The sequence below is a fragment of the Halobium salinum genome, assembly GCF_026586625.1.
In the GTDB taxonomy this organism is placed as follows: domain Archaea; phylum Halobacteriota; class Halobacteria; order Halobacteriales; family Haloferacaceae; genus Halobium; species Halobium salinum.
This window is the reverse complement of sequence record NZ_JAODIW010000004.1, coordinates 56,191-113,861: the sequence shown is the minus strand read 5'-3', so window position 1 is coordinate 113,861 and position 57,671 is coordinate 56,191. Positions and strand designations below refer to the sequence as shown.

48 protein-coding genes (1 of these 48 running past the window's edge) are annotated in these 57,671 nt (G+C 68.1%); 22 read left to right on the top strand and 26 right to left on the bottom strand.

The genetic code is table 11. The features are described 5' to 3' along the window. Positions 1 to 64: 64 nt before the first annotated feature. The 6 genes from N5095_RS00565 to N5095_RS00540 all read left to right on the top strand — a co-directional run bounded on the left by N5095_RS00565 (position 65) and on the right by N5095_RS00540 (position 9,662). Positions 65 to 526: a MaoC/PaaZ C-terminal domain-containing protein gene (locus N5095_RS00565; protein ID WP_267619900.1), complete on the top strand. Its 462-nt coding sequence runs from the start codon at positions 65 to 67 to the stop codon at positions 524 to 526. A 480-nt stretch (positions 527 to 1,006) separates the two neighbouring features. Continuing rightward, positions 1,007 to 1,888 carry an amidohydrolase family protein gene (locus N5095_RS00560; protein WP_267619899.1) on the top strand — a complete coding sequence of 294 codons (882 nt, stop codon included), beginning with the start codon at positions 1,007 to 1,009 and terminating at the stop codon, positions 1,886 to 1,888. A 90-nt stretch (positions 1,889 to 1,978) separates the two neighbouring features. Further along, positions 1,979 to 3,376 (top strand): FAD-binding oxidoreductase, encoded by a 1,398-nt coding sequence (locus N5095_RS00555; protein WP_267619897.1) that lies wholly within the window; start codon positions 1,979 to 1,981, stop codon positions 3,374 to 3,376. A 143-nt stretch (positions 3,377 to 3,519) separates the two neighbouring features. Next, the gene (locus tag N5095_RS00550) at positions 3,520 to 4,869 is read left to right on the top strand and encodes a restriction endonuclease (RefSeq protein WP_267619894.1); all 1,350 of its coding nucleotides are present in this window, start codon (positions 3,520 to 3,522) and stop codon (positions 4,867 to 4,869) included. A 97-nt stretch (positions 4,870 to 4,966) separates the two neighbouring features. Further along, the gene (gene thrS, locus N5095_RS00545; RefSeq protein ID WP_267619892.1) at positions 4,967 to 6,895 is read left to right on the top strand and encodes a threonine--tRNA ligase; all 1,929 of its coding nucleotides are present in this window, start codon (positions 4,967 to 4,969) and stop codon (positions 6,893 to 6,895) included. 85 nt (positions 6,896 to 6,980) lie between these two features. Continuing rightward, positions 6,981 to 9,662, top strand: coding sequence for a cation-translocating P-type ATPase (locus N5095_RS00540; RefSeq protein WP_267619890.1), 2,682 nt, complete (start codon positions 6,981 to 6,983; stop codon positions 9,660 to 9,662). A 7-nt stretch (positions 9,663 to 9,669) separates the two neighbouring features. Here N5095_RS00540 and N5095_RS00535 read toward each other — a convergent pair whose 3' ends face one another. Further along, positions 9,670 to 10,953, bottom strand: a complete 1,284-nt coding sequence (locus tag N5095_RS00535; RefSeq protein WP_267619888.1) for an MFS transporter — start codon at positions 10,951 to 10,953, stop codon at positions 9,670 to 9,672. Positions 10,954 to 11,066: 113 nt separating this feature from the next. Here N5095_RS00535 and N5095_RS00530 point away from each other — a divergent pair, with 113 nt between their 5' ends. Further along, entirely contained in the window at positions 11,067 to 14,111 is a 3,045-nt protein-coding gene (locus tag N5095_RS00530; protein WP_267619886.1) for an FAD-binding and (Fe-S)-binding domain-containing protein, read from the top strand. A 14-nt stretch (positions 14,112 to 14,125) separates the two neighbouring features. On the opposite strand, the gene N5095_RS00525 is transcribed toward N5095_RS00530, so the two are convergent. Beyond that, a complete protein-coding gene (locus N5095_RS00525) occupies positions 14,126 to 14,515 on the bottom strand; it encodes a thioredoxin family protein (RefSeq protein WP_267619884.1) in 390 nt (129 codons plus the stop codon). A 127-nt stretch (positions 14,516 to 14,642) separates the two neighbouring features. On the opposite strand from N5095_RS00525, the gene N5095_RS00520 reads away from it, so the two are divergent. Next, a complete protein-coding gene (locus N5095_RS00520; protein ID WP_267619882.1) occupies positions 14,643 to 15,614 on the top strand; it encodes a PLP-dependent cysteine synthase family protein in 972 nt (323 codons plus the stop codon). Positions 15,615 to 15,647: 33 nt separating this feature from the next. Here N5095_RS00520 and N5095_RS00515 read toward each other — a convergent pair whose 3' ends face one another. The 6 genes from N5095_RS00515 to cyaB form a co-directional block, all read right to left on the bottom strand. Next, on the bottom strand, positions 15,648 to 16,502 hold the full coding sequence (locus tag N5095_RS00515) for an alpha/beta fold hydrolase (RefSeq protein ID WP_267619881.1): 855 nt from the start codon (positions 16,500 to 16,502) through the stop codon (positions 15,648 to 15,650). Between the two features lie 60 nt (positions 16,503 to 16,562). Continuing rightward, positions 16,563 to 17,021: a DUF5804 family protein gene (locus N5095_RS00510; protein WP_267619880.1), complete on the bottom strand. Its 459-nt coding sequence runs from the start codon at positions 17,019 to 17,021 to the stop codon at positions 16,563 to 16,565. A gap of 82 nt (positions 17,022 to 17,103) precedes the next feature. Beyond that, positions 17,104 to 17,364, bottom strand: coding sequence for a hypothetical protein (locus N5095_RS00505; protein ID WP_267619879.1), 261 nt, complete (start codon positions 17,362 to 17,364; stop codon positions 17,104 to 17,106). A 183-nt stretch (positions 17,365 to 17,547) separates the two neighbouring features. Then, entirely contained in the window at positions 17,548 to 18,744 is a 1,197-nt protein-coding gene (locus N5095_RS00500) for a tRNA sulfurtransferase (RefSeq protein ID WP_267619877.1), read from the bottom strand. 103 nt (positions 18,745 to 18,847) lie between these two features. Further along, complete coding sequence (locus N5095_RS00495; protein WP_267619874.1) at positions 18,848 to 20,053, bottom strand: methionine adenosyltransferase; 1,206 nt, start codon at positions 20,051 to 20,053, stop codon at positions 18,848 to 18,850. Positions 20,054 to 20,158: 105 nt separating this feature from the next. Beyond that, positions 20,159 to 20,734, bottom strand: a complete 576-nt coding sequence (cyaB, locus tag N5095_RS00490) for a class IV adenylate cyclase (protein ID WP_267619872.1) — start codon at positions 20,732 to 20,734, stop codon at positions 20,159 to 20,161. A gap of 160 nt (positions 20,735 to 20,894) precedes the next feature. Between cyaB and N5095_RS00485 the strand changes: the two genes are divergently transcribed. From N5095_RS00485 to N5095_RS00475, 3 genes are all read left to right on the top strand, one after another. Continuing rightward, a complete protein-coding gene (locus tag N5095_RS00485) occupies positions 20,895 to 21,902 on the top strand; it encodes an FKBP-type peptidyl-prolyl cis-trans isomerase (RefSeq protein WP_267619869.1) in 1,008 nt (335 codons plus the stop codon). Positions 21,903 to 21,993: 91 nt separating this feature from the next. Continuing rightward, positions 21,994 to 22,260: a DUF8049 family protein gene (locus N5095_RS00480; RefSeq protein WP_267619867.1), complete on the top strand. Its 267-nt coding sequence runs from the start codon at positions 21,994 to 21,996 to the stop codon at positions 22,258 to 22,260. A 66-nt stretch (positions 22,261 to 22,326) separates the two neighbouring features. Beyond that, positions 22,327 to 22,974 (top strand): BGTF surface domain-containing protein, encoded by a 648-nt coding sequence (locus N5095_RS00475; protein ID WP_267619866.1) that lies wholly within the window; start codon positions 22,327 to 22,329, stop codon positions 22,972 to 22,974. A 28-nt stretch (positions 22,975 to 23,002) separates the two neighbouring features. Here N5095_RS00475 and N5095_RS00470 read toward each other — a convergent pair whose 3' ends face one another. Together N5095_RS00470 and N5095_RS00465 are read right to left on the bottom strand one after the other, a co-directional pair. Then, positions 23,003 to 23,698 carry a dolichyl-phosphate hexose transferase gene (locus N5095_RS00470; protein ID WP_267619865.1) on the bottom strand — a complete coding sequence of 232 codons (696 nt, stop codon included), beginning with the start codon at positions 23,696 to 23,698 and terminating at the stop codon, positions 23,003 to 23,005. A 75-nt stretch (positions 23,699 to 23,773) separates the two neighbouring features. Next, positions 23,774 to 24,523, bottom strand: coding sequence for a ribonuclease H-like domain-containing protein (locus N5095_RS00465; protein ID WP_267619864.1), 750 nt, complete (start codon positions 24,521 to 24,523; stop codon positions 23,774 to 23,776). A gap of 152 nt (positions 24,524 to 24,675) precedes the next feature. On the opposite strand from N5095_RS00465, the gene N5095_RS00460 reads away from it, so the two are divergent. After that, positions 24,676 to 25,386, top strand: coding sequence for an SOS response-associated peptidase (locus N5095_RS00460; RefSeq protein WP_267619863.1), 711 nt, complete (start codon positions 24,676 to 24,678; stop codon positions 25,384 to 25,386). 9 nt (positions 25,387 to 25,395) lie between these two features. On the opposite strand, the gene N5095_RS00455 is transcribed toward N5095_RS00460, so the two are convergent. The 4 genes from N5095_RS00455 to N5095_RS00440 all read right to left on the bottom strand — a co-directional run bounded on the left by N5095_RS00455 (position 25,396) and on the right by N5095_RS00440 (position 30,562). Continuing rightward, positions 25,396 to 26,109, bottom strand: coding sequence for a class I SAM-dependent methyltransferase (locus N5095_RS00455; RefSeq protein ID WP_267619862.1), 714 nt, complete (start codon positions 26,107 to 26,109; stop codon positions 25,396 to 25,398). Positions 26,110 to 26,301: 192 nt separating this feature from the next. Beyond that, on the bottom strand, positions 26,302 to 27,378 hold the full coding sequence (locus tag N5095_RS00450; protein ID WP_267619861.1) for a tyrosine-type recombinase/integrase: 1,077 nt from the start codon (positions 27,376 to 27,378) through the stop codon (positions 26,302 to 26,304). Further along, positions 27,368 to 27,751, bottom strand: a complete 384-nt coding sequence (locus tag N5095_RS00445; protein ID WP_267619860.1) for a DUF5805 domain-containing protein — start codon at positions 27,749 to 27,751, stop codon at positions 27,368 to 27,370. The genes N5095_RS00450 and N5095_RS00445 overlap by 11 nt, the downstream gene beginning before the upstream one ends. A gap of 1,890 nt (positions 27,752 to 29,641) precedes the next feature. Continuing rightward, the gene (locus N5095_RS00440; RefSeq protein ID WP_267619859.1) at positions 29,642 to 30,562 is read right to left on the bottom strand and encodes a glycosyltransferase family 2 protein; all 921 of its coding nucleotides are present in this window, start codon (positions 30,560 to 30,562) and stop codon (positions 29,642 to 29,644) included. A gap of 385 nt (positions 30,563 to 30,947) precedes the next feature. On the opposite strand from N5095_RS00440, the gene N5095_RS00435 reads away from it, so the two are divergent. Then, positions 30,948 to 32,783, top strand: a complete 1,836-nt coding sequence (locus tag N5095_RS00435) for an ABC transporter ATP-binding protein (protein WP_267619858.1) — start codon at positions 30,948 to 30,950, stop codon at positions 32,781 to 32,783. A gap of 344 nt (positions 32,784 to 33,127) precedes the next feature. Here N5095_RS00435 and N5095_RS00430 read toward each other — a convergent pair whose 3' ends face one another. Then, the gene (locus N5095_RS00430) at positions 33,128 to 34,024 is read right to left on the bottom strand and encodes a ParB N-terminal domain-containing protein (RefSeq protein ID WP_267619857.1); all 897 of its coding nucleotides are present in this window, start codon (positions 34,022 to 34,024) and stop codon (positions 33,128 to 33,130) included. A 105-nt stretch (positions 34,025 to 34,129) separates the two neighbouring features. Then, positions 34,130 to 35,026 carry a phosphoribosyltransferase HisG-related protein gene (locus N5095_RS00425; RefSeq protein WP_267619856.1) on the bottom strand — a complete coding sequence of 299 codons (897 nt, stop codon included), beginning with the start codon at positions 35,024 to 35,026 and terminating at the stop codon, positions 34,130 to 34,132. Between the two features lie 211 nt (positions 35,027 to 35,237). On the opposite strand from N5095_RS00425, the gene N5095_RS00420 reads away from it, so the two are divergent. Next, complete coding sequence (locus N5095_RS00420) at positions 35,238 to 36,242, top strand: DUF502 domain-containing protein (RefSeq protein ID WP_267619855.1); 1,005 nt, start codon at positions 35,238 to 35,240, stop codon at positions 36,240 to 36,242. A gap of 119 nt (positions 36,243 to 36,361) precedes the next feature. Here the strand turns inward: N5095_RS00420 and N5095_RS00415 are convergent, their stop codons facing one another. Then, on the bottom strand, positions 36,362 to 38,281 hold the full coding sequence (locus N5095_RS00415) for a hypothetical protein (protein ID WP_267619854.1): 1,920 nt from the start codon (positions 38,279 to 38,281) through the stop codon (positions 36,362 to 36,364). A gap of 155 nt (positions 38,282 to 38,436) precedes the next feature. Beyond that, positions 38,437 to 39,270 (bottom strand): MBL fold metallo-hydrolase, encoded by an 834-nt coding sequence (locus N5095_RS00410; protein ID WP_267619853.1) that lies wholly within the window; start codon positions 39,268 to 39,270, stop codon positions 38,437 to 38,439. 418 nt (positions 39,271 to 39,688) lie between these two features. Between N5095_RS00410 and N5095_RS00405 the strand changes: the two genes are divergently transcribed. After that, positions 39,689 to 40,435 carry an SIR2 family NAD-dependent protein deacylase gene (locus N5095_RS00405; RefSeq protein WP_267619852.1) on the top strand — a complete coding sequence of 249 codons (747 nt, stop codon included), beginning with the start codon at positions 39,689 to 39,691 and terminating at the stop codon, positions 40,433 to 40,435. Here N5095_RS00405 and N5095_RS00400 read toward each other — a convergent pair. Continuing rightward, complete coding sequence (locus N5095_RS00400; protein ID WP_267619851.1) at positions 40,432 to 41,673, bottom strand: PAS domain S-box protein; 1,242 nt, start codon at positions 41,671 to 41,673, stop codon at positions 40,432 to 40,434. The two genes, N5095_RS00405 and N5095_RS00400, sit on opposite strands and share 4 nt — an antisense overlap. A gap of 311 nt (positions 41,674 to 41,984) precedes the next feature. On the opposite strand from N5095_RS00400, the gene N5095_RS00395 reads away from it, so the two are divergent. Next, entirely contained in the window at positions 41,985 to 42,434 is a 450-nt protein-coding gene (locus N5095_RS00395) for a TIGR00725 family protein (protein WP_267619850.1), read from the top strand. Positions 42,435 to 42,480: 46 nt separating this feature from the next. Here N5095_RS00395 and N5095_RS00390 read toward each other — a convergent pair whose 3' ends face one another. Then, positions 42,481 to 43,623: a phosphotransferase family protein gene (locus N5095_RS00390; RefSeq protein WP_267619849.1), complete on the bottom strand. Its 1,143-nt coding sequence runs from the start codon at positions 43,621 to 43,623 to the stop codon at positions 42,481 to 42,483. Between the two features lie 101 nt (positions 43,624 to 43,724). On the opposite strand from N5095_RS00390, the gene N5095_RS00385 reads away from it, so the two are divergent. From N5095_RS00385 to N5095_RS00365, 5 genes are all read left to right on the top strand, one after another. Further along, positions 43,725 to 44,747, top strand: coding sequence for an NAD-dependent epimerase/dehydratase family protein (locus N5095_RS00385; protein ID WP_267619847.1), 1,023 nt, complete (start codon positions 43,725 to 43,727; stop codon positions 44,745 to 44,747). Between the two features lie 109 nt (positions 44,748 to 44,856). Next, positions 44,857 to 46,077, top strand: coding sequence for an acyl-CoA dehydrogenase family protein (locus N5095_RS00380; RefSeq protein ID WP_267619846.1), 1,221 nt, complete (start codon positions 44,857 to 44,859; stop codon positions 46,075 to 46,077). A gap of 178 nt (positions 46,078 to 46,255) precedes the next feature. Continuing rightward, on the top strand, positions 46,256 to 47,098 hold the full coding sequence (locus N5095_RS00375) for an SDR family NAD(P)-dependent oxidoreductase (RefSeq protein WP_267619845.1): 843 nt from the start codon (positions 46,256 to 46,258) through the stop codon (positions 47,096 to 47,098). 124 nt (positions 47,099 to 47,222) lie between these two features. Next, entirely contained in the window at positions 47,223 to 48,908 is a 1,686-nt protein-coding gene (locus tag N5095_RS00370; RefSeq protein ID WP_267619843.1) for an NAD-binding protein, read from the top strand. A gap of 199 nt (positions 48,909 to 49,107) precedes the next feature. Beyond that, a complete protein-coding gene (locus tag N5095_RS00365; protein ID WP_267619842.1) occupies positions 49,108 to 49,275 on the top strand; it encodes a hypothetical protein in 168 nt (55 codons plus the stop codon). A 14-nt stretch (positions 49,276 to 49,289) separates the two neighbouring features. On the opposite strand, the gene N5095_RS00360 is transcribed toward N5095_RS00365, so the two are convergent. Genes N5095_RS00360 through N5095_RS00350 form a run of 3 tightly spaced genes read right to left on the bottom strand, consistent with a single transcriptional unit; the run spans position 49,290 to position 54,156 of the window. Further along, positions 49,290 to 50,891, bottom strand: a complete 1,602-nt coding sequence (locus tag N5095_RS00360; protein WP_267619841.1) for a hydantoinase B/oxoprolinase family protein — start codon at positions 50,889 to 50,891, stop codon at positions 49,290 to 49,292. Next, on the bottom strand, positions 50,888 to 52,948 hold the full coding sequence (locus N5095_RS00355; protein ID WP_267619840.1) for a hydantoinase/oxoprolinase family protein: 2,061 nt from the start codon (positions 52,946 to 52,948) through the stop codon (positions 50,888 to 50,890). Before N5095_RS00355 ends, N5095_RS00360 begins: the two co-directional genes overlap by 4 nt. Then, positions 52,948 to 54,156 carry an Nramp family divalent metal transporter gene (locus tag N5095_RS00350; RefSeq protein WP_267619839.1) on the bottom strand — a complete coding sequence of 403 codons (1,209 nt, stop codon included), beginning with the start codon at positions 54,154 to 54,156 and terminating at the stop codon, positions 52,948 to 52,950. Before N5095_RS00350 ends, N5095_RS00355 begins: the two co-directional genes overlap by 1 nt. Positions 54,157 to 54,649: 493 nt before the next feature. On the opposite strand from N5095_RS00350, the gene N5095_RS00345 reads away from it, so the two are divergent. Then, positions 54,650 to 55,771, top strand: a complete 1,122-nt coding sequence (locus N5095_RS00345; RefSeq protein WP_267619838.1) for an endonuclease/exonuclease/phosphatase family protein — start codon at positions 54,650 to 54,652, stop codon at positions 55,769 to 55,771. 146 nt (positions 55,772 to 55,917) lie between these two features. Here N5095_RS00345 and N5095_RS00340 read toward each other — a convergent pair whose 3' ends face one another. The 3 genes from N5095_RS00340 to dph2 form a co-directional block, all read right to left on the bottom strand. After that, on the bottom strand, positions 55,918 to 56,460 hold the full coding sequence (locus N5095_RS00340; protein WP_267619837.1) for a ribbon-helix-helix protein, CopG family: 543 nt from the start codon (positions 56,458 to 56,460) through the stop codon (positions 55,918 to 55,920). A gap of 57 nt (positions 56,461 to 56,517) precedes the next feature. Beyond that, positions 56,518 to 57,057 (bottom strand): DUF8173 domain-containing protein, encoded by a 540-nt coding sequence (locus tag N5095_RS00335; RefSeq protein ID WP_267619836.1) that lies wholly within the window; start codon positions 57,055 to 57,057, stop codon positions 56,518 to 56,520. An 80-nt stretch (positions 57,058 to 57,137) separates the two neighbouring features. Beyond that, positions 57,138 to 57,671: the 3' end of a diphthamide biosynthesis enzyme Dph2 gene (gene dph2, locus N5095_RS00330; protein ID WP_267619834.1), read on the bottom strand. Its footprint extends 540 nt past the window's final position; the window shows 534 of its 1,074 coding nt (coding positions 541-1,074); its start codon lies beyond the right edge, outside the window; its stop codon occupies positions 57,138 to 57,140.

The following is a 57,671-nucleotide window of genomic DNA, read 5'->3' as shown; positions in this document are numbered from 1 at the left end:
TTAGCACGCCCCGGTCCTCGGCGACAGTCACAAATTTTAATCATCGTTGGGGGGAGGGTTCGGTATGCCCTACAGCTACCGGCCGCACCACTTCGAGGACTTCGACATCGGCCAGGAGTTCCAGAGCGTCGGCCGCACCGTCACCGAGTCGGACTTCGTGATGCACTCGGCGTTCTCGGGCGACTGGACGGAACTGCACACGAACCGGCACTACGCCGAGGACAGCATGTTCGAGGGCCGCGTCGCCCACGGCCCGATGACGTTCATCCTCGCGACCGGGTTCGTCTACCGCTGTGGCTTCTTAGAGCGCACCGTCGTCGCCTTCCTCGGGATGAACTACATGAACATCCCCGGCCCGGTGAAGATGGAAGACACCATCTCGCTCGCGATGGAGGTCATCGAGAAGAAGGAGTTCTCCTCCCGGGACGACGCCGGACTCGTCGTCATCGACACCACGATGACCAACCAGGACGACGAAGTGGTGTTCGAGGGCGACATGAAGTTCATGGTGAAGACCCGCGACTGACCGGGTCACTCACCGCGGGACGCCCCGAGTGAAGCGCCTCACGACTCCGGTCCGCTCGGACTCGCTCCGGTACTCCTCCCCCGCCGGCCCGGCACTCGTCGGTCCCCCGGCGCTGGACTTCGCCAACCGACCCGACTCGACCCGACTCGACTCGATTTCACGAATCTCGTCGTGTTTACTAGCGGTGAATTTATCAGCGATAATTGATACAGTCCTGATAGGCTCGCCGGCGACGGCGGGCCCCCGCATCGCGGTGGCGGTCGGCGGCGTTCCCGTCGGCCGTCTCACTCACGCTGGCACGTGAACGCGCGGTCCCCGACCGTCCTTTCGCGGTCCTTTTTCGGTACCCGCGACAGCGTCGCGACTCGCCAGCCCCGGTCGTCGTCGCCACCGTAGTACCGTCGGTGTCGGCGACGCCGTCGCGACCCGAGCGGGCGCGTTCCAGCCACGTTTTTCAGGGGGCCGGACGTTCACAATCGTATGTCGAAGATTCCGGTCCTCGCAGACGAGGACGAACCGCGGGCGATCGACACCCACGCCCACCAACCCACCAGCGAGTTCCTCCACGACGCCGGCGGGGAGATGATGCAGGACGCGGCGGAGCGATTCGGCACCGACCTCCACACGTGGGACTACGACGAGATGGTCGAGGAGTACCACGAGCACGGCATCGGGAAGGCGGTCCTCCTCGGGTGGGACGCGGAGACCAACACCGGCAACCCGCCCGTCCCGAACGAGTACGTCGCCGAGGTACGCGACGACTACCCCGACTTCTTCGTCGGCTTCGGCAGCGTCGACCCCCTCAAAGACGACTGTGTCGAGGAGGCCCGCCGCTGTGTCGAGGACCTCGGCCTCTCGGGGTTCAAGTTCCAGCAGATAGCCCAGGGGTTCGACCCGAGCGACGAGGCACACGCGGAACTGTTCTCGACCATCGAGGACCTCGGCGTTCCCGTCGTCTTCCACGGCGGCAACTCCACGCTCGGCGCCTGTAGCCCCGGCGGACGCGGCCTGAAAATCAAGTACGGCAACCCGATGCTCATCGACGACGTGGCCGCCGAACACCCCGACCTGCAGATTCTCATCGCCCACCCGGCGTTCCCGTGGGAGCGCGAGCAACTGGCCATCTGCCAGCAGAAGGGGAACGTCTACATGGACCTCTCGGGCTGGCTCCCCAAGTACATCGACGAGCAGGTACTCCACTACGCCGCGACGGTGCTGAAGGACAAGGTGATGTTCGGCACCGACTACCCGATGATTCGCCCCGAGACGTGGCTGTCGTCGTTCGAAGAGCACACGAACTTCTCGGAGGAGATTCAGCGGAAACTGCTGTGGGAGAACGCCGAGGCGTTCCTGGGGCTGTAGACCCCGCGACCTGCCATCTCCGGGGACGGTCCGATTCGCCGTGACTGGCGGTTATGCGGCTGCGTCGCGTTCTACCATCGGAGGAACTCCATGGCAGTCGGACAGCGACGAGTGGGGGACGAGGTACTGCGCGGGTTCAGCGAGACGTTCCGGGGGGCGCTTTTGCGCCCCGGCGACGACGGGTACGACGAGGCCCGATCAGTGTGGAACGCGATGGTAGACAGACGGCCGGCGATTATCGCCCGCCCGACCGGCGCGGCGGACGTTATCGCGGCCGTCAACTTCGCTCGCGACAACGGTCTCGACCTCGCGGTGAAGGGCGCCGGACACAACATCGCCGGGAGCGCCGTCTGTGACGACGGCCTCGTCGTCGACTGCGCGCTCATGAACTCGGTTCGCGTCGACCCGACCGCGATGACGGCCCGTGTCGGTCCCGGTGCGACGCTCGGGGACGTCGACCACGAGACACAGGCGTTCGGGCTCGCGACCCCCACGGGCATCAACTCCACGACCGGTATCGCCGGGCTCACCCTCGGCGGCGGCTTCGGCTGGCTCAGCCGGAAGTACGGCCTCACCGTCGACAACCTCCGGTCGGTCGACATCGTCACGGCCGACGGCGAACTCCGCCACGCCAGCGAGGCGGAGAACCCGGACCTGTTCTGGGCCGTCCGCGGCGGGGGCGGCAACTTCGGCGTCGTCACCGCCTTCGAGTTCGACCTCCACGAGGTCGGCCCCGAGGTTCTCTCCGGGCTGGTCATCTACCCCTACGAGCAGGCGCCCGCCGTGTTGCGGCACTGGCGTGACTTCGTGGCCGACCTCCCCGACGAGTGCACGGTGTGGGTGAACAGCATGACGGCGCCGCCGCTTCCCTTCATCCCCGACGCGTACCACGGCGAGAAGGTGCTCGCCGTCATGCCGTGCTACGTCGGCGACCTCGCCGAGGGCGAGCGGCTGCTCGAACCGCTGCGTTCGTTCGGCGACCCCATCGCCGACGTGGTGGGGCCCCACAGCTACGCCCAGTGGCAGCAGGCGTTCGACCCGCTACTGCTCGAGGGCGCCCGCAACTACTGGAAGTCCCACAACTTCACCGAAGTGACCGACGACTGCATCGACGCTATCGTCGAGTACGCCGAACGACTGCCGACCCCGCAGTCCGAGATATTCGTCGCTCGGATGGGCGGGGCGGCGAACCGCGTCCCGGCTGACGCGACCGCCTACCCCCACAGGGACGCCGAGTTCGTGATGAACGTCCACACCCGCTGGGAGGACCCGACGATGGACGACGCGTGCGTCGCGTGGGCGCGGGAGTTCTTCGACCACATGGCGGGGTTCGCCACGGGCGGCGCCTACGTGAACTTCATCAGCGAGGGGACCGGCGAGGAGGCCCGCGCCTACGGCGGGAACTACGAGCGTCTCGCCGAGGTCAAGGCGAAGTACGACCCGGAGAACGTGTTCCGCGCGAACCAGAACGTGAAGCCGGCCGTATAGTTCGCTCTGAGTTTACTTTTCTCGGTCTCAGCTGAGTTAGACGTGCCGAGAGCTTCGGTCAGCTTTCCGACGCGCTCCGATTGTAAGGCTCGGTTCGAGTGATATTTGGAAGAAATTATATGTGGTGACATTCTGTTCACTTCATGACCATTTTAGATGACTTGTCCGGCTTCGAATTCGAGGACGTTATGGAGGACGTCTTTCGCAAATTGGGCTATCAGAACGTCCGACAGTCGGAGAAAACCGGAGACGAGGGCCGCGATATCCTGATGGAAGAGCGGGTTGACGGCCGACAACGAGGCATCGTGGTCGAGTGCAAGCACCAAGACCGGGTCGGTCGTCCGGTCGTTCAGAAGCTTCACTCCGCGATTACGACCTACGACTTCGATGGACCGAAGCGGGGAATGATTGTCACCACGGGGAGCTTCACCGACCAAGCGAAGGAATACACACAGAGGCTTCGGAATCAGGGAGACGGAACAGACATCGAACTTATCGACGGCAACGACCTCCGGGGTTTAGCTGAAGACGTCGGGCTGAATCTTTACAACGGACGTATCGAGATTCTGTGCGACCAGACACTCAGACCGATAGACCCCGCCGGCGGAATCGAGTCGCCGGTCCGGGAGGCGTTCCAGAAGGTGGCTAACTTTGACGCCCGGAAGCTATCCGAGGTGGATTCCACGGTCGAATTCGAGCCCGTCGTCTTTATCGATGCCGAGACGAACGCCCGCTTCGAAACATCCGTCGGCGTCATCCACCAGGTGAACGAGCGGACGCAGTTACTGCTTCGAGCGGACGGAACTACGCCACAGGCTGCCGACGAGACGATTCAACAGTTGGTTGCCGATGGCGGGCAACATACAGTCGGCGTAGACGACCGCCGAATCGTGGATGTCTTCGCTAGCACGCATACGAACCACTTCGGCCAGACTGAGACGGATTACAAAGAGTGGGTCGTCGACCATCTACAGAGAAAACACACGACCACCGTCGAGTACACCGGGGACAACAACGTCGACTACGAGAAAGAGTGTGTTCCGAATCTGTCGGACATCTCGGTCTCTTCGATTTCGCCTCTCTACGTACCGCGGATTCGTTCGCAGACGAAGCTAAAAGACTACGAATACTCTCTTGAGTACTACGCGGCAGGGCCGTCCCGTCAGACCGTCGAGAACGGAATCGGCCGCTGTGTTCACTGTGACGGGACCCTGCTGAAACACACGTACTGCGACAACTGTGGGAGCATAAACTGCCGTCGCCATATCAAGACCGAACGGGTCGAGGATGAGCCGGTTTGCACCGGTTGTGCGGTCACGGACCGATTCGCGCTCAGAAAACGCTACTTCTACGACCGAGACAACCTCGAAACCTTTCGAGAAGAGTACGAGGAGCGACCGGCGCATCTGAAGCTGATGGAGAACAAGCCGCTCGTGGCGAGTACGGCGCTGATGATGCTGGTCATGGTTGTGTTCGCCATCGGGATGTTCTGACCTTCTCCAGTAGCGTTCACGACCGCGTAACTCGCAACGCTCCTCGCGCTAACCCGTCTCAACAACACTTATCCCGGTCCCTCGATTCCGCTTTCCTATGAGCGAAATCGAAGTCACCCTTCCCGACGGGTCGGTGCTCTCCGTCCCGGAGGGGTCGACGGTCGAGGACGTCGCCTACGAGATCGGTCCGGGTCTCGGGAGCGACACCGTCGCGGGGGTCGTCGACGGCGACCTCGTCGACAAGGCGACGCCGGTCCACGACGGCGCCGACCTCGTCATCGTCACCGACGGTTCCGAGGAGTATCTCCGCGTCCTGCGACACTCCGCCGCCCACGTGTTCGCCCAGGCGCTGCTCCGTCTCCACCCCGACGCCAAGTTGACCATCGGCCCGTCGACGGACGATGGGTTCTACTACGACGTGACGAACGTCGACCTCGACCGTGAGGACCTCGACGACATCGAGGAGGAGATGGCCGACATCGTCGCCGAGGATTACGACATCGAGCGCTTCGAGCGCTCCCGCGAGGAGGCCTTCGACGTGTACGAGGACAACCCCTACAAGCAGGACATCCTCGAGACCGAGGCCGCCGACGAGGACCCCGTCTCCTTCTACAGGCAGGCGGAGTTCGAAGACCTCTGTCAGGGCCCGCACGTCGAGTCGACGGGCGAAATCGGCGCGTTCAAACTGCTCAACATCTCGTCGGCGTACTGGCGCGGCGACGAGGAGAACGACCAACTCACGCGCGTCTACGGCACGGCGTTCGAGGAGGAGGGCGACCTCGCCGACTTCCTCGAGATGCGCGAGGAGGCCGCAGAGCGCGACCACCGGAAGATCGGCAAGGAGATGGACCTGTTCTCCATCGCGAAGGACACGGGTCCGGGCCTCCCCCTCTACCACCCGAACGGGAAGCGCATCCTCGACGAACTCGCGGACTACGCGAAGGACCTCAACCTCGACGCCGGCTACGACCCCGTCGAGACGCCCCACCTCTTCCGCACGGAGCTCTGGAAGAAGTCGGGCCACTACGACAACTACGTCGACGACATGTTCCTCCTCGACGTGAACGACGAGGAGTACGGATTGAAGCCGATGAACTGTCCGGGCCACGCGACCATCTTCGACCAGCACGCCTGGTCGTACCGCGACCTCCCGGTCCGGTACTTCGAGGACGGGAAGGTGTACCGGAAGGAACAGCGCGGGGAGCTCTCGGGGCTCTCGCGGGTGTGGTCGTTCACCATCGACGACGGCCACCTGTTCGTCCGCCCGGACCAGATAGAGGCCGAAATCAACCTCATCATCGACAACATCCTGACGGTGTTCGAGACGTTCGACCTCGACGCCGACGTGGCGCTCGCGACGCGCCCGGAGAAGTCGGTCGGGAGCGACGAAATCTGGGAGCAGGCGGAGTCACAACTCCGCGCCGTCCTCGACGACGGTGACATCGACTACGACGTGGAGGAGGGTGACGGCGCCTTCTACGGGCCGAAGATAGACTTCGGCTTCGAGGACGCGCTGGGGCGCAAGTGGGACGGGCCGACGGTCCAACTCGACTTCAACATGCCCGAGCGCTTCGACCTCACGTACACGGGCGAGGACAACGAGGAACACCGTCCGGTGATGATTCACCGCGCGCTGTACGGGAGCTACGAGCGCTTCTTCATGGTGCTCGTCGAACACTTCAAGGGGAAGTTCCCGCTGTGGCTCGCGCCGGAGCAGGTGCGCATCCTCCCCGTCAGCGACGACAACGTCGAGTACGCGGAGTCGGTCGCCGCCGAACTCGGCGACTTCCGCGTCGAGGTCGAAGACCGCGACATGACCGTCGGCCGGAAGATTCGCGCCGCCCACGACGACCGCGTCCCGTACATGCTAATCGTCGGCGGTAACGAGGAGTCGGCCGGCACGGTGTCGGTCCGCGACCGCAAGGAGCGCGAGTCGAACGACGTGGAACTCGAGGCGTTCCGCCGCCACCTCGAAGCCGAGCGCGCCGAGAAGCGGACGGAGCCGGACTTCGTCGACGAGGCGTAGTCGGGTCGCCTTCGGCCGGTCCGTTCCCCGTCCGTGCCGCCCCCGCGGCTACTACCTTCTTTAGCTTCGACCGACAGGTGTCCGTGTGGAACCCGCTCCCACGGGCGAGGCCGGTCCCGGAGCCGACACCGGCCCGGACCCGGACTTCGGCGGCGCGGTCGACGCCCCGCACGCGGTCGACGCCGACACGCTCCTCGCCACCCTCGACACCGACGCCGGCGGTCTGAGCGACGCCGAGGCGGCCCGCCGCCGGGAGCGGTTCGGCCCGAACGAACTCGTCGCCGACCGCGGTCGCTCCCGGCTGTCCATCCTCCTCGCGCAGTTCTCCGACGCGCTGACGTGGGTGCTCGTCGGCGCCGCGCTGCTCTCGGTCTGGGTCGGCAACGCGGTCGACGCCGGACTCATCCTCGGCATCGTCGTCGCCGACGGCCTCTTCGGCTTCGTCCAGGATTACCGCGCCGAGCGAGCCGTCGGGGCGCTCGCGGCGATGGCGGCGCCGACGGCGAAGGTGCGACGCGACGGCGAGGAGCGCGAGGTGCCCGCCGCCGACCTCGTCCCCGGCGACGTGCTCCTGCTCTCGGAGGGGGACCGCGTCACCGCCGACGCGCGACTGCTCGAGTCGGCCGGCCTCGGCGCCGACGAGTCGGCGCTCACCGGCGAGAGCGTCCCGGTCGAGAAGGCGACGGGGACGCTCCCGACGGACACCCACCTCGCCGAGCGCACCAACGTCGTCTTCCGCGGGACCGACGTGACCCGCGGGTCGGGGGTCGCCGTCGTCGTCGCGACCGGGATGGACACCGAGGTCGGCGCCATCGCGGTGGAGCTCGGGGCCGTCACCGAGCGGGAGACGCCGTTCGAGCGCGACGTGGACGCGCTCGGTCGCCGGCTCGGACTCGGCGTACTCGTCGTCTGTGCGGCGTTGCTGCCGGTTCTCCTCCTGCGCGGCACCGAACCGGTGACCGCCCTCCTCACCGCCGTCTCGCTCGCCGTCGCGGCCGTGCCGGAGGGGCTCCCGGCGGTCGTCACGCTCACCCTCGCGGTCGGCGTCCGGGCGATGGCCCGCGAGGACGCCCTCGTTCGGTCGCTCCCCGTCGTCGAGTCGTTCGGCGCGGTCGACGTGGTCTGCACCGACAAGACGGGCACCCTGACCGAGGGCCGGATGCGCGTCGACCGCCTGTGGGTGCCCGACCGCGTCGTCGACCCGGACGGTGTCGAACCCGGCCCGGACTCCGACCCGAACGCGGCAGACGACCGTCTCGCCCGTCTCCTCACCGTCGGCGTCCTCTGCAACGACGCGACCGTCGACGACGGCGACCCGACCGAGCGGGCGCTCGTCGAGGCCGCCGAGCGCGCCGGTCTCGACCCGGCCGCGGTCAGAGGGCGCCACCCCCGCCGCGACGAGGTCCCGTTCTCCGCCGACCGGGGGCTGATGACGACCGTCCACGACGAGTTCGTCGCCGTCAAGGGCGCCCCCAGGACGGTGCTCGACCGGGCCGACCGCGTGCTCGGCGCCGAGGGCGTCGCCCCGCTCGACGACGGGACGCGAGCGCAGGTCGAAGCGCAGGTCGACGCCTTCGCCGACGAGGCGCTCCGGGTGCTCGGGTTCGCGTACCGTGCGGTCGAGGCCGACGCCCCCGACGGACCGGACGGACTCGAATCGGACCTCGTCTTCGTCGGCCTCCAGGCGATGCGCGACCCGCCGCGGGCCGAGGCGCGGGACGCGATTGCCGAGACCCGGCGCGCCGGCATCGACGTGAAGGTCGTCACCGGCGACAACGCGCGGACCGCGGCGGCCATCGCGAGCACGCTCGGTCTGGACGGCCGGGTCGTCTCCGGCGCCGACCTCGACGCCGCGGGGGAAGCGGAACGCCGTGCCCTCGTCGAGGAGGCGACCGTGTTCGCCCGGACGACGCCGAGTCACAAGGTCCGCATCCTCGAAGCGCTCCAGGGGGCCGGCCACACCGTCGCGATGACGGGCGACGGCGTCAACGACGCGCCGGCGCTGAAAGCCGCCGACGTTGGGGTCGCGATGGGCGTCCGCGGCACCGACGTGGCGAAGGGGGCGAGCGACGTGGTCCTTCTCGACGACGACTACGCGACCATCGCGAGCGCCATCCGGCGGGGTCGGGCCATCTTCGACAACGTCTGGAAGTTCGTCGTCTACCTGCTCTCGGCGAACGTCGCCGAGGTGTTGCTCGTGCTCGTCGCCTCCCTGTTCGGCTACCTCATCCTCCCGGCGGTCCAGCTTCTGTGGATAAACCTCCTCACGGACGGCCTGCCGGCGCTCGCCCTCGGCGTCGACCCCGAGAGCGGCGACGTCATGGAGCGCCCACCCCGTTCGCGCGACGACCCCGTGGTCGGCCGCGACGCGCTGACGTTCGTCGCCGGGGCGGGGCTGACGACGACGGTGGCGATGCTCGGCGTGATGTGGCTCTCGCTCGACGGCGCCCCGGCCGCGACGCCGTACGCGGTGACGATGGTGTTCACGGGCTTCGTCGTCTTCGAGTTCGGGAAGCTGTTCGTCGTGCGTTGGACGCGCCGGGCGCGGAGCCTGTCGAACCGCTGGCTGTTCGCCGCCGTCGGCGTCGCGTTCGCGCTCCACCTCGCGGTGCTCTACACCCCCGCCAGAGCGTACTTCGGGGTCGTCCCCCTCGCCGTGACCGACTGGCTCCTGCTCGCCGGGGCGTTCGTGGCGGCGGCGCCGCTGTTCGCGCTGACGGCGTTGGCGACGCGGCGGCTCTCCCGCCCGGCTAGTTCAGAAGACTGAGGCCCCACTACCACTCGGTGAGCGCGCTCGGCCCGTACAGGTACACGAGCGCGGCGAGGAACGTGACGACACCCGAGATGGCCGCCGCGCCGCCGACCCAGAACACCCACGCCATCCCGACGCCGGTCATCAGCCACCCGCCGAGAAGGGGGGCGACGACGCTCCCGGGGCGCCACACCAGTTCGCGGACCCCGAAGCTGGAGGCGACGCCGCCCTCGTCGGTGCCCTCGTCCGCGAACAGCGCCATGCTGGCGGGTTCGCGGAAGCTGTCCGCCACGCCGAGGAGGCCGGAGAACGCCACGAGGGGGAGGAAGGCGGGACCGAGGTTCTCGAAGACCGGAAGGGCGGTCGGCGCGCCGAGCGCCTCGCCGACCGCCGGTGAGAACGGCACCGCGAGCGCGACGAGGCCGTAGGCGGCCCCGCCGAACGCGACGAAGGGGGCCCGCCCGACCCGGTCGGAGAGGCTTCCGGTGTACGGCTGGAGTAGCATGTTGGTGAACTTCTCGGCGACGACGGTGGCGCTCCCGGCGAGCGCGCCGTAGGCCAGGCCGCCGGAGGCGGCGGCGACGGTGGCGTACAGCGGCACCCAGGTGCGAACGAGCGTGACCGCGACGGCGTACTGCGCCCGGAACCCGGTAATGGCGAGGATGCGCCGATTCAGGGCGAGGTCCGAGAACGGGAAGCCGTGGACGCGGCTGTCGTCGGGCGGGACGAGGGCGACGACGCCGCCGACCGCCACGAGGAGGACGACGACGATGAGCGAGAACACGGGCGAGAAGCCGAACGCCTCGTACAGCCCGCCGGCGGCGACGCTCCCCAGAATCGCGGCGGCGAAGCGCGCCGAGTTCGCCTTCCCGATGTGGTTCGCGCGCGTGCCCAGTTCGGAGAGTTCGCCCACCAGGGACAGCGACATCAGCCCCATCCCGGTGACGGCGACCCCCTGCAGGGCGCGAGCGCCGACGAACCCCCAACTCGTGTCGACGAAGGGGAAGACGGCGTAGGCGACGACCCCCAGGAGCATCACGCCCAGGAGCACGAGCCGTTTGTCGTACCGGTCACCAGCCCAGGCGAGCGGGACGACCGCGACGGTCTGAGCGAGGGTGAACCCGGTAGTGAACATCCCGATGACGAATCCGGCGGAGAGGGTGATTCCCAACAGCGGAACCACGGTCGCCGACGGGTCGAGTTCGGTGATGTACTTTCCCAGGAGGGTGACGAGCGTGATGAAGCCGAAGCCGCCGGCGAAACGGGTGAGATAGAGCGCCGGAAAGCGGAGCGAAGAGCGGTCCACACTCCCCCTCCGACGATGGGTCGGAAAGCGGTTGCCCTTGCGGCCGGAGACACGACGTGTTCCTCGGTACCGTCCCCCACAGAACTTTGTCGGTCCGGTCCGAGACTCCGTCGATGGCATCCGACGGCCGCTCGACAGGAGAGGGGGTGACTCGGAGCGTCGCCCGAGGCACGGGGAGACGAACGGCGGGGCGGAAGGGAGGCCGACCCGACGACGAGGCGTATCGGGACCTCGCCGCGGAGCTCCGGGACGAGGTCGCAGGCGACGTGCGCTTCGACGAGTACAGTCAGGTGCTGTACGCGACCGACGGGAGCGTCTACGGCGCCCGGCCCGCGGGCGTCGTGCTCCCAGAGTCCGTCGCGGACGTGCAGGCGGCGGTCCGGGTCGCCGCCGAACACGACGTCCCGGTACTCCCCCGCGGTGCCGGCTCGTCGCTCGCGGGACAGGCCGTCGGCCCCGGCTGTGTCGTCCTCGACTGCTCGAAACACCTCGACTCCGTGCTCGAAATCGACCCCGAGGACCGTCGCGCCAGGATTCAGCCGGGGGTCGTTCAGGACGACCTCGACGCCGCGCTCGAACCCCACGGCCTGAAGTTCGCCCCGGACCCCGCCTCCTCGAACCGGGCGACCGTCGGCGGCGGAGTCGGCAACAACTCCACCGGCGCCCACTCGGTCAGGTACGGAATCACCGACGCCTACACGGAGGAACTCCGGGTCGTCCTCGCCGACGGCTCCCTGCTCCACACTCGCGAGGTCGTCCTCGACTCCGAGGAGTGGGACCGCATCGTGGGGAGGGACGACCGCGAGGCCGACCTCTACCGGACGGTTCGCGGACTCGTCGAGGGACACGCCGAGGAGATAGAACGCCGGTATCCGACGCTGAAGCGGTCGGTGTCGGGGTACAACCTGCACAAGGTCGTCTACCGAACGGAGGACGGCGAGCGCGTCATCAACCTCTCGAAACTCTTCGTCGGCGCCGAGGGAACGCTCGGCGTCGTCGTCGAGGCCGAACTCTCGCTCGTCACGCGGCCCGAAGAGACCGCCCTCGCCTGCTACTGCTTTCGGGACCTCGTGAGCGCGATGGAGGCCGTCCCGCCCGCGCTCGACTGCGACGCCAGCGCGGTCGAACTGATGGACGACGAGGTGTTCCGGCTGGCCCGCGAGTCGAGCCAGTACGCGGACTACGCAGAACCCATCCCCGAGGACTGCGCCGCCGCGCTGATGCTGGAGTTCGACGGCGAGGTCCACGACGACCTCCGGGTCGCCGTCGACGGTGCCACCGAGCGGTTCGTCGACGCCGGAGACGCGTACCACGTCGTCGAGGCGTTCACGCCCGAATCACAGGACCGGCTGTGGAAACTCCGGAAGGCCGCGATTCCGCTCCTCATGTCGCTCCCCGGCGACCCGAAGCCGTACCCGTTCATCGAGGACGCGAGCGTCCCGCCCGAGGAGTTGGCCGCGTACGTCACCGAGTTCGAGGAGGTCCTCGACGACCACGACACGTCCGCCGCGTACTTCGCCCACGCCGGCGCCGGGACGCTCCACATCCGGCCCATCCTGAACCTCAAGGATGGCGACGGAATCGAGACGATGCGCTCCATCACCGACGCCGTCACCGACCTCGTGCTCGACCACGGCGGCGCCTTCTCCGGCGAACACGGCGACGGCCTCGCCCGAACCGAGTTCAACCCGAAGATGTACGGCCCCGACCTCTGGGGGGCGTTCCGGGAGCTGAAGACCGCCTTCGACCCGAACTGGCTGATGAACCCGGGGAAGGTCGTCTTTCGGGATGGGGGTGCCGACAGCGACACGCGGGGGACCCGACCGGACATGCGCGACCACCTCCGGTACGGCCCCGAGTACGCCTCGCTGGAGGAGTCGACGACGCTCGACTTCTCCGAGGAGGGCGGCTTCTCCGAACTGGTCGAACTCTGCAACGGCTGTGGCACCTGTCGGCAGACCGGCTCCGAGGTGATGTGCCCGACCTACCGCGCCACCGACGAGGAACTGCTCACCACCCGCGGTCGCGCGAACCTCCTCCGGGCCGCCATCAGCGGCGACCTCCCCGAAGACGAGCTGTACACGGACCGGTTCCAGCGACAGGTGTTGGACCTCTGTGTCGGCTGCAAGGGGTGTGCGAGCGACTGCCCGACCGGCGTCGACCTCGCGAAGCTCAAAGCCGAGGCCAAACACCGGTACCACGAACGCGAGGGAACCTCGCTCCGCTCCCGCCTCTTCGCCGACATCGACCGGCTCGCCGCGTGGGGGAGCCGGCTCGCCCCCGTCGCCAACGCGGCGCCGACGCTCCCGGGCGCCCGACCCCTGCTCGAACGGCTCCTCGGAATCGCGGCCGACCGTTCGTTGCCGACGTTCGCCGACGAGTCCCTGGAGACGTGGTTCGACCGACGGGGGAGCCGGGTCGACCCCGGCGACGCGGACCACCGCGTGCTCCTCTTTCCGGACACCTTCTCGAACTACGTCGAGCCCGCGGTCGGGAAAGCCACCGTCCGCGTGCTGGAGGCGTGTGGCGTCCACGTCGCGATGGCCCCCGACGCGGCGCCGAGCGGACGGGCGGCCTACTCGAACGGCTTCCTCGACCTCGCCCGCGAACGCGCCGAGCACAACCGGGAGACCCTCGCCCCGCTCGTCGCCGACGGCTGGTCCGTCGTCTGTCCGGAACCCGCAGACGCGACGATGTTCCAGGACGAGTACGCCGACCTGCTCGGGGCGGACCGGGTCGCCCCGCTCGCGGCGAATTGCTATAGCGCCATGGAGTTCATTAGTGTGCACGGCGTCGTCGACGGTGTCGGTTTCGACACAGGAAATCGCCGGCTCACCTACCACGGCCACTGCAACCAGCAGGCGCTCGGCCGGGAGCACCACGCGGCGCGGGTGCTCGAAGCGGTCGGCTTCGCGGTCGACGAACTCGACTCCACCTGCTGTGGGATGGCGGGGTCGTTCGGCTACGAGACCGAGCACTTCGAACTCTCGAAGGCCATCGGCTCGATTCTCTTCGACCAGGTCGACGCGAGTCCGGGCGACGCGGTCGTCGCGCCGGGTGCGTCGTGCCGGACGCAACTCGGCGACCGGGCGGGCGAGGAGTCCCCGAGACATCCGGTGCAGGTGTTGGCGTCGGCGCTCCCGCCGGATGCGGAGTGAGGTAGAGAGCCGCTTCAGTCGTCCAGTTCGCCGATTCGCTCCGCGAGGTAGACGGGAATCGGGAACGTCGCCTCTTCGACGAAACGGGCGACCTCTTCGCCGTTCCGTTCCACTACCACCGTCGGAATCAACTCGACCCCGTACTCCTCGACCTTCGGGCCGACCTTCGAGCCGTCCTCGGCCTTCTCGACGGGGTAGTGCTCGATTCGCTCGTCGGGGACGCCCGCGGCGTCGAGGGCGGCGCCGAAGTCCGGGAGCTGCGACCGGCAGTCCTTACACCAGTCGCCGCCCCACACCCTGTACGTCAGGTCCTCGCGCCCGAGGACGTCTACGACGCCTTCGTAGGACGCGGCGTCCCAGGTCGGGTTCGGTTCCATCGTCTCCAGTCGGCCGTCGGCACTCATCGCTCGCCCGTAGCCGACGCGGCGGGTTAAGCCCCGCGGGTCCGGCAGGCGTCGAATCCGTAACTCAGCGGCAATATTGGGCCGGATGTCGTCACCTGTTTAGGCGCAGGTGCGTAACCACTCGCCGATGGACGAGAGCATCCTCGACGCGCTCGGCTCCCCACTCGTGCAGATTTCCGCTCCCGAGGGGGCGACCGTCGCGGCGAAGGTGGAGTCGAAGAATCCGGGCGGCTCCGCGAAGGACCGCGCGGCGCTGTTCATGGTCCGCGCGGCCGAGGAGGCGGGCGAACTCGACCCCGGCGACCGAATCGTCGAGCCGACCTCCGGCAACACCGGCATCGGCCTCTCCGTCGTCGCCGCGGCGAAGGGGTACGACGTGACCATCGTCATGCCGGCTTCGAAGTCCCCCGAGCGACAGGACATCATGCGCGCGTACGGCGCCGACCTCGAACTCGTAGAGGGCGACATCTCCGACGCGAAGGAGCGGGCCGACGAAATCGAAGCCGAGGCGGGGGCCGTCCAACTCAGACAGTTCGAGAACCCCGCGAACCCCGACGCGCACTACCACACCACCGGCGAGGAGGTGCTGGAGCAGGTCGGCGACCGCACCGTCGACGCGCTCGTCGCCGGCGTCGGCACCGGCGGCACCGTCTCCGGCGTGGGTCGCCGCCTGCGCGAGGAGTTCCCCGAGATGGACGTGGTCGCCGTCGAACCCGAGGACAGCGCGGTCCTCTCGGGGAGAGAGCCGGAGGCGGACAGCTTTCAGGGGATGGGCCCCGGATTCGTCAGCCCGAACCTCGACCGCGACCTGCTGACCGACGTGCGGACCGTCTCCCTGCCCGAGGCCGAGCGGGAGTGTCGTCGGCTCGCCCGCGAGGAGGGGATTCTGGTGGGTCAATCGAGCGGCGCCTCCGCGCTCGCGGCCCGGCGCGTCGCCGCGGAACTCGTCGAGTCGAGCGTCGACAGCGACGTGGACACCGCCGGTACCGACGACGCTGACGCCGGCGCCGACGATGCGGACGGCCCGCTCGTCGTCACCGTGTTCTGGGACTCCGGCGAGCGGTACATGTCGACGGGGATGTTCGACCGGGAGGACTGAATCGGTCGTCGTCGTCCGCTCTATCGCCACCGCCTACTCCGCCAGATACGCCTCGACCAGCCCCACGAACCGCTCCGGGCGTTCACGTGGCGGCCAGTGGCCGCAGTTCGGGAGGATTCGCACCTCGGCGTCCGGAACCAGGACCCCCGCCCGCACCGCCCACTCGACGGGGACCAGCGGGTCCGCCTCCCCGTGGACGAGGAGCGTCGGGACTCGAAGCTCCGGAAGCCGGTCGACGACGTTCGTCCGGAGACCCGCCGGACCGACCTCCGCGCGCTGGAACGCTCGGAAGGTCCGCCCCGCGTCCGGGCGGCTCCCGGCTCGCACCACGTCGTCGACGAGGTCGGGCGTAACGGCCTCGGGGTCGCCGACGATTCCGCGGAGCGAGAGCGCCCAGAGCCGACGGCTCCGCCGGAGCAGCGCCCACGTCACCTCCGAGACGTAGGGCAGCCGGGTGAACAGGTAGCCGAGGTACCCGCCCGGCACCGCGCCGCCGAGGCCGAGGCTGTCGACCAGGACGAGCCGCGTGACGCGTTCGGGCCGGTCGAGCGCGACAGAGAGGGCGACGCCGCCGCCCATCGAGATGCCGACGAGCGACGCCTCCTGCAGTTCGAGTCGGTCGAGAAACGCTTCGAGGAACTCCGCGTACCACGCGACCGAGGGCTCCGCCTCGGGGAACTCGCTGTCGCCGTACCCCGGCCAGTCGGGGGCGTAGACGGTGAACCGCTCCGCGAGCGCCGGAATCGTCCTGCGCCAGGACAAGGTTGCGGAGTCGACTCCCCCGCCGTGGAGGAGCACGACCGGCGACCCGTCGCCGGCGACGAGGTAGCGCACGCGGAGACCGCCGACCTCCACGGTCCGCTCGTCGGCGACCTCGTTGAGACTCATCGGGCGCTCGTTCGTCGTCCGCGAGCAAAACCTTGTACGGGAGACGCCGACGTCCTCGGTTCAGTAGCCGGCGCCGAACTCGTCTTCGGTCACACGGACGAGCACCGTCTCGTCCACGTCACGGAGGTCGTACTCGGGCACCGCGTCGTCGACGCGCGTGACGAACATCGGCTCGACGAGGCGGCCCGCCTCGACTCCGTACATCTTGAGGAGCCCGCCCGTCTCACCGGGAGCCACGTCGCCGTCGCGAACCTCCTCCGCGAGGTCGCGAGAGAGCCACTCCTCGTCGCTGACGCTGGGGTCGAGCACGAGCGCGTCGTCGACGTAGCGGACGAGGTACCAGTTGAGGTCGTTCATCAGGGAGACGGCGGCGCCGACGCTCACCGTGTCGAGGGCGAGCGCGTTCTCGAAGGGTTCGGAGAGGTCGTACGTCGCGAGGGCGGCGCGCGCGGTCTCGCGGGAGAGGAGTTCGTATCGCAGGTTCACGTCCGGCGCGCCGAGGAGACAGACCCGCGTCACGCCCCGAGAGTGGCGACCGCACGATAAATCGGTTGTGATACCTGTCGTCGGCGGCGCCTCTCGGCGACGGGCGGCTCCCAGTTCAGCCCCGGTCGAGCCACTCGTCGACGCAGCCGTCGCTACAGAGGACGTGCCGGTCGTGGTCGGAGCGCAGTCGGCGACGGCCGAGTGTCACCTCGCGGGCGACCTCGACTTCCCGGTGACTGGTCGCGAGGTCGACGCCGACGTTGCAGTTCGCACACGCGACGCGACCGCCGTCTGCGTCGACCGAACGCGAGACGTGTTGGACGTTCCACTCCGGACCGAGCGAGGGGACCGACGTACCACGGTTGGCCTTCGACATGTCGTGTGGAGCGTCGCCCGGAACGACAAAAACCGCTCGGGCCGTCCCGGCCCACAGTTTCAAATCGGATGACGGGCCCACCACCCGCGTGCGCTGACGACGACCGCGGAGTCGGTCGAGGCGGGTGCCCGGCGCGCCGCTCCGCGCGAACGACCGTGCCGGCTGTTCGCCCTCGCAACGTCCTCACCGGTCGGACTCGTCGCCACCACGGCCGCCGTCGGCTCCGGCGTCAACGGTCTCGGGGTTGCGGGCGAGCCGCACCGCCCGTTCGAGGAGGTCGTCCGGCTCGGCGGCCTCTACCGTCGCGAGCGACGCGCCCGTCTCGGGGTGGGCCGGCGCGACGCGCTCGCAGCCGACGGGGAGCGTCGAGTCCGCGAAGGTTCCGATGCGGCGCGCCTGCTCGGTGATGTCGGATTTATCCCGCGTCAACAGCGGCCGGTAGACCGGGAGCGTCGCCGCCGCGTCGGTGACCGCGAGGTTCGTCCCCGTCTGGCTCGACTTCTGTCCGAGGGACTCGCCGGTCGCGACCGCGACGGCGCCGAGGTCGCGAGCGACGACCTCCCCCATCCGGAGCATCGCCCGACGGAGCGACAGCATCCGTGTGTCCCGGACCGACGCCACGAGGTCGTCGACGAGGGCCCCGGCGTCGACGACTCTGAGGCGGGTGTCGAACCCGGCGGCGAAGCGCGCCAGTCGCTCGGTAACTTCGACGGCGCGAGCGCAGTGGTCGGGGCCCCCGTAGTCGCCGAGGTCGACGTATACCGGGTAGACGGGCGCGCCGCGCTTCATCAGTTCCCAGGCGGCGACGGGGGAGTCGAGCCCGCCGGAGAGCAGGACGACCACCGGCTCCTGTGTTCCGAGCGGAAGCCCGCCGGGGCCCGGCCGGCGCTCGGTGAAGACGAACGCCTCGTCCTCGCGACAGTCGACCCCGTACGTGACCGCCGGGTCGTCGAGGTCGACCGGCGCCCCGGTGACATTCTCGACGACGCTTCCGCCTTCGGCTTCGAGTTCCCGGCTCGTGAACGGGTGGGCGCCGTCCGGTCCGGCGCGGTTCGCGTCGACGGCGAAACTCCCGCCGGGGTGGTCGGCGGCGGCGGCCCGCAACGTGGACAACAGGGCCTCGCGCGTCGGCTCGCACACGACGACGGGGCTCGCGGAGACGACACCGAACGTGTCGGCGGCGGCGTCCGCGGCGGCGTCGGGGTCTGGGGTGTCGATTCGGAGCCGCGACCAGTTCCGTTCGACGGTCCCGTCGATGTCGCGCGTCGCCAGCGCGGCCTCGAGGTTGTCGCGGAGCCGCCGCTCCATGTCGGTCCGCACCTTACTGCTCTTGACGCCGACCTCCCCGTAGCGGACGAGGACGGCGTCCGGCCGGTGCATACTCGGAGCAACCCGACCGGGAGATAAGAGCGTTTCCCGACCGCCGCGAGAACCCGAAGTGAAACGAATCGAAGTGAAACGAATCGAATCGAGGTGACAGCCCTCAGAACGTCCGCATGTCGCCGTCGATGACCTGCCGTGTGATGTCCGTGACGTTCGCGAGTTCGTCGTCGACGATGGCGCGCACGTCGGCTTCGATGTCGCTCACGTCCACGTCGCCCTCCGTGACGACCTGCGCGTCGGCCACGTGGGGTTCGTCGATGGGACGGCCGATTTGTGAGAGCAGTCGGACCTGGAGGTCGCGGATGCCGTCGACGTCGGCGACGACGGACTCGGCGATCTGCGTCGAGAGGAGGTTGTATATCTTCCCGATGTGGTTGACGGGGTTCTTCCCCGACGTGGCCTCCATGCTCATCGGCCGGTTCGGCGTGATGAGCCCGTTGGCGCGGTTGCCGCGGCCGACGGAGCCGTCGTCGCCCATCTCCGCGGAGGTGCCGGTGACGGTGAGGTAGATGGAGCCGTCGTCGTAGTCGTCTGCGGTGTTCACCTCGACGCCGACCTCGCGGTCGGTGTGCTCGCGGGCGATGTCGGTGACGTACTCCTTGACGGACCGGACGGCCTCGTCGTAGGCGTCGATGTCGTCGACGTGGCTGTCGATCATCGCCGCGGCGACGGTGACGTCGATGCGGTCGCCCTCGCGCTTGCCCATGATTTTGATGTCCGACCCGAGCTCGGGGTGGTCGTCGCCGTACTCGCCGTTGAGGCGCTCCTCGGCGTCGAGGACGATGCGCTCCGTCTCGGTGAGGGGCGCGTGGCCGACGCCGAAGCTCGTGTCGTTGGCCATCGGCACCGTCGCGCCCTCCTCGCCGAACACCTCGACGAGGTCGCCCGACCCCTGCCCGAGTTTCACGTCGACGACGATGTCGGTGCCGAAGTCGAGCATCGGCACGTGCTCGTTCAGGTAGTCGCGAGCGGCCTCGAGCGCGATGGTGTCGACGGGGATGTGGGTCCCTTCGTACTCCTTCGTGGCGCGGCCGACGATGAGGAGATAGATGGGTTCGACGACCTCGCCGCCGCCGAACGCCGGGGCGGCCGAGCCGGCGACCAACTGCGTCTCGTCGGTGTTGTAGTGGAGCACCTTCCCGACCCGGTCGATGTACGCCTGCGAGAGCGCCCGGGAGACGCTCTCCGCGATACCGTCGCTGATGGAGTCGGGGTGGCCGATCCCCTTCCGCTCGACGATCTCGACGCGCTGGTCCTCGACGGCCCGGCGGTCGAGTTCGGAGACCTGGATGTTTCGCTCGGTCATTGGCCCGGCTTCGCCGTCGCGGATGCTATAACTTGCGGAAACTTCTCGCGGAGCGCGGATTACTCCGGAGAATGTTTTGGCGAGTGTTGCCGCTCCGTCGAGCCGTCAGTCGTCCGGGTCGTCGCCGGCGAGCAACAGCCCGAGGTAGGAGGTCCGGATGCCGTCGTCCGGGTCGAGGTCGAGTGACCGGAGGGTCTCGAACACCGACTCGCGCACGTCGTCGACCTCGTCCTCGGTCGCCTCGCGCTCCACCTCGACGAACTCGCCGAGGTCGCGAACGCGGTCGAGCGTGACGGTGGCGTCGCCGAGGGCGTAGAACGTCCGCTCCTTCTCGACGACGGCCGCCGGCTCGTACCCCAGTCCGTCGAGGATACCCGCCATCGCCTCGTCGTCGGCGACGACCGTCTCGTGTTCCTCGCGGGTCTTCGAACTGTCGTCGACCAGCGGTCCCTTGTAGGTGACCTTGGTCGTCTCGTCGCCCTGCTTGGACGCCTCGTCCGCCCCGACCCGGCGCTCGCGCCTGACCCGGAGGGCCTCGTCGGTCTCGGCGAAGTCGCGGTGTGGGGCGTCGTAGTAGGTGTCGCGCTGTTCGACCGCGTCGGTCCGGGTCGCGTCGAGTTCGTCCAGCCGTCTCCGGACGCCGTCCAGGTCGGCGCGGACCTTTACCTCGACCTCGTACATGGGCCGACGGACGGCCGTATCGCCGATAAGCCCTCCCCTCCGAGGCGAACCGACGACGGCGTCCGGCGCGTGGGCGGCGGCGACGGTCCGGTTCCGGCGACGGTCACCGTCGGCGGCGGGAATCGTGTTTCTTAAGGGTAGCACGAGAGACGTTGGAAGCATGAGTGACGAACAGCAGGCGGAGGCGGAGGCGCCAGACGCCGATGACGTCGAGGAAGAGGTCGAAGAAGCCGAGGACGCCGGCGAGGTCGAGGAGACCGAGGGCGGCATCCAGGACGGCGACTTCGTCAAGCTCGCCTACACCGTGCGCACGGTCGACGACGGGACCGTCGTAGACACGACCTCCAAGGAGGTCGCCGAGGAAGCCGGCATCGACGACGACCAGTACGACTTCTCGCCGCGAACCATCGTCGTCGGCGCGGGCCACGTGTTCCCGGGCGTCGACGAGGACCTCATCGGCAAGGACGTCGGCGACGAGGGCACCGTCGACATCTCCGCGGAGGAGGCGTTCGGCGCGTTCGACCCCGACGACGTGAAGACCGTCAGCGCCGAGAAGATCGACGAGGACGACCGCTACCCCGGCGCCCAGGTTCAGATCGACGGCCAGCAGGGCCGACTCGAGACCATCATCGGCGGCCGCGCACGCGTCGACTTCAACCACCCGCTCGCGGGTGAGGCCCTCGAGTACGAGTACGAGATCGTCGACGTCGTCGACGACCGCGAGGAGCAGGCACAGGGTCTGCTCGGGATGTACCTCCAGCAGGCCCCCGAGGTCTGGATCGAGACCGACGAGGTCGAGGAGGAGCAGGTCGTCGAGTCCGAGGACGACGAGGAGGACGGAGAACCCGAGACCGAGACCGTCACGGTCGAGAAGGAGACGCTGTACATCGAGGCCACACCGCAGATGACGATGAACCAGCAGTGGCTGTTCTCGAAGCAGCAGATCGCCCAGGACGTGATGGACCGGCTCGACCTCGACCGCGTCATCGTCCAGGAGACCATCGACGGCTCCGGCGGCATGATGGGCGGTATGGGCGGCATGATGGGCGGTATGGGCGGCGGCGCCGGCGGCGCCGACGTCGAGGAGGCCCTGGAGGACGTCGACGTCGACGCCGACGAGATCGTCGACGAACTCGAGGAGAGCGACCTCGAAGCCGACGAGGAGTAGCGCGGCCCACAGCGGCCAGCCTGCGGCTGGCGCCGACCGCGTCGCGGACGAATCCACACGTTTCTTTTGACTCACCTGCCCAGACGCGAGTATGTCGTCGATATCGGAGGGCGGGGTCCCGGACGACGTGACGATCGCGGCCGTCGCGTCGGTCTGTACCGTCGCGCTCCACCTCCTGCTCGCACGGCTCGTCGCCCCCGAGTCGAGCCTGCTCGTCAGACTCGCCCCGTTGGGGGTCTACTTCGTCTACACGTTCGTCCACCACGGGAGCGGCGACTCCCCGTTCGACACGCCACGGAACTGGGCGCTGTTGACGGTGGCCGTCACCGCCGCCGTCGTCGGCTTCTACCTCCTCTGAACCGCACGCCGAAGGGCCGTCCGGCCACCGATACAGATATCACCGTGGTGTCACAATCGGCCCCGTATGAAGCCCTCCACTTCACCACCACCGGGGCAGGTGGTCCCGGTCGCGACGCGAGTCGCGGCCGTTTTCGTCCTCTTGGGGTGTCTGTTCGTCGCCCCCGCCCTCGCACTCCCGGCCGACGGCCCCCTCGTGGGTGCTACCGGCGCGCCACACGACGCGACCGTCGCCCACGACGGCGACGACCTCGTCCTCCGGACCGGCCCCGGACAGGTCGTCGCCGGGGCGGCGAACCTCACTACGGGCGAACGGGTCGTCGTCCGCATCGAAGCCGGTGGCGAGCGTCCGTTCGTCCTCAGTCGCCCGGCGACCGTCGGCTCCGACGGGGCGTTCGCCGTCCGATTCGACCTGAGCGCCCGCCGTCCGGCGTCGAACGTGACCGTCTCGGTGCTCCACGACTCGCGCGTGCTGGCCGACGTGCCGGCCGAACTCAGACTCCTCGAGTCGACGACGACGAGTCCGGGGTCGGCGACGGCGCCGAACACGAACGCGCAGGCGAACACGTCGGCCGGGACGGCCTCCGCGTCGGCCGCCGGTCCGGAGTCGAACGCCGAGCGCCCGCCCGCCGAGCGCGGCGTGCCGCTCTGGTTCGCGGGCCTGCTCGCCGTCGCCGCGGCCACGCTCGCCGCGGTCGTCGTCCGAAGTCGGTAGCCGTTCGACAGGCGCTCGCTCCGACCCCTCACCCGAGCTGTCGGCGGCGCTCCTCGAGACAGACCTTCACGATGGACTTCGCGATAGCGGCGCCGCCGGCGAGCGGGTCGAGCTTCGTCTCGCCGGCGCGCTCGCGGTACTCGATGGGTACTTCCCTGACCCGGTAGCCGCGCATGAGCGGCCGGATGAGCAGTTCGGCGGACAGCCCGGTGTTTTCGGTCCACGTGATGCGGTGGAGGAGGTCGCGCCGGTAGGCGCGCATCCCCGTCGTCGTGTCGTGGACGCGCCGACCGCAGAGCGCGGAGGCCAGTAGCGCGAACGCGGCGTTGCCGGCGCGGTTGAACGCGGGCATCGCCTCGGCGCCGTGGTAGAGTCGGTCGCCGCTGACCACGTCGTACCCGTCGTTGACGAACTCCAGAAACTCGGGGAGGGCCTCCATCGGGTAGGTGTCGTCGCAGTCGGTCGTGACGACGACGGGGCGGTCCGGGGTCAGGACCGCCTCCTTCACCGCGACGCCGTACCCCTGTGGCTCCTGTTCGACGACGCGGGCGCCGCGTTCGCGGGCGATGTCCGGCGTCCGGTCGCTCGACCCGTCGACGCAGACGACCTCGGCGCGACCGTCCGTGACGCGCTCGATGTCGTCGAGGACGGTACCGATGGCCGCCTCCTCGTTGTAGGTTCCCATGACGACCGCGAGGTCGTCGAACGTGTAGTCGTAGCTCATACGCTCGCTTCCGAGGTGCGGCACTTGAGTTTTTAGGTTTACCTAAAAGATGGGGCTGGTGGCTGGTCTCCGAGTTCAGGTTTCGATGCCGTCGAACGCGTCCCGGTGGAGGCCGTCGGCGACGTGGTCCGAGAGCGTCTCCAGATTGACCGTGTCCTCGCGGTTGTACCGGACGAGGGTGTCGAGGGCGTCGTCGTCGCCGTGGCGCTCGTACTCCCGCCAGAGGCGGACGGCGTCGCGGCCGGTGACTCCGGGTTCGTCGCGACCGATGCCGACCTCCCGCTCGATGTTCTTCAGGCCGCCGGTGAGGCCGAGTTTCTTACAGGGGTACATCAGGTCGAGGTGGGGTCGGTCGAGGTCCACGTCGAAGCAGGCTTCGAGGAACGGCACGTCGAACTGGATGCCGTTGAACGAGACGAGGAGCGGGGCGTCCGCGAACGCCTCGCGGAGGCTCTCCTCGGTGAGGTCGTCGCCGCGGACGAGCGTCTCCGTCTCGCCGCCGCGGTGGAGGCTCACGGTCGTCACGTGGTTGCGGTCGTGGTTCAGGCCCGTCGTCTCGATGTCGAAGAAACAGGCGTCGTCGCGGAAGTTCTCGTAGAGGCGCCAGCGCTCGCCGCTCGGGAAGGCCTGCGCGAAGTACGGGGCGTCGCCGTCGTCGAGGCGTCCACGTGCCTCGTGGATGAACGCCTCGATTCGCTCCCCGGTTTTCTCCCCGACGAGGGAGGGCTCGAACTCGTCCCAGTGGGTGACCCCCTGCTCCCAGAGGCGTCGCTCGGTCTTCGCGCCGACGCCTCGGACGGGGATGAAGCTGTTCTCGATTCGCACGTTCTTCTCACGGTGAAGGGGAGACAAAAGTCCCTCGTCTGTCGATTCCCCCAGGGACCGCAACTCGCAGCAGCGGAGCGAATCGGGTCGAACCCGGTCGTCCGGTGCTCACGGTGGACACCGTTTTGCTCGCCCGTCCCCTCCTCTGAGACATGTGCGGCCGCTACACCCTGTTCACCCCGCAGGCGGAGCTCGAAGAGCGCTTCGGCGCGACCCCCGAACGCCCGCTCGAACCGCGGTACAACTGTGCCCCCGGGCAAGCGCTCCCGGTCATCACCGACGACGCCCCCGACACCATGCAGTTATTCGAGTGGGGGCTGGTGCCGACGTGGGCCGAGACCAAATCGGACGCGGGGTTCATCAACGCCCGGAGCGAGACCGTCCGCGAGAAACGCAGTTTCGCCGAGGCGTTCGAGCGCCGGCGCTGTCTCGTCCCCGCCGACGGGTTCTACGAGTGGACCGAGACCGACTCCGGGAAACAGCCTTACCGGGTCGCCTTCGAGGACGACCGGCCGTTCGCGATGGCGGGCATCTGGGAGCGCTGGCACCCGAAGGCGCGCCAGTCGGGGCTGGCCGAGTTCGGCCAGGGCGGCGCCGACGACCCAGACCCCGAGTCGACCGTCGTCGAGACGTTCGCCGTCCTCACGACGGAGCCGAACGCGACCGTCTCCGGCCTCCACGACCGGATGGCCGTCGTGCTCGCACCCGACGAGGAGGACGCGTGGCTCGACGCCGACCCCGACGCGGCGGGGGCGCTGCTCGACCCGTACCCCGACGACGCGATGCACGCCTACCCGGTGTCGACGCGGGTGAACAGCCCGAGAAACGACGACCCGAGTCTCGTCGAGGCCGTCGAGGCCTGATTCCCACCCTCAGCGCAGGCTCGCCCGAACACAGAGGAACGTCGGCTGTCGAAGCCGCTTCTCGTAGGACTCGGGCTTCTTCTCCTCGAACGTCGGTCTCGGTCTCGGCTCGACCACCTCCTCCAGTGCGAAACCGTTCTCGAGCAGCGGGTTCAGCGTCTCCGCGAACGGGCGCCGATAGAACGGGACTTCGACCGCTTCACCGTCGGCCGACCACTGCATTCGCTCCTCGGCCGTCTCGAAGTAGTTCTCCGGCTCGAAGGCGAGATAGTCGTCGAGCGGGTGGTGTACCGAGACGACGAGGAAGCCGGCGGGTCGGAGGACGCGAGCGAACTCCCCGAACACCGTACGCCAGTCCTCGAGGTAGTGAAGCGCGAGGCCGCTCACGATGCCGTCGAAGGAGTCGGCCGCGAAGTCGAGGGACCGGGAGAGGTCCGCCCGGCGAACCTCGGCGCGGTCACCGACTCGTTCACGCGCTCGGGCGACCATTTCCTCGCTCGCGTCGACGGCGACGACGTCGGCGCCACCGTCGAGCAACCACTCCGCATAGCGCCCGTGGCCACACCCGGCGTCGAGGACTCGCTTCCCCCCGACTGATGGAATCAGCTCGGTCGTCGCCGGAAACTCGAGGTCCGCGCAGTAGGGGTCGGTCTCCCGTGTCCGATACGTCTCGGCGAGCCTGTCGTACGCGGTTTCGGCGTCGGTTCGTCCGTCGGAGGTCACGGAGTGTGTCGGTGTCCGGCCCGATGTGTAACGCTTCCGACTCCGAGAACGCCGGACACCCCGAGGAGAATCGCCCCACCAAATATCATCGCAATATCATAAGCTGCGGGTGGACGGGGACGACACTCTGTATAGCGACATACAATTTAACTGTCCGAGGACGACCGTAGAAACCCTACCGGAGTTTTGAATTTACTCCGTATACTGGGTCGGGAGCAGGGAGTAGACGTTCGCTTCGTACGCCTCGCGGACGCTGTCACCCCAGCTGTGGGTGTAGGTGTCGATGATATCGTCGGCCACGTCGCCGCGGAGGTACTTCACGACGCCGCGGTCCCCGGTCCGGTCCCGGAGGTGGGTGGTGAAGAAGTGTCTGAAGTAGTGGGGGGTGACGTTCTCGCTCGCGCCACCGCCCGTTCGGTGCCAGCCGAACTCTCGAGCCTTGCGTTCGACGACCCCCCGGACGGTCTTCGGCGTGATTCGCTCTCCCCAGCCCTCGCTCGTGCCGACGAAGAGGGGCTCGGCGGGCGAGAGCGCGTCCGGGCGGATAGCGAGCCAGCGCACGAGGACTCGTGTGAGTTCGTCGTCGACCGGGATGACGGTGCCGCGTTTGCGTTTGTTCGACGCCGTTCGCTCCTCGCCGTTGACCGTCGCGCCGACGCTCGGTTCGGCGGCGACGTACAGCGAGTCGGGGCGTCCGTCGAGCTGTGAACGCCCGCCGAGGTCGTAGGCGGCCGAGACCTCGGGATTCGACAGCGCGAGGTCCCGGAGGTCGAGGTTGCAGAGCTCGCCGACACGCATCCCCGTCTTGAGGAGGGTGACGACGAGCGCTCGGTGGAGCGGGTGCGAGAAGGCGGCGACGAACTCTCGCATGGCGGGGATGGTAATCTCACGTCGGGTCGGGTCCTTGTCGACGGATTCGTCGAGTTCCTCTACGACGAGCGCCATCGGGTTGGCGTCGAAGACGCCGACCTGGGTCATGTAGGCGTAGAAGCGGTGGAGGTAGGCGGCGTAGGTCGCGACCGTGCTCCCGGCCACGTCACCCCGGAGGCTGTGAATCCAGGCCATGCAGTGGCGGTGGGTCGCATCGGCGGGTTCGACCGCTCGGCCGGAGGGGTTTCGTTCCGGGTCGACGAGGAACGATTCGAACCGCCGGAGCACCCGCTCGTAAGCGTCGCGAGTGCGGTCGGTCTTCCCGTGGTAGACGAGGTCCTGGAGGAAGTAGCCGACCGGGTCGTCCGGGTCGTCCGCGACGGGGGCACTAGCGCCCATCGGTCACCACGTACCCGCCGTGCCGTCCGCTGTATCGGATTCGGTCCTCTCTCTGGAGGGAATCGAGGGCCTCGTCGAGGCGGTCCTCGAAGTCCCCCGAGACGGCCTCGAGGAGGGCCTCCCAGGAGAGCGCTTCGGGGGTCGATTCGAGGGTCGTGAGCACCCGCTCTTCGAGCCCGTCACCCCCGGGGTCTGTAGGGGGAGAACGGCCCTCCGCCTCGCCGAGTTCGAACCCCCGGCGACCGGCCTGTACCATGCTGCGAACGAACTCGCTCTGGGACATCTCCAGCCGTTCGGCGTGTGCTTTCCACTCGGCTTTCTGCGCTTTGGGTACGTAAGTGGACACTTCGGTGCGCTCTGTTCCCTCGCTCATCTCTCGTCCGGTCCTCTCGACGACAGGACTTGAATCTACCCCCAGAGAAGCCGATAAGTGGTCTTATCTCGCACTATGACAGTCGACTCGGTGCGGAGACGCAAACTAATCTCGTATTGAAGGGTTACCTTATCCCCTATTTGCCTTCACGATACGAGATAGAAATAGACGGTTCCGTTGGCCCCGCAGGGTCAGAATCAGTGTCCGTCGCACCCGAATCGGTCGAAGTACCAGAAACCAGACACTGATTCGCGGAGAGGGAATGCTCCGCTGTTGGTCGTCCATCGAAGCCTCACGACACCGGCGAGTCGGCGGCATCAAACTCCGTGTCCGACCCCTCGAACGGAGGCTTCGGACCGAGTCGTCCAGGCGACGATATCACGTGTGGGATCGGTCACGATGTGCGCCCAAATCGGACCGATACGAACGGCGAAAGCGACGGGAATATTTCGACACCTTCGCATATAATTGAAAAAGTAAACTACGATACTAATACACAATAGTTCGACCCGACTCTACCGGAATCGTTCATCTATATCCAGGTATATCGGTGTGGAATTATTGTCGTCCTCCGATTCGAACCACACAATATTCCAAACGAATAGTTCTGATATGATTGCCCTTCTCGCTCCGAGGCCTCCTCGCTCGCACAGGACTGTTCGCCCCCTCCGACGAGACCCCCTCGACCACGCCAACGACCCTCCAGACGGAGGACGCTCTCACGGACTGCCCCGTCGGACCTCACCCGGGAGCGCTCCGTCGAGGTCGCAGGGCACGCGGCCGCCACTGGCACCCTGCTATCGGGCCGTCACACCGTTCGGCTCGTCGTCCGACGACGGGGTCGCGCTCTACGAACGGAGCGGACAGCGGCTCTCACAGGCCCATGGAGTTAGCGTCGCCGTCGGCCGGAGAGTCGGGGAGTCCTCGGCTGAGGTGTGTCGAGCGCCCGCGGCAACGCCGGCAGTCGTCGACAGCGACGTGTGTACACCGAGGGAGCCGTGAGGCGGTCTTCGTGGCTCTCTGAACACTGGCGGTCGAATTCTCTCCCGATGCTGTGAGCGGCGGTAGAGGCGCTTGAGAACGAGTCTCGGTCGGCCGAGTACGACCGTTCCGTACGACCTCGACACGACGACCACAGAGCAGGGCGGTCGTGTGCGTGTCCGTCGGGTCGAGTGTCGACAATCTCCCTGTTCGACCGAACCGAACCCGGACGCAAGGCGGACCGCACGAGTGGGTGGCTCGGACTTCGTCGTCCGACCGACGACAGTTTTCCGAGGCCGTCTCGACGACAGCATCCCCGGCACGAAGTGACAGTGGAATTCAACACCATCCTGTGGACGCAACCCCTGGGGTGTCGGTAGTGAGAACCCATCTCCGTGACCCGCCACTTACCGTGTCCGACCCAGCTCCGTCGTGGCCCCCAGGTCGGAATATGGTTCGACTATTGGTACCGTGGAACGCGAAACTCGCCGAGCCCGGTCGGCTCGGCAACGACCCGATAGTCGCCGCGCTGTGTCGTCTTCCGACGACCCAGTCGAACTGATTCGACGTCGCTTTCGTCGGTAGTCCCCGCGGGTCCACTCGATTAGAGACCGACCGGTTCTTGGTCGTTGGTCTCCGGCCGGTTCCACGAAGGAATCGACGCTCCGACCGACGAGGGCACGCTCCCGCTCGTCGCTTCCGGTTCGACCGGATTCTGTCCCCGTCGAGGCGACGGATAGTGTCCGAACGCGACCTCGTAAATCGAATGTCGCTATACACAACGTCGGTTGCCCGAAGTGGAGAGCCGCAAAGAGGAACGTCCGCGAACCGACCGCTTCGTCGCGTCTCGGCGGCGAACTCGACGGCAGGCGGCTCGGCCGGTTCGTTCGACTCGTCCGACTCGTTCGATTACGCGATTCGTTCGTACGCCCGTGAGCCGAACTCGACGCCGGGTCGGCCGAGTACGGAGGCGACCAGTAGTCCGGCGCTGTAGGCGGAGGGGTCGTGGGCGGCCGCTCGGCCGTAGGAGGCGATAGCGCCTGCCGACCACGTACTGTCTTCGAGAAGCTTCCACGCCCGGAAGTGATGGGTGCTCGCGAGCGCCTTTGCCCGAACCGTCGGTGCGCGTTCGGCGTACAGGTCGTCGTATTCCTCGATGATCTTCCGGCGCCCGTGGTAGACGCCCATCGACTTCCCGCGGGAATCCTCGATGACCCCCCGGTCGACGAGCGGCTCCTCGACGAAGTCGAACTCGGTGCGCCGGGCGAACTCCACCATCCACCGCAGGTCGTCCGCGCCGGGACTGTCCTGCATCGGACAGATGCTTTCCACGAGGGAACGCTCCGTCAGCATGGTCGTCGTCTGACAGGGGTAGAGCGTGAACGCGAGCGCGTGGTCGAGCACGTTGCCACGTACGTCCGGATTCGGCGAGGCGAGTCGCCCGTCCTCGAACTCCATCCCGCAGTAGACGACCCCCACGTCCGGCGACCGGTCGAGCAGGTCGACCTGGCGCTCCAGCTTCTCGGGTTTGAGTACGTCGTCGTCGTCGAGGAACTGGATGTAGCGCCCGGTGGTCTCCTCGGTTCCGACGGTGCGGGCCACGTTGGCGCCGCGGTTCTCCTCGAAGCCGACGTACGGCACGTCGAACTCCTCGGCAACCGGTTCGGCGTGGCGTTCGCCGGAGTCGTCGACGACGACGACCTCCACCTCCTCCGGAGCCAGGGTCTGGGCTTCCACGCTCTCGAGTGCCTCGTGCAGTCGGTCGTTCCGGAAGTGCGTCGGGACCACGACCGAGACCGTCGGTCGCCCCTCCGCGTTACGGTCGGGCATGGTTCAACACTTGACCCCCGGTGGGTTAGCTAATCGGGGGTTACCCGACAGGAGTACCGTGGTATTCACCCGTTTCGACCTCTCGTCCGACCGCCTTCCGGGTCGCCGAACGGGGCGGCCGGCCCGTGGTCGCACCCCGTCGCGACGGGCCGGTCCCCCACTCCGTCGTGTCCCGGGTCGCTACCGGCTCACCGCGTCCTCACCGGCTCGGCTCGCCGGGGGAACGTCCGTCACTGCCCGAGATGCGGGAACGAGTCGTGATCCCGAGCCGAGAGACGGTCCTTGATTCCCGGTGCGCGGTTGTGATCCCGGTTCGGTATGTGGTAAGTACTAATACGCCGTGCGTGCGTCGGCCCGGATAAGACTCCTCTCCGGGTCGCTCACCATGTCCGAATCCAGACCGATTTCACGCCGACGGAAACTCGAGGCCCTGCGCCGCGTGGCCGCCTACCGACCGGCGGTCACCGCGGGCATCGTTCTCCTGAGTATCGCCGCCGCGTTCTTCGAGGGGGTCGGGATCGGCTTCCTCGTCCCCATGATCGATCTCGCCAGCGGGGGCGAACTCGGCTCCGCCGGCGGTATCGTCGGCGCGTTCGAGCGGGTGTACACCACGATCGGCGTCCCCTTCACCATTGAGACGGTGATCCTCGGGGTCGCCGGGGCCATCTCCGTCCGGTACCTGCTCTCCTTTCTCGTCGACTGGCTGAAGTTCGCGCTGCGGACGTGGTACATCCAGTCCCTGCGCGAGGCCGCCTTCGACGGTGCGCTGGACGCCAGGGTCGCCTACTTCGACGAGCGCGGCTCCGACGAGGTGCTCAACACCATCATCACGGAGTCCCAGTACGCCGGCCGCGTCATCCGCGACGTGGTCACGGTCGTCCGCGAGTCGTTCATCACGCTCGTCTACCTCGGCGTCGCGCTGTACGTCTCGCCGGAGTTGACGCTCGTCACGATGGGCGTGCTCGTCGTCGGCGTCTTCGGGATGCGACACCTGTTCGAATCCGGCTCCTCGGTCGGCGAGCGCGTCGCCGACGCCAACCGCGAACTCCAGCGCGTCGTCCAGGCCGGCACGCAGGGCATCCGCGAGGTGAAACTGTTCGGCATGCGCGGGGACGTTCGCTCGTCGTTCGACGAGGCCGTCTCGAATTTCACGTCGTCGAACATTCGCCTCCGACGTAACGAGGTCGCCATCAAGAACGCCTACAACCTCGTCGCCGCGCTCACCGTGTTCGTGCTCGCCTACCTCGCGCTCGCGGTGGCGAACCTCAACTTCGCCAACCTCGGCATCTTCCTGTTCGCCATGTTCCGACTCGCTCCCCGCGCCAGTTCGCTCAACAATCTCGTTTACAAGGTCGATGGCAACCTCCCGCACCTCGTCGGCATCCAGGAGTTCACGGAGGAACTGCGCGGGCGCGAGGAGCCCGACGGCGACGGGACGAGCGCCCCCGACCCCATCGACGAGGTCCGATTCGACGACGTCGACTTCTCCTACGGCGACGACACCGTGCTCGACGGGCTCTCCTTCGACGTCTCCCGCGGGGAGTTCGTCGCGTTCGTCGGCCCCTCGGGCGCCGGGAAGTCCACCGTCGCGGCGCTCCTCTCCCGGTTCTACGAGCCGACGGGCGGGGCGATTCTCGCGGACGACGTGCCGGTCTCCGGCATCGACGTGGACGAGTGGCGCGAGTCGGTCTCCGTCGTCCGCCAGGACCCCCACGTGTTCAGCGACACCCTCCGCTACAACGTGATGGTCGGCAACCCCGACGCCACCGAGGAGGCGTTCGAGCGCGTCTGCCGGGTCGCCTCGGTCGACGAGTTCGCCGAACAACTCCCCGACGGGTACGACACCGAACTCGGCGACGACGGCGTCCGCCTCTCCGGGGGCCAGCGCCAGCGCGTCGCCATCGCCCGCGCCCTGCTGAAGGACGCCGACGTGCTCGTGCTCGACGAGGCGACCAGCGAACTCGACACGGCGCTCGAAGCGAAGGTCCACGCGGGCATCGAGGAGCTCGGCGACGACCGCGCGCTCGTCGTCATCGCCCACCGGCTCTCGACGGTGCGCAACGCCGACCGCATCCACTACCTCGAGGACGGCCGCCTCGTCGAGACCGGTCCCCACGCCGAGCTTCTCGACGCCGACGGCGCCTACGCGAACCTCTACCGGCGACAGGCCAGACCGGAGGGTGAAGGGCCCTCCGTCGCCGACGGCGTCACGAGCGACTGACCGGCGTCGCGTCTCCTCCGTTCGAACGGTTCCGACAGCGTCCCACCGGCGAGCGGGCGTAGCTGTCCGAACGGCGACGGTGCGAAGCGGACGCCCCCGGTGCCCGACCTCGAAGGGGGATCGAGGCGAAACGGGTCGCCGGCGCTCGCGTCGGCGCTTGGAACGAGCCGCCGAGGCCGATCCTCCGTCGGGGAGTATCGCTCCGAGTCGCGAGCGCGACGCTGGGGCGTCGACGCACGATCGGATCTGTTCGGCCGAGTAGAGGACACCGCGTCCGGCGGACGGCTCCGGTAACGGTCGTCCGAACGCCGTCGTCGACCCCCCCGGACGCCGCCGTCGGCCTGCTACCGCGTCGACGACAGGTTTCGCAGGCCCCGCAGGTCGGGGTGGTCGTCACCGACGGAACTGTCCGTCCCGGTGCCGCCCGCCGCGGCCGCGTCCCGGTGGGTCATCCACTCCGGGTGGCGCGCGTAGACGACGACCGGGATCGCCTCGACCCCGAGCAGCGTCGCCATCGCGTGGCGGTGTCTCCCGTCGACTAGGAAGAACTCCCCGTCGCGACCGACGTCGACGGCGATCTCGTTGCGGATAGCGTCGTCGAACACGCGGTGATCGGTCTCCCCCGCCGCCGCGAGGTCGAGCTGCGAGCGGAATGACTCGGTCGAGAGTCGCGACCAGAGCGCGTCCATCCGCTCGCAGCGGGCCAGTACGTCCTCTCGGGAGGTGCAGTCGTGCCACACCGCGGTTCCGTCCTCGACGATGTCGCTCGCGACCGCGACGAGATCCGTCTCCACCCACGGGACGCCCTCGGTGAAGTGGGCGTCGAGGGAGCGAAAGAGGACCGTCTCGTCCAGCCGGTCGGCGTGATAGATGCATGCCGAGGGGTACTCCTCGGTGTCGACCGCCGCCGGCTGGCGGTCCCAGTCGTCGGTGACGACGGTGCCACACTGGTCGAATCGGTCCTCCCACGGCGGGTACGGCCGACCGGTCGGACGGACGACGTCGGCCGGGTCGACCCACCGGATCGCGTAGGGCCGAACCGGCGTCTCGAACCCCCCGACCACGACCGCATGACGCTCGGCGTACCACTTCGCGAGCCGCCAGTAGGGGCCGCGAGGGAGGTGCGGCGAGAGACGGCTTCGCACCGCGCCAAGCACTGCCAGGTGGGGGACCGTCCCGGCGACGGGCCGCCGCTCCTCGGCGTCCGCGGTGACGGAGGCGGTCGGGTCTGTCGTCGACACGCGCCACGCTACGGAGGGGTATATACTAACTATGCGGCTATTATCCCGTCGGTACGAAACCGTATCTACTCGGTAAGGGCTCGTTTATCCACTCCAGAGTCGGTCTCAGACCTCGATGGCCGTCTCCAGCGCGTCGGCGGTGAGACGCTCGACCGCGCGCTCGACCGCCGGCGACGACTCCGCGGCGTTCTCCATCAGCACCGTCTCGCTCGGAAACAGCCGGTCGCCGAGGACGAGTCCGTGGTCGCGGGCGGTCGACCCCGTGACGGTGAGGTAGACGCCGAGGCCCGATTCGGCGATGGCGGCCTCCTCCTCGGCGCCCTTCCGGGGGTAGACGAACTCCGCGTCGCCGACGGCGTCCGTGCCGAGCACCGCCTCGACGAGCCGCTCGTAGCGCGGCGAGATACAGATGGGGCCGTCGTAGCCGGCGACGAAGGAGCGGTCCAACTCGGCGCCCGGCGGGAGCGTCTCGGGGGTCGCCATCAGCGTGTGGTACACCGTATCGCCGAGCCCGGTGACGACCCGAACGTCGGTGTCGCGGGGGTCGATTCGGGCGTTCACGTCGCCGAGGTCGTCGAGCCCTTCGGCCTGCAGGCCGACGACCTCCTCCAGCACGAGGTCGGCGCTGTCGAAGCCGAGGCCGAACTCGTGGGTACGCAGTGCGCGGAAGGGTTCCTCCCGGCCGACGAGGTGGAGCGAGACGCCGCCGCAGTCGACGACGGCGCTGTCGAAGACGACGCGTCGGGGTTTCCCCTCCCGGTCGTCCCGGAGGAGGGTGTACTCGGGGGCCGCCGGGTCCGAGAGGTCGCTGTAGTCGGCGAGGCGTTCGTAGACGTTCCGGTCGGTGGTCTGTTTTCCCTTCGTCACGGCCTTCTCGTAGCGCAGCGTCGAGGAGATGTCGTCGACGAGATGGTCGAGGTCCGCCGTCGTCGCGAGACGTTCGAGCACCGCTTCCAGCGGTCGCCCCTTGCGGGGCACGGCGACGGGGACGGGGTCCGTCATTGTCGGTGTCACGAGGTCGCGGCCTAAACCGATTGTGTTTCGGGCAGTCTCCGACGCTGTGTGGGCTGGTAACGGGCGTCTCCCACCGTCCGCGGCCGCGATGTCCGGACTCGTACCGACCGCGGTCTCCGGACTCGCCGCGGCCCGTCCCTGTCACTGCGGTGTGACGTGCCACAACCCCTATGAGCGCTCCCGGCGCACGTCGGGATACATGTCGGACACCGGTGGTGGGGCCGAGGGAGATACGGGGCCGGCGGAGTCCTTGTACGACCTCGTCGTGGACATCGTGGTGAAGGGGCTGACCGTCATCTTTCCGTTCGTCGTCACCATCTGGGTGTTGAAGACGGCGTTCGGCATCGTCGCCGATGCGCTCGGCCCGGTCGTGTTTCTACTCGAACGGTTGGGCGTCGTCGCCTGGGTCGAACAGAACGGGTTCATCGCGCTACTCATCGAGGTCGGTATCTTCTCCGACGTGGCGTCGTTCACGGCTCAGATCGTCGCCGTCGTCGCGCTGATTGCCGTCGTACTCGTCGCTGGCACCATCGCCAACGTGCGCTACGGGGACCACCTCATCGACTTCTTCGACTACTTCGTCGGCGCCATCCCGGGCATCGGGGCCATCTACAACAGCTTCCGACAGATGGGCGACGCGATGCTCGAGAGCGACGTGGAGAACTTTCGGTCGGTGAAACTCGTCGAGTTCCCCCACGACGGTATCTACGTCATCGGCTTCGAGACCGCCCAGTCGCCGCCGACGGTCGGCGAGGCGGTCGGCGAGGACGACGAGATGGTCACCATGTTCCTCCCGCTCGCCCCAAATCCGGTGATGGGCGGCTTCCTCACGCACATCCCGCAACATCGCATCAGCGACGTAGATATGACCGTCGAGGAGGGCGTCCGAAGCATCATCACGAGCGGAATGGCGACGGGCGAGGAGGCGTCGGCCGCCTCCGACGACTCCATCGACCCGAGCGAACGAATCGCGGACCTCGGCGTCACCGCCGAGGACCTCCCGTCGCTCTCGAACCGGTTCGAGCAGAGCGGCGACGGCGACGACGGCAACGGCGACGACGGCGGCGACGGGTCGTCGGACGACACCCGAACGACCGAGAGCAGGTCGACCCGACCGGACGCCGAAGACGCCGAAGACGCCGGAGGCGCCGGAAACGCCGGAAACGACGATAGCGCCGGACGGTTCGACAAAGACCGGGAGTGAGTGAACGCGGCTCCCGACGGTACCCGGTCGTCTCCGTCACCGAACGCGGCCCGATGCTGTACGAGTCCAGTACCGGTCAAAAAAGTCCGTCCGCGAACCGATAGACCGCCGAGGCGGGCTCAGTTGTCGCCGTCGTCCTCGCCGCCCTCGTCGCCGCCACCGAACGCGCTCCCGAGGCGGTTCCGAAACTCCTCGAGGGCCTCGATTTCGGCCCGGAGTTCGGAGACCTCCCCTCGGAGGTCGTCCACGTCGCTTCCGAGGTCCGCCATCCCTTCGTCGAGGCCCGACACGTCCTCGTCGACGCGGGCCACGTCGTCGCCGAGACCGGACACCTCGTCGTCGAGACCGGTCACGTCCTCGTTCAGGTCGGATACCTCGTCGCTTAGCCCGCCGACCTCGTCCCCGAGGTCGCTCACGTCCCCGTCGACGCGGGCTACCTCGTCGTCGACCCGCTCGTGAACGTCGACCACGTCGCCGTCGAGGGTCGCGAGGTCTTCACGAATCTCGCCGAGTTCCTCGTCCACGCGGTCGAGCCGGCGCCGACCGGCGCTCACGTCGGCCTCCACGCCGTCGAGGTCGCCACGGAGCCCCTCACGCTCCGCCGCGGCCACGTCGAGGTCCGCCGCGAGGTCCTCGACGGTACCCGAGACGTTCTCGACCTCCGCGCGCAGGTCGGAGATGACCTCCTCGCCGGTGCCCTCCTCGTCGAGGAAGGTCTCCAGGGCGTCGGTGTACGCCGCGAGGTCCTCGACGTTCGACTGCAGGCGGCCGAGGCGCACGTCGACGCTCGACGGGACGCCGCCGAGGTCGAGCTCCTCCTTCAACAGAGCGAGGTCGTCGTCGCCGACCGACCCCTCGCGAATCTCGGTCGCCAGCGCCGCCGCGACCCCGCCGGTGCCGACGGCCGGCGCGGAGGTCGGCCCGGGAGCGTCGGACGCCGGCTCGCCGTCGACGGTTTCGACGCCGCCGGTTCCTTCGTCGTCGGTCTCGGCCTCGGTACCGACTTCCGCGATATCCGTCTCGACCGTCGTGACGGCGCCGACCTCGTCACCGTCGGCCCCGTCCGCGTCGACGCCCGCGGCCGACTCGTCCGCGCTCGACGCGTCGACCGCCTCCACGGCGTCGGGTCGCTCGACCACGACGGCCGTCGCGTCGGCGGCGTGTTCCCGCGGGCCGGACGAGGGCTCCTCGGTCGTCGCATCGGGCTCGGACCCGTCGAGGTCGAGGTCGAGCGGGTCGTCGGCCGACGGCTCGTCGAACTCGGCGTCCGGAGCGGCCGGCGAGGCGTCGGCCTCAGCCTCGGCTTCGGCACCGGGTTCGGGGTCCTCGAAGTCGAGGTCGAGCGGGTCCGAGCCCGACGACTCCTCGCCGCTCGGGGCGGCGAGCGGGTCGACCGCGCCGTCGGTCGTCGCCGCCGCCTCGGCCCCACTCTCGACTGACTCCGCCGCCAGGGGGTCGGCCGTGTCCTCGGCCGAACCGGGGTCTTCGAGGTCGAGCGCGGGCGCGTCGCCTTCTCCGCTCTCGACGACTTCCGCGTCCGCCTCACCGTCCATCCCCGGCACGCTGTCGCGTTCGCCGGAGACGATGTCGCGGACGACCTGGTTGTTGTCCTCGCCGACGATTGCCTCGACGGCCGCCTCCGGGCCCGCGTCCTCGTCGCCGCCTTCACCCTCGTCGAGCACTTCGAGGAACGGCTCCTCGACGAAGTCGGCCCCGACGGTGTCGACGCCCTCCAGTCGGACGCCGTAGACGGTCGTCACGGACTCCGCCGGGTCGAGCGTCCGCGCGTACTCGACGCGCTGGTCCTTGTAGGCGGTCCAGTTCTCGCTGTCGAACTCCGGGTGGAACCCGACGCGCTTCATCGGGAACCCGTCAGGAATCCGGTCGGTCAGTCGTACGTCCACGGCGTCCTCGTCCGTCGACCGGACGACGAACTTCACTGCGGGCACCGGGAACTCCTCAGCCTCGAACGTCTTCTCCACCGTCACGCGGCCCCGCTCCACCGTCACGGGGGCGCCGTCTTCGGTCCCTCCACTCATGAGCCATACATTCCAGACACGATATATAAATCATCCGCCGAAATTATCGCACACAAAGAGCGTCGTCGACGGAGACGGGTCGCAGCCGAGGACTCCCGGCGGGGCAGCCGAGCCCACATCGCGGCTGCGGCGTGGTTTCGCGGTCCGAACCGGGACTACAGTTCGATACGGTCGCCGATTTCGACGATTTCGAGGCGCTTCGGGTACTCGTAGCTGCGCGCGTGGTGGTGCAGCACCGACGGGTCCGCGGTCAGGCCCTTCCACATGTCCCAGTGGGAGGGGAGGAGTCGGTCGGCCTGCAGGTCGCTCGCAGCCTTGACGACCTCGTTCTCCGTGGAGTACCACTTCGTCCGTTGGGGCTCGCCGGTCTCCTTGTCGGGGACGTTACCGATGGCGCCGAACGCGAAGATGCCGAGGTCCACGTCGTAGCGCTCGCCCAGGTCGGCGAACAGCTCCGCGGGCTTGCTGTCGCCGGCGTGAAAGAGCGTCCCGGCAGCGTGTTCGACGACGTAGCTCACGGGGTGCGTGGAGTCGGGGTCGTGTGCGCCCTCGACGTGGACGACGAACTCGCCGACCTCGAAGGAGTCACCCTCCGTGACCTCCTCGAACTGGTCTTCGCGCACGTCCCAGCGGCCGGTCCAGTCCTCCTCCTCGCGGGCGACGGCGAGGCTGTCGTCCGGCGCGTACAGCGACGCTCCCGTGTTCGCGAGGATAGGCGCCTGACTCGGGCCGTGGACGTGGTCGGTGTGCTCGTGGGTCGCGAGCACCGCGTCCGCGACGCCGACGTCGTGTGGGTCGAACGGCACCGGAATCATCCGGACCGTCCGCGGCGGGTCGCCCGTCCCGAGGTAGGGGTCGATGTAGAGGACCGTCCCCTCGGCGCCCTTCAGGACGAACCCGTTGCAGCCGAGATACCAGACGGCGACGGTCTCGGGGTCGGCCGCTTCCACCGCACGCGGGAGCCAGTCGCCCCAGTCACTCGTGGTCATGGTTCCCCCTGCGGTGCGCTGCGGGCTAAGCGTTGTGGACGCGGCTGGGACGCTCGGGACGCTCCGCGTACGCGTCGGGACGTTCCGGTGAGAACAGTGACCGATATGCTCACACGCGTGAGGAAATACTTCGTCGGTGAGAGTGGCCGCAACATACAGGTAGGTGTACGACGTGACATGTTCCACGATGGCCCGACCCCGCACAAAGAGTCCCTGCGCCGACTACGCCGAGATGGTCCGGACGATGGGCTCCGCGACGCCGCGGCCGAAAGCACGACTCACGTCCCCCCCGGGTGGACGCGGGAGCTGAGACCGGCACTGGCGAAGGACGACCGCCTGACGACGGCTCCCACCGACGAGCACCGAGAGTGACGCGAGCGCCACACGACTTTTGCTCACAGCGCCCTCCACAGGCGGTATGGACGAGCGACTCGCCTCACTCGCCGACGAGGTGCGCGCGGCCAACACGGTCGTCGCGTTCACCGGCGCGGGCGTCAGCACCGCCTCGGGAATCCCCTCCTTCCGCGGCGAGGACGGCGTCTGGAAGACCCAGTTCCACCCGAACGACTTCAGCTACGGCCGCCTGCTGTCGAAGCCGGCCGGGTTCTGGACCGACCGCCTCGCCCTCCACGAGGCGATGTACCCCGACGACGCCGCGCCGAATCCGGCCCACGAGGCGCTCACGGCGATGGAGTCGGCCGGCCGCCTCTCGGCGGTCGTCACCCAGAATACGGACGGACTCCACCTCGCCGCCGGCTCCCGACGCGTCGTCGAACTCCACGGCAACAACTCGCGCGTGGTCTGTCTCGACTGCGGCGAACGCTCCGACGCGGCCGCGGCGCGGGCGCGGGTCCGCGACGGCGACAACCCGCCGCACTGTGACTGCGGCGGACTCCTGAAACCCGACGTGGTGCTGTTCGGCGAGTCACTCCCCGAAGACGAGATGGCCGAGGCCTCGCGGCTCGCCCGCGAGAGCGACGTGTTCCTCGCCATCGGCTCGTCGCTCACGGTCGAACCGGCCGCGTCGTTGCCGACGACCGCGGCCCAGAACGGTACGCTCGCCGTACTCAACCGCGAGGAGACGCCCGCCGACCGCCACGCCGACTACGTGTTCCGCGAGGACGTGACCGACCTCCTCCCGGCGCTCGCGGACACCGTCGTTTAGCCCCCGTCGCCGCGTCCGTCCTCGCCCCGTTCGTCCCCGACTCGGTCGTTCCCGGCCCGCTCGTTCTCGACCCGCTCGGTCACGTCCCGGGAGGTGATGACGTAGCCGCCGATGCTCGTGTCGGTCCGGTTGCTCCCGACGGCTTCGAGCCAGCGCCACGAGCCGTCCGCGTGCCGGAAGCGGAGCGTCATCCGGTCGGTGACGAACCCGGGTTCGTCGATGACGCTGGTGAACGTCTCGAACGCCTCCTGTCGGTCGTCTTCGTGGATGTACTCGAAGACGTTGTCGCCCACGAGGGCGCCGTCGCTCCACCCGAGGACGCGCTCGGCGGACGGGCTCTCGTAGGTTATCTCTCCGCTCTCGTCGAGGACGGTGAAGATGTCCATCGAGTGTTCGATGAGCGCGCGGAACCGCTCGCGCGCCCGTCGTTCCGCGGTCGCGTCGCGGACGGAGCCGAGGACGGCCGGCTCGCCCCGATACGTCACCGTCGAGACGCTGAACTCGCAGTGACGCACGTCGCCGTCCTTGCGGAGAACACGCGCGGAGTACTGCGACGGTGCCGTCCCGTCGCTGGTACGGCGTCTGCCGATGTTCCTGACGCGCTCGCGGTCGTCCGGGTGAACCAGGTCGAACACCCCCATCTCGTACAGCTCCTCCCTCTCGTACCCGGTTATCTCGCACGCGCGCTCGTTGACGAACCGGAAACGTTCCCCCTGGTAGATGTAGATGGCGTCGTGGCTCCCTTCGACGACGGTCCGGTAGCGTTCCTCGGTCTCGCGATGGGCGCGCTCGCTCCGGGCGTGTTCGACGGCGTTGACGACGCGGTTCGCGAGCACCGTGTACTGGTCCCGGCCCGTCTCCTTCTGGAGGTAGTCGGTGACGCCGGCCGAGATGGCCTCGCTGGCTATCTCCTCGCTCCCCTTCCCGGTGAACAGCACGAACGGGAGGTCGGGTTCGCGCTCGCGGACGGCCCGGAGGAAGTCGAGCCCGTTCATCTCACCCATGTCGTAGTCGCTGACGACGCAGTCGACGGGCGGTCGCGTCGCCTCCGACCCCCGCTCGTCGAGCACCGCCAACCCCGCGGGACCGGACGTGGCTTCCACGGCCTCGATGCGTGGTTCGACCCGCTCGAGGTAACTCCGGGTGAGTTCGACCAGCGCGGTGTCGTCGTCGACGAGCAGGACGCATATTCGGTCGTCTCCGTTCCCCCTGTCCGCGACTCCCCGGCGTTCCTTCATCTGGCGCATCTTTACAGCTCTCTGGTAAGAATCTGATTGTCATCTGGCTACCACTAGGTGTGGACGGCTCCCTCCCGGGGCACCCGAAACGCGTACGATGTCGGTCTCCCTTCACCGTCCGACTGGCGACCCGGGTGGTCCTCGCGGCGACGGTCGGAATCACGCCGTTGTCGGCTCCGAGGGACGGTTTCTCCGTCGGCGGGAGCTTCCGTGTCCGCCGGCTCGATTCCCGAACCCTCGATTACCTCCTCACTAAACACGACCGCGAGATGCGCACACAGAGTTACGGCCACGGCCGTCGGAGAGTTCCCATGCGCGTGAGCGTCATCGGCGGCGGCACCGTCGACCGGGCGACGGCGACGACCGCAGAACGGGTCGGCGAACTACTCGGCGAGCGGAGCCACACAGTCGTCTGTGGTGGGCTCGGCGGCGTGATGGAGGCGGCCTGTCGCGGGGCCAAATCGAAGGGTGGGGCGACCGTCGGCATCCTCCCGGGGGAGTACCGCCAGCAGGCGAACGAGTACGTCGACGTGGCAATCGCGACCGGACTCGGCCACGTCCGGAACGGACTCGTCGTGATGAACGGCGACGCCGTCGTCGCGGTCGACGGGGGGAGCGGGACGCTCTCCGAAATCGGCTTCGCGGGCGTCTTCGACCGGCCGGTCGCCGGGCTCGGGAGCCACGAGGTCGTCGGCGTCGAACCCGTCGACTCCCCCGAGGACGCCGTCGACTACGTGGAGTTCGAGGTCGCACGGCGGTGAGTCGCGGTCGCACGAGGGTCGCGTCGCGGCTGCGACGACCCGCTCGTTACAACGGCTCGTCGCCGTCGATGATTCGCGTCGCCCGCTCGCCGAGCGCCGGGACCCCCTCGCGCATCTGCGGATAGAGGTCGTCGTCCGCGTTCCCCTCCAGATGGCGCCGGAAGAACATCTCACCCAGCGCCGCGAGCTTGAAGACGGCGAGCGTCCGGTAGAAGCGGTCGTGTTCGTACTCGATGCCCGTCGCCGCCTCGTAGCGTTCGACCAACTGGCGTCGGGTCGAATACCCCTCGCGCTCGGTGAACGTCGGGTCGAGCTCCGAAATCGCGGGCGGGTCGCCGGGGTCGCGCCAGTGGGCGAGGAACCAACCGAGGTCCGTCAGCGGGTCGCCGAGCGTCGACAGCTCCCAGTCGAGCACCGCGGCGACCTCCGGCGGCGTGCCGGGGGCGACGACTACGTTGTCGAGCTTGAAGTCGCCGTGGACCAGCCCCGACGGCGGGTCGCTCGGGACGTTGTCGGTGAGCCACGACAGGGTGTCGTACAGGGCGGGAACCTCGCGCTCCTCGGCCGTGCGGTCGAACGCCCACGTCAACTGTTCGCCCCAGCGCCGGACCTGCCGCTCGGTGAACCCGTCGGGGTAGCCGAACTCCTCCAGCCCGACCGCGGCGGGGTCGACGGCGTGTATCGCCGCCAGCGCGTCGACCAGCCCCTCCCCGAGTCGCTCGCGGTGGTCCGGCGTCGTGAGCCGTTCCGGCTCCTCGGACCGGAGTACGTCGCCGGCGACACGCTCCATCACGTAGAACTCGGCGCCGAGGACGGCGTCGTCCTCGCAGGCTAACAGGGTCCGCGGCACCGGCACCGGCGTGTCCTGAAGCGCGTCCATCACCCGGTACTCGCGGAGCACGTCGTGGGCGCGTTCGGCGGTCTCGCCCGGCGGCGGACGGCGGACGACCAGTTCGCGCCCGCCCCAACTGACGAGCAGCGTCTCGTTCGAGTGTCCCTCGCCGAAGCGTTCGACGGAGAAAGGGTTCGCGCCGGCCGCGGTGCCGGCGTCGTCGCCGCCCTCGTCGTCGACGGCATCGAGTTGGGTTGCGAGGTACGCACGGAGGCGGTCGGGGTCGACGAGTCGCGCGAGGTAGCCGGAGACCTCCCGGTCGGTTCCGTCGTCGCGGGGTGTGTCCTCGGGGGCCATGGTCGTACCGTGGAGGGGCGGTTACGAATAGGTCGGGGTCGACCGTGCTCACTTCCGCCCTACTCCGAAGGTAAATGTGCTATGTTAACAATAAACATACTATGGAGTACTTCGTCACCGGCGCCACGGGGCTCGTCGGCACCCACGTCGTGGGAGAACTGCTCGATGCGGGCCACGAGGTCGTCGCCCTGACGCGCTTCCGGTCGAACGCGGACCATCTCCCGGACGCAGTACGAGTCGTCGAGGGTGACATCGCCGAGAAGGAACAGATGCGCGAGGCGATGCGGGGGGTCGACGGCGTGTTCCACATCGCGGCGTGGTTCTACGTCGGTCCGGGCCCCAAGAACGTCGACACTGCCGAACGAATCAACGTCGAGGGGACGCGCAACGTCCTCGAGCTGATGGACGAACTGGACGTGCCGAAGGGCGTCTACACGAGCACCGTCGGCGTCTTTCCGGGGACGAGCGGCGCCCGCCTCGACGAGACCGTCACTCCGGACGAACCGACGGCCGCGGTCTACTTCCGAACGAAGTGGCAGGCGCACTACGAGGTCGCGAGACCGATGATGGACGAGGGGCTACCGCTGGTCGTCGTCATGCCCGGCGCCGTGTACGGTCCGGGCGACAAACTGTACGGGTCGGCGCGCAGCGCCTTTCGGAGCTACCTCACCGGCGACCTCCCGATGGTACCGAAGCGTTTCACGATTCCGTTCGACTTCGTCGGAGACATCGCACGGGCGCACGTCCTCGCGATGGAGGTGGGGACCCCAGGCGAGGAGTACATCGTCGCGAGCGAGCCGCGAACGCTCCCCGAGGTGTTCGACTGCGCCGAGCGAATCACCGGGATTCGGGCACCCCGGCCCGTTCCGGACGCGGTGTTCGGGGCGCTCGCGAACGCCATGCGAGTCGTCGAGCGGGTCGTGACGCCGCCCGAGGGGTACGAGTCCGAGATGCTGGAGTTCTTCGCCGGTAAGCAGTTCCAGGTGGACAACGCGAAGGCGAAACGGGAACTCGGTCTCGAACACCGGCCGCTGGAGGACGGGCTACGCGAGTACCTCGCCTGGGAGCAGGCCCAACTCGAGACGGAATCCGAGCAGAGACGAGCGCGAAGAGCGGTGCAGTGACGAAGGCCCGTCCGAGTCGCTCCCGGCGAAGGCGTCTCGTCTGACCCGTCCGGTCTCGGAACCCTTCCGCCTGCCGTACACCTTTCACCCCCACGGCCCATGGCCCGTCATGGAGTACCACGACTCGGCGGAAGCCCGCGAGTTCGCCGACCGCGTCCGGACGTTCGTCGACGAGGTCGTGATTCCCGTCGAACGCGAGCACCTCGGCGACGGCCCGGCCGACGACGGGACGGTGGCCGACCTCCGCGCCGAGGCGAGGGAGCGCGACCTCTACGCCCCGCAGGTGAGCGAGGCGTGGGGTGGCCTCGGGATGGCGTTCGACGACGTGCTCCCCGCCTTCGAGGCGGCGGGCCGGAGCCTGCTCGGCCCCGCCGCGCTCCGCGTCGACGCCCCGGACGAGGGGAACATGCACCTGTTGGAACTCGTCGGCACCGACGAGCAGCAGGAGCGCTGGCTCCCGGACCTCGTCGCCGGCGAGACCAGTTCGGGGTTCTCGATGACCGAACCGCTCCAGGGCGCCGGGTCGGACCCGAAGATGATGCGCACGCGCGCGAGGCAGGAGGGCGACGAGTGGGTCGTAGACGGCCACAAGTGGTGGACGACCGGCGGGAGCGAGGCCGACGTGCTCGTCGTGATGGCCCGCACCGACCCGGACGCCCACCCCTACGAGGGCTGTTCGCTCTTTCTGGTCCCCGCTGACGCCGACGGCGTCGAAATCGAGCGCGACGTACCACACCTCGCCGACGGCGTGACCGGCATCGGCCACGCCGAAATCGTCTACGACCGGGTGCGCGTCCCCGACACCGCCCTGCTCGGCGAGGAGAACCGCGGGTTCGCGCACGCCCAGCAGCGCCTCGGTCCGGCGCGGCTCACCCACTGCATGCGCTTCTCCGGGATGGCCGACCGCGCCCTCGAGGTCGCGAAGGCGTACGCCTCCGAGCGCGAGGCGTTCGGCTCGTCGCTCTCGGAGAAGTCGAGCCTCCGCCACGAAATCGCCGACGCGGAGACGCGCCTCCACGCGGTTCGGACCGTAGTTCGAGACGCGGCCGACAGAATCGCTCGCGACGAGGAGGCCCGCGTCCCGGTGTCGATGGCGAAGCTGTTCGCCGCCGAGGTGACCAACGACGCCATCGACACGGCCCTGCAGTACTGCGGCGCCAACGGCATCGGCAAGGACCTCCCGCTCGCCGACTTCTACGCGGCGGTTCGACAGTTCCGCATCGTCGACGGCGCCGACGAGGTCCACCGGCGGGTCGTCGCCCGCGACGCCTTCTCCGACGTGGACGAAGGAGCCATCGAGGGCATCACGCGGTATCGGGGCGGGGAGTGAATCACAACGACGTCCATCTGACACGTACCCTCGGCGTGTAGAGCGCGAGACGCGACGGCCGACCGTTTGGCACGGGCCGGGCACCTTCCGTATACAACCCCCGCCGGCCTCCTGACACCGTACCTCTCCCACCAGCGGGCCTCCCCCACTTATCACGATACCACCCCACGACCATCGTATGCCGACAGACCAGTTCAGCGTCAGGGACCAGACCGTCGTCGTCACCGGCTCCTCGAGCGGCATCGGCCGCGCCATCGCGGAGCGCTTCGCGGCCGACGGCGCGAACGTCGTCGTCTGCTCGCGCGAGCAGGAGAACGTCGACCCCGTCGCCGAGGCCATCAACGAGGGGAACGTCGGAGAGTTCAGCGGGACGCCCGAGGGTCTCACGAACGACGGCGCGACCGACGTCGACGCGGTGCCGGGGAGCGCAATCGCCGTCGAGTGCGACGTGCGGGAGCGCGACGCCGTCGACGCGCTCGTCGAGGCCACCGTCGAGGAGTTCGGCGGCGTCGACACGCTGGTCAACAACGCCGGCGCGTCGTTCATGGCCCAGTTCGAGGACATCTCCGAGAACGGTTGGCACACCATCGTCGACAGCAACCTCACCGGCACCTACCACTGCTCGCAGGCCGCCGGCGAGGCGATGCGAGGCGACGGCGGCGGGAGTATCGTCAACCTCTCCAGCGTCGCCGGCCAGCAGGGTTCCCCGTACATGAGTCACTACGGCGCGGCGAAGGCCGGCATCATCAACCTCACCACGACGCTCGCCGCCGAGTGGTCCCGCCACGGCATCCGCGTCAACTGCATCGCGCCCGGCTTCGTCGCCACTCCCGGCGTCGAGTCCCAGATGGGCGTCTCCGCGAGCGACATCGACCGGACGGACGTCGACCGCCGGGTCGGCACGAGCCAGGAGATCGCCGACGTGGCGCAGTTCCTCGCCAGCCCCGCCTCGTCGTACGTCGTCGGCGAGACGGTCACCGCCGGGGGCGTCCCGCAGGTGATGGAGTCGCCGGAGACGTAATCCGAGGCTACCGCGGCGGTGAATCACACCCCGCAACTTGTAGCGGTCGCGGCTGTAGCCGAAGTCGAGAGCCGATTATCGCCCACTTTTACTGTACCCGGTGGGTAGGTGTACCTAATTCAGTATGGGATTCTTTTCACGGCAGCTCTCCGCAATCGAGTTCTCCCGCCGGAACCGACTCATCATCTACTATCTCGTCGGCCTGACGGCTCTCGTCAGCTTGTATGCCGTAATCTACAACGTCGCGCTGGCGCGGTTGGAAGGCGTCGACCAGTCTATCTTCGCCTCGTTCGAGTTCATCGTCCAAACGATGACGACGACCGGCTACGGGCAGGACTCCGGCCTCTGGAGCCATCCGCTGATGTTCCTGTTCGTGTCGTTCGCGCAGATTTCCGGCATCGGAATCGGGTTTTTCACCCTCCGACTCATCATCATCCCCTTGTTCACCGGGGCCGAGGTCAACTTGGACGACCGACTCACGCCGAAGCAGGACCACGTCATCATCTGTGAGTACCGACGTGACTCGGCCGTACTTCTCGACGAACTCGAAGAACTCGGGATCGAGTACGTCCTGATTTCCTCGGACGAAGAGAACGCCAAGGACCTCTCCGACGCGGGCTACTCGGTCATTCACGGCTCTCCGCAGGACCGGGGAGCGTTCGAGCGGGCGAGTATCGACACCGCTCGGGCAGTCATCACCGATACCGGTGATGCGAACGTGAACACCATTCTGACGGTGCGGTCGATAGACCGCCATCTCGACATCATCGCACTCACCGACGACAGCAGTATGCGAAGTGCGCTGTTGGATGCGGGTGCAAACACCGTGTTGTCCCCACACGGGGTGCTCGGACATCGACTCGCCGAGAAGGTGGTCTCGTCGTTCAGCACGGACCTGACGGACACTATCGAGCTCGGCGGAGAGTTAGAGATCACGGAGATTCCGATTCAGCACGGGAACAGATTAGTCGGAACACGGATACGCAACTCACGAATCAGAGAGGAGACGGGTGCTAACATCATCGGTGCGTGGATCGACGGTGAACTGCAGCTTCCACCCCATCCGGACGCGGTTATCCGCTCGAACACGGTGTTACTCCTCTCGGGACCCCACGAGGCGCTGGAGGCGTTCAGTGAGTTCACACAGCCGTCCCGAACGCTCCGTCGCCACGACCGTATCATCGTTGCCGGACAGGGCGAGGTTGGGCAAGCCGCACGAGAGGTCGTCGTCGAGGAGGGGCTCGACGTCACGACGATCGACGTCAGAGACCGCGACGGTGTCGACGTCGTCGGTGACGCGGGGTCGGAGGAAACCCTCGAAGCAGCCGGAATCGAGACTGCCGGAGCGATCATCGTCGGGCTTCCGAACGACTCCGAATCGCTCCTCACGACGGTGTTGGCACGCTCGCTAAACCCCGATATCGAGATACTGGTCCGACTGAGCGATACCGACGCGACGCGGAAGGCATTGAGCGCCGGCGCCGACTACGTCCTCTCGGTCCCGCGAGTGAGCGCTCGGATGGTCGCGAGAGAGCTCCGCGGTGAGGACATCCTGACTCCGGCGAGTCAGGTTCGGCTCCTTCGCGTGCCGGCGGAGCCGCTGGCCGGGTCGACCCTCGCAGAGTCGGGGATCTACGAGAAGACGGGGTGCCGCGTGATCGCCGTCGAAGACGAGTCCGGATTCAGTAGTACGATCGACCCACAACGGCGGTTCACCGGCGACGAACGCATCGTCCTGGTCGGTTCGGACGAAGCAGTCCAGCAGTTCAGAAAGCAGTTCGACGTATCACCGGTCAAAGAACAGGAGTGAATCGGGAGAGGCGGGACTGAGCAGGGGTCCGGTCCCTACCGGGTCAATCTCACTAACGAGTGTCGGGGCTGGACCTCCGGCTACGACAGAGGGCGTTGGACTCTTCGGACGAACGCCGGCTGAGGAGGCTATCTAGACGGTACCGGTTCCCCTTCCGATTCACCACGAAGTATTTATCAATCCGTGGGAGGGTCGACACGTGCAACGCAGAGCCTTCCTCGCCGCGCTCGGTACCGTCGGCGTCGCCGACTGTCTCGGACTCGGTGACGACGCGACCTTCCGCTACGAGGGCGACGGCTACCGAACGCGGGAGGTCGAGAAGGGGACACCGACTACGACCGCGACGCCGAGGAACGAGAGCCGCTGAACGGCCCGGTCTCTCTACTCCTCGACCTTCCCGTCCTCACGGTCGGCCGCCCGCACCTCTTCGTCGCGCTCGGCGGGGTCACCCCACCCGCCGCCGCCGGGCGTCTCTACCCGGACGGTCGTCCCCGCCGCCACCTCCCGGGTCGTCTTCGCCGGCACGGCTTCGCCGTCGACGAGGTTCCGACCCACGGCGCCGTCCTCGCCGCCGGCCGCACCCGGTGGGGCGTGGCGTCGGCGCTCCGTGAGCAGGGAGACGGTGGCGTCGGTCTCGACCGTCACCGAACGAACCATGCCGAGTCCACCCCGATACCGGCCGTCGCCGCCGCTCCCCGGCCGGAGGCCGTACTCCTCGACCGAGAGCGGGTACTCCGCCTCGAGCGCCTCGACGGGCGTGTTCAGCGTGTTCGTCATGCCGACGTGGACGCCGTCCATCCCGTCGCCGGAGGGCCGGCCGCCGTCGCCGCCGCCGATGGTCTCGTAGTAGGCGAAGGAGTCGGCGCCGCTGGAGCCGATAATCAGGTTGTTCATCGTCCCCTGTCCGCGGGCCGGTACTCTCTCCGGGGCGGCTTCGGCCAGCGCCTCGAAGGTCACGTCGGTGACGCGCTGGCTGGTCTCGACGTTGCCGCCGACGACGGCGGCCGGCGGGTTCGGGTTGAGCAGGGAGCCCTCCGGCACCCGCACGTCGATGGGGGCGTAACAGCCCGCGTTCGGGGGTATCTCGGGGTCCGTCACACAGCGCACGACGAAGTACACCGCGCTCTTGGCGACCGCGAGCGGGGCGTTCACGTTGCCGGCGACCTGGTCGGCGGTGCCCGCGAAGTCCACGGTCAGGGTGTCGCCGTCGACCGTGACGGTGGCCTCGATGGGCACGTCGTCGTCGGTCACACCGTCGCCCTCCAGCACGTCGCGGGCGGCGAACTCGCCGCCCGGCAACTCCCGGAGTTCGCTCGTCACGCGCTCGCGGGAGTAGTCCATCACGGCGTCGAACGCCGCGAGCACTCTCTCTTCCCCGTGGTCGGCGACGAGGTCGCCGACGCGTTCCTCGGCGCGGTCGTTGGCCGCTATCTGGGCTCGGAGGTCCGCCCGGCGCTCGCTCGGGTTGCGGACGTTCGCGAGCAGGAGGTTCATCACGTCGTCGACGGGGTCGCCGCCGGCGACGAGTCTGGTCGGGGGAAGCCGGAGGCCCTCCTGGAAAATTTCGCGCGCCCCCGCCGGCATGCTCCCCGGGGCCATCCCGCCCACGTCGGCGTGGTGAGCACGGGAGACGGCGTATCCCAGTACCTCTCCGTCGGGAGCGACGGGGGAGACCATCGTCACGTCCGGGAGGTGCGTGCCGCCCTCGAACGGGTCGTTGAGGACGAACACGTCGCCCGGCTCCGGGTCCCGGTCGAGCACGGCGTCGACCGCCTCCGGCATGGCGCCGAGGTGGACCGGGATGTGTTCGGCCTGCGCGACGAGTCGGCCGTCGGCGTCGAACAGCGCGGTCGAGCAGTCCCGTCGCTCCTTGATGTTCGGCGAGTAGGCGCTCGTGACGAGCACCTGCCCCATCTCCTCGGCGACGCTCTCGAACTGGTTGCGCATGATTTCGAGGGTGACGGCGTCGATTTCTTCACTCACTTCCCGTCACCTCCCCGCGTCAGCACGAGCGTCCCGCGCTCGTCGACCTCGGCGTCCCACGCCGGGGGCACCACGACGGTGGACTCGTCACCTTCGAACACCGCGGGCCCGGACAGTGTGGTCCCGAGAGGGACCCGCTCGCGGACGTACACGGGCGTGTCGTGGTACTCGCCGCCGAAGTTCGCCTCGCGGGTGTCCTTCTGGGGGTCCGTCCCACCCTCGTAGCGCACGTCGACCGGGTCGCGCTCGACGACCGCCGTGGCGCGCACGTTGACGAGTTCGACGGCGTCGTCCATCCGGTAGCCGTACGCCGACTCGTGGGCGTCGTGGAACGCCGCGGTGACGGCCTCGGGGTCGAACGGCAGCGAGACGGGGACCGTCAGTTCGAACGACTGGCCGACGTACCGGAGGTCCATCGCGCGCTCGACCGAGGCGGCCTCGGGGTCCGAACAGTCCGCGAGCACGTCGTCGGCGAGGCTGTCGAAGGCGTCGGCGACGACGCCGTCGTCGAGGTCGGCGACGGGCGTCCGCAGGGTCTTCACCGCGTCGTGTTTCTCGTCGGCCGAGAGCAGGCCGTACGCGGAGAGCACCCCACAGGCGCGGGGGACGACCACGGTGTCGACGTCGAGGTCGTCCGCGAGCGCGGCGGCGTGCATCGGCCCCGCGCCGCCAAAGGCGACGAGGGCGAACCGTCGCGGGTCGTGGCCGCGCTCGACCGTGATGGCGCGAATCGCCCGCGTCATGTTCGCGTTGGCGATGCGGTAGACGCCGCGAGCGGCCTCGACTGGCCCGTCGAGGTCGGCCTCGTCGGCGAGTCCCGACAGGGCGTCGCGGGCCGCCTCGGCGTCGAGGGAGAGTTCCCCGCCGAGCGCCGTGCTCTCGCCGATATAGCCGAGGACGACGTTCGCGTCCGTCACGGTCGGGTCGGTGCCGCCGCGGCCGTAGCAGGCCGGTCCCGGCTCGGCGCCGGCGGAGCGCGGCCCCACCCGCAGGGCGCCGCCGTCGTCGACCCACGCGACCGAGCCGCCCCCGGCGCCGACGGTGTTCACGTCGACCATCGGGGTCTTCACCGGCCGGTCGTTGATTTCGGCGCTCGTCGTCCGCTCTGCCTCGCCGTCGCGGACGAGGCTCACGTCCGAGGAGGTGCCGCCCATGTCGAAGGTGACGAGCCCGCGGTGCGAGGAGTCGTCGTCCTCGCCCTCGTCCGCCGGGTCGGCGCCGGCCGCGTCGCCGACGGCCGACGCGGCGCCGACGACGCCCGCCGCCGGTCCGGACATGACCGTCGTCACCGCGTGGTTTCGGACGGTCTCGGCCGCGGCGATGCCGCCGTTGGCCTGCATGATGCGCGGGACCGGGAGCCCGAGGTCGTCCGCGCGGTCGACGAGCCTGCCGACGTAGTCGCGAATCGGTGGGGTGACGTAGGCGTCGACTGCCGTGGTGGAGGTGCGCTCGAACTCGCGGAACTCCGCGAGCGTCTCGTGGGAGGCCGAGACGGGGACGTCGAGTTCGTCGCGCAGCGTCTCGGCGACCCGCCGCTCGTTCTCCGGGTGCGCGTAGGCGTGCAACAGAGAGACGGCGACGCTCTCGGCGCCGTCGTCGCGGATTCGGTCCGCGACCGCTCGGACCTCCGCCGGGTCGACTTCCCGTTCGACGCCTTCGACGGTCGCGCGCTCGTCGACCTCGAAGCGTCGGCGTCGGGGGACGAGCGGCGCCGGCTTCGTCGCGTCGAGGTCGTAGAGGTCGGGCCGGGCCTGTCGACCGATTTCCAACACGTCGCGGAACCCCTCCGTCGTGACGAGCGCGGTCTTCGCGCCGTCTTCCTCCAACAGGGCGTTCACCGAGACGGTCATCGCGTGGGTGAACGCGTCCACCTCGGCGGGGTCGACGCCGGCTTCGGCACACGCCTTCTCGATGCCGTCGACGACGCCGACGGACTGGTCCGCGGTGGAGGGGACCTTCGCGGTGACGAGGTCGTTCTCGTCCGTGAGGAGCACCACGTCGGTGAACGTGCCGCCCACGTCGACGCCGAGGCGGGTCTTTTGCGTCTCTTCCGCCATCAGAGCACCCCCGCCACCGAGAGGAGGGTCCGGACGCCGAGCCAGACGACGATGGCCGTGACGACGCCGCCGAGCACGTTCGCGGTCGTCCCGTTCGTGTACTCCCCGAGCAGGCTGTCGGAGTTCATCGCGACGATGAGGAACACCGCGACGATGGGGAGGAGGATTCCGTTGACCACCTGTGCGAACACGATGATTTCGACGGGACTGCCGCCGAGAAGCACGGCCGAGACGCCGACCGTGAGGATGACCCCCCAGACGGCGCGGAACTTCGTGCTCGTCAGGTCGGACTCCCAGCCGAGCGCCCCGGCGGTGGCGTAAGCCCCCGCCAGCGGCGCGGTCGTCGCGCTGGTGAACCCGGCGGCGAAGAGGCCAATGCTGAAGAACAGTGTCGCGTACGGGCCGGCGATGGGCCGGAGCTGTTCGGCCATCCGACCCACGTCCGAAATCTCGGTGCCGACGGGGAACGCCGCCGCGGCCGTCACGAGGATGGCGACCGTGATGAGCCCGCCGACGACGATGGAGAGCACCGTGTCGGTGCGACACTCGGGCAGGTCCTCCGGACCACCCCACCGCTCCTGGACGTTGCTGGCGTGGAGAAAGAGGTTGTAGCCGACGACGGTGGTGCCGATGAGTCCCGTGATGAGGAATAGCGACCCCTCGGGGATGCCGGGGACGAACCCGAGCGCGAGCGCCGAGAGGTCGGGGCCGATGAGCGCCGCCGAGACGAGGAAGGAGACGGCCATGACGCCCACGAGACCGACGAGCGCGCGCTCGATGAGCTTGTACCTGCCCGTCCACAGCAGGGCGCCGGCGACGAGACCCATCAGGGCGCCCCACACCGTCGCGCTGATACCCGTGATGGTCTCCAGCCCCGCCGCGCCGCCGAGGATGTTGCCGGCCTCGTAGGCGGCGGTGCCGATGCCGATAGCCGAGACGACGAGCGCGACCGCGGCCCACTGCACCGCCTCGGTGTCGAACTGGTCGCGAAGCGCCTCGCCGAGCCCCTCGCGGGAGACGAGGCCGAGTCGAGCGCTCATCTCCTGGAGGATTATCGTGGCGACGACCGAGAACAGGATGGTCCAGACGAGCGCGTAGCCGAAGCGCGCGCCCGTGACGCTCGCGGTCGTGACGGTTCCCGGACCGATGAACGCCGCGGCGACCATCGCCCCCGGACCGATGGCTTTCAGTCTGTCAACGAGAGTCATGCGTGGTCTGTTCGCACAGTGCTCGGCGTTCGGGCAAAAGGGTTGTTGAGAGCGCTGTGTACCGGATGCACGTCCCGTATGAACGGATGTGAACGACCGATGACGGTGTGAGCGCTACCGAACGGATAGGGGACTCGTTAGTGGTGTACTGATTTCAGATTCTTCTGCAATAGCCGCCCGGCGAGCGACGCTCCTCCCCGATTTCTCGAACCGGTCAGCGTCGTCCACCTCACGAAGTGGCACCCGGGCGGTCTTCTCCGAACTCCTGCTTCCTCCTGAAGCTCTGCTTGCGGAACTCTTCATCAATAAATGTTAATTTCCACCGAGGTCGCAAAAACGCTGATGCGAACGTGTCACAATCATGTGTTGGATGGTTTACTCTCAACCCAGACGACAGGTACTCAAGACGATCGGTGGGACAGCAACTATAGCGGGCTTCGTCGGTACAGCAAGCGGGCACCAGCGAAACCAAGACGGAAAACAGAGCTGTGGAGTGCGCTACGCTGCGTTCAATATAATCGAACTGGAGACCGAACAGGTTCAAAATCCGGGAGACCCGCAAGCAGAAGCGGCCGCCCGAATCGTTCAGGAAGTCAGACCGGACATCCTCGTCGTCAACGAACTCACGAACAACTTCCAGCAGGACAAGTACACCGACAGAGCGAACATCGACGCTTTCGTCCAGAACTACCTCAGCGTCCCACAACGGGACGAGCTCAGCGGTATCGACTACGAGTACACGCTCCAGCCGACGAGCAATACAGGCGTCCTTCCAGACGGGTGCTACGATTTCAACAAGGACGGAAATTACCGGGAACGACCGGGTGATGCGTTCGGGTTCGGAGAGTATCCGGGTCACTATGCGTTCGCAATCGCGAGCAAGTACCCCATCGACGAGTCGAGCATCCGTTCCTTCCAGACGTTCGAATGGGCGGACATGCCCGGGAATCTCATCCCGGTCGCAGGCGAAGAGGGCGTCGTCACGGACCCGGAAGACGACGAAACTGCGCTGTACCTCACGGAGGAGGAACTCGAGGTCTATCGGCTCCCCTCGAAGACCCACGTCGACGTGCCGTTCGAAATCGAAGAGGAGACGGTTCACGGGCTGTTCGCACACCCGACGCCGCCCGGTTTCGACGGTGTGAACAACTTCAACGGGAAGTGGAACCACGACGAGGTCCGGTTCTTCGCGGACTACGTCGCCGGCGAAGACTACATCTACGACGATAGTGGCGTCTGTGGCGGTCTCGACGACGACGCCTCCTACGTTCTGATGGGCGACATGAACGCAGGGCCGGGTCTGGGCCGGGACGAGCGTCCGCTTCGACCGGCCCAGAAGTTCCTTATCGACAACGACGACTTCTACACGGACCGCCTCCCGAGGAGCCCCGGCGGGGCACAACGCGGTCTCCCCACCGCGACACGTACCGGCGGTGACGTCGAAGGTGTCGTCGAGCAGATAGACTACGTCCTCCCCTCGCCGGACCTCTCGCTGGGTGCCTCGTCGGTCGTCTGGCCGAGCGAGAACACGACGAAACAGAATCTCCTCGAGGACGTGAGGAGAGCCTCGGACCACCGACTCGTCTGGGCCGATATCTCGACACACCCCTGCTAAAAGCGGAGCTTGGAGCTTCTGACCGCGATACCTTCTGTTCCGGGCTCCGCCGGAAGGAACTCACCTCCGGAGACGCTCCGTCTCCAGCAGCAGAATCACTCTGAACCATCTCCCGAAAGAGCGTGCCACCCGCCGCGTAAACCGACTCAAGACTCCGTCAGCAACACCTTCGAGACGCCCTCCTCGATGGTCAGCTCGAAGGGCAAGTTCGCGCTGGAGCGCTCGACGAACCGGAGCATGAACCACTTGACGGACTCCGAAGGGAACACCACGTGGTACGTGCTCCCCTCGGTGCGGCGGACCGTGAGGAAGCCACAGAAGGAGAGCCAGTCGAGCAGCTCTCCGAGGGAGCCGAAGCGCTGTTCGTACTCGTGGGCGTGGTAGTCGGAGACGCGGTCGGCCTCCGCCAGAAACGCTGAATTCGGCTCGCCCGACCCGTCCTCGACGTAGTCGAGGAAGCAGTGCAGAAAGTCCACGTCGAGCAGGACGTGCTCGCCGGAGGAGAGCATCTGGTGGTAGGCTTCGAGGTTGGGGCCGGCGTCGGCGCTCGCGGCCTCGAAGTTCGCGGCGTAGAACGTCAGCGCCCGGCGGACGACCTCGCTCCGCGATTCGTCGGTACGGGCGACCAGGTCGTCGAGTGCGGCTTCGGCCTCGTCGTCGAGCGAGATCGTGAGCCGGTTCGTCGGCATGGGACGTGCTACGAGCGCCCGGGGGTAAAGGTGTGTGTCCCGTTCTCGGGGCCGATTTCAGTCGCTTCGACTCGCGCGGAACTCCGTAGCCATCGCACCCAACCCCGCCATCGAGAGGACGAGGTTGACCAGACCTCCCAGTATCGGAACGAGTCCCACGAGCACGGCTACGAGCGTGCCCACGACGAGCGCCTTGAACTGGCTTCCCGCGGTCCAGTCGCTGGCGAGGGTCCGACCGAGCGCGACGATGGCGACCGTGCTTCCGACGAGGGCCACGGGAATCGTCACGAGCAGCGTGATGATGAGAATCGACACCAGTGCTAACCCGATGAGGACCGGAAGACCCCAGAAGCCGGACATCAGCGGGTCGTCCCGGAGTCTGGCACCGGTCCGTTCGACGTAGTCGGGGAGGACTGCGATGACGATGATACCGATGACGAGATTGAGGAGCAGCGAGCCGACGGCCTGAACAGTGAGTGAAATCTGTGGGACGCCACCCGGCGGCTGCTGTGCGGCTGCGGTGCCGACGAGTGCGGCGAGTGCGGCCAGCGCCACGCCCGCCGACCCGACGGTACGGAGGGTTCTACGGGAGACCATATCGGAGGAGGCGAAAGACTGCATAAATGTCTTGTGGAGCGAACGGTCCGCGACCGACGGCACTCAGCCGAATCGGCCCCTCACCACGTGCCGTGGAACGTGTCGAACTCCAGGTCCTCGAGGGGTTTGTTGCCGACGGCGATTTCGTACTCGCCCGGTGTGAGCATCGGCTTATGGAACTGCGGGCCGTCGTCTGTCGTGATGCGCGGACAGCCGGTGTTGACGAACGCGTCGAAGCCGAAGTTCCGCAGACGGTCGGGCGTCACCTCGTCCATCGTGATGAGGTAGGCGTTCTCGTTGTTCTCGACGATTTCCTCCGCCACGTCCCATCGACCCTGACCGATTTTGGTGCAGAAGACGACGCCCCACGTTTCGGCGTCCATCGCCTTGTGGACGGAGGCGTAGCGCTGCTTCATGAACTGCTCCGTGTCGGCGACGGTGACGACGTTGTTGACGGGGTCTGCGATGGTCACCTTCTTGTCGGGGTGCTCCATCGCGAGGCCGAGCGGGTGGAACTTCCCCCCGCCGACGTAGAGGACGTGCTCGGCGTCGATGTCGGCGCTGGCGTAGTTACAGCCGAGCACCTGCCCCTCGTGAGTGAGACGGTCGTCGCC

Bases quoted from the DNA above. Each gene is read 5' to 3' on its own strand.
- N5095_RS00565 (WP_267619900.1), top strand. From the start codon at position 65: ATGCCCTACAGCTACCGGCCGCACCACTTCGAGGACTTCGACATCGGC.
- N5095_RS00560 (WP_267619899.1), top strand. From the start codon at position 1,007: ATGTCGAAGATTCCGGTCCTCGCAGACGAGGACGAACCGCGGGCGATC.
- N5095_RS00555 (WP_267619897.1), top strand. From the start codon at position 1,979: ATGGCAGTCGGACAGCGACGAGTGGGGGACGAGGTACTGCGCGGGTTC.
- N5095_RS00550 (WP_267619894.1), top strand. From the start codon at position 3,520: ATGACCATTTTAGATGACTTGTCCGGCTTCGAATTCGAGGACGTTATG.
- thrS (WP_267619892.1), top strand. From the start codon at position 4,967: ATGAGCGAAATCGAAGTCACCCTTCCCGACGGGTCGGTGCTCTCCGTC.
- N5095_RS00530 (WP_267619886.1), top strand. From the start codon at position 11,067: ATGGCATCCGACGGCCGCTCGACAGGAGAGGGGGTGACTCGGAGCGTC.
- N5095_RS00525 (WP_267619884.1), bottom strand. From the start codon at position 14,515: ATGAGTGCCGACGGCCGACTGGAGACGATGGAACCGAACCCGACCTGG.
- N5095_RS00520 (WP_267619882.1), top strand. From the start codon at position 14,643: ATGGACGAGAGCATCCTCGACGCGCTCGGCTCCCCACTCGTGCAGATT.
- N5095_RS00515 (WP_267619881.1), bottom strand. From the start codon at position 16,502: ATGAGTCTCAACGAGGTCGCCGACGAGCGGACCGTGGAGGTCGGCGGT.
- N5095_RS00505 (WP_267619879.1), bottom strand. From the start codon at position 17,364: ATGTCGAAGGCCAACCGTGGTACGTCGGTCCCCTCGCTCGGTCCGGAG.
- N5095_RS00500 (WP_267619877.1), bottom strand. From the start codon at position 18,744: ATGCACCGGCCGGACGCCGTCCTCGTCCGCTACGGGGAGGTCGGCGTC.
- N5095_RS00495 (WP_267619874.1), bottom strand. From the start codon at position 20,053: ATGACCGAGCGAAACATCCAGGTCTCCGAACTCGACCGCCGGGCCGTC.
- cyaB (WP_267619872.1), bottom strand. From the start codon at position 20,734: ATGTACGAGGTCGAGGTAAAGGTCCGCGCCGACCTGGACGGCGTCCGG.
- N5095_RS00485 (WP_267619869.1), top strand. From the start codon at position 20,895: ATGAGTGACGAACAGCAGGCGGAGGCGGAGGCGCCAGACGCCGATGAC.
- N5095_RS00480 (WP_267619867.1), top strand. From the start codon at position 21,994: ATGTCGTCGATATCGGAGGGCGGGGTCCCGGACGACGTGACGATCGCG.
- N5095_RS00475 (WP_267619866.1), top strand. From the start codon at position 22,327: ATGAAGCCCTCCACTTCACCACCACCGGGGCAGGTGGTCCCGGTCGCG.
- N5095_RS00470 (WP_267619865.1), bottom strand. From the start codon at position 23,698: ATGAGCTACGACTACACGTTCGACGACCTCGCGGTCGTCATGGGAACC.
- N5095_RS00460 (WP_267619863.1), top strand. From the start codon at position 24,676: ATGTGCGGCCGCTACACCCTGTTCACCCCGCAGGCGGAGCTCGAAGAG.
- N5095_RS00450 (WP_267619861.1), bottom strand. From the start codon at position 27,378: ATGGGCGCTAGTGCCCCCGTCGCGGACGACCCGGACGACCCGGTCGGC.
- N5095_RS00445 (WP_267619860.1), bottom strand. From the start codon at position 27,751: ATGAGCGAGGGAACAGAGCGCACCGAAGTGTCCACTTACGTACCCAAA.
- N5095_RS00440 (WP_267619859.1), bottom strand. From the start codon at position 30,562: ATGCCCGACCGTAACGCGGAGGGGCGACCGACGGTCTCGGTCGTGGTC.
- N5095_RS00435 (WP_267619858.1), top strand. From the start codon at position 30,948: ATGTCCGAATCCAGACCGATTTCACGCCGACGGAAACTCGAGGCCCTG.
- N5095_RS00425 (WP_267619856.1), bottom strand. From the start codon at position 35,026: ATGACGGACCCCGTCCCCGTCGCCGTGCCCCGCAAGGGGCGACCGCTG.
- N5095_RS00420 (WP_267619855.1), top strand. From the start codon at position 35,238: ATGTCGGACACCGGTGGTGGGGCCGAGGGAGATACGGGGCCGGCGGAG.
- N5095_RS00415 (WP_267619854.1), bottom strand. From the start codon at position 38,281: ATGAGTGGAGGGACCGAAGACGGCGCCCCCGTGACGGTGGAGCGGGGC.
- N5095_RS00410 (WP_267619853.1), bottom strand. From the start codon at position 39,270: ATGACCACGAGTGACTGGGGCGACTGGCTCCCGCGTGCGGTGGAAGCG.
- N5095_RS00405 (WP_267619852.1), top strand. From the start codon at position 39,689: ATGGACGAGCGACTCGCCTCACTCGCCGACGAGGTGCGCGCGGCCAAC.
- N5095_RS00400 (WP_267619851.1), bottom strand. From the start codon at position 41,673: ATGAAGGAACGCCGGGGAGTCGCGGACAGGGGGAACGGAGACGACCGA.
- N5095_RS00395 (WP_267619850.1), top strand. From the start codon at position 41,985: ATGCGCGTGAGCGTCATCGGCGGCGGCACCGTCGACCGGGCGACGGCG.
- N5095_RS00390 (WP_267619849.1), bottom strand. From the start codon at position 43,623: ATGGCCCCCGAGGACACACCCCGCGACGACGGAACCGACCGGGAGGTC.
- N5095_RS00385 (WP_267619847.1), top strand. From the start codon at position 43,725: ATGGAGTACTTCGTCACCGGCGCCACGGGGCTCGTCGGCACCCACGTC.
- N5095_RS00380 (WP_267619846.1), top strand. From the start codon at position 44,857: ATGGAGTACCACGACTCGGCGGAAGCCCGCGAGTTCGCCGACCGCGTC.
- N5095_RS00375 (WP_267619845.1), top strand. From the start codon at position 46,256: ATGCCGACAGACCAGTTCAGCGTCAGGGACCAGACCGTCGTCGTCACC.
- N5095_RS00370 (WP_267619843.1), top strand. From the start codon at position 47,223: ATGGGATTCTTTTCACGGCAGCTCTCCGCAATCGAGTTCTCCCGCCGG.
- N5095_RS00355 (WP_267619840.1), bottom strand. From the start codon at position 52,948: ATGGCGGAAGAGACGCAAAAGACCCGCCTCGGCGTCGACGTGGGCGGC.
- N5095_RS00350 (WP_267619839.1), bottom strand. From the start codon at position 54,156: ATGACTCTCGTTGACAGACTGAAAGCCATCGGTCCGGGGGCGATGGTC.
- N5095_RS00340 (WP_267619837.1), bottom strand. From the start codon at position 56,460: ATGCCGACGAACCGGCTCACGATCTCGCTCGACGACGAGGCCGAAGCC.
- N5095_RS00335 (WP_267619836.1), bottom strand. From the start codon at position 57,057: ATGGTCTCCCGTAGAACCCTCCGTACCGTCGGGTCGGCGGGCGTGGCG.